This window comes from Rhizobium sp. TH135 (assembly GCF_002855515.1).
GTDB lineage: Bacteria > Pseudomonadota > Alphaproteobacteria > Rhizobiales > Rhizobiaceae > Allorhizobium.
Map to the genome: position 1 here is coordinate 56300 of NZ_PKRP01000009.1, position 56838 is coordinate 113137.

The 56838-nt window shown below is 59.1% G+C and carries 50 protein-coding genes and 3 pseudogenes (1 of these 53 running past the window's edge); 26 read left to right on the forward strand and 27 right to left on the reverse strand.

Annotated elements, in window-relative coordinates:
- Positions 1-61 precede the first annotated feature (61 nt).
- The 10 genes from cydD to C0V73_RS22250 all read left to right on the forward strand — a co-directional run bounded on the left by cydD (position 62) and on the right by C0V73_RS22250 (position 10593).
- Positions 62-1675, forward strand: coding sequence for a thiol reductant ABC exporter subunit CydD (cydD, locus tag C0V73_RS22205; protein ID WP_210200181.1), 1614 nt, complete (start codon positions 62-64; stop codon positions 1673-1675).
- Positions 1672-3342, forward strand: coding sequence for an ATP-binding cassette domain-containing protein (locus C0V73_RS22210; RefSeq protein ID WP_102022198.1), 1671 nt, complete (start codon positions 1672-1674; stop codon positions 3340-3342). Before cydD ends, C0V73_RS22210 begins: the two co-directional genes overlap by 4 nt.
- A gap of 95 nt (positions 3343-3437) precedes the next feature.
- Entirely contained in the window at positions 3438-5048 is a 1611-nt protein-coding gene (locus C0V73_RS22215; RefSeq protein ID WP_102022199.1) for a cytochrome ubiquinol oxidase subunit I, read from the forward strand.
- Between the two features lie 5 nt (positions 5049-5053).
- Positions 5054-6217, forward strand: coding sequence for a cytochrome d ubiquinol oxidase subunit II (gene cydB, locus C0V73_RS22220; RefSeq protein ID WP_102022200.1), 1164 nt, complete (start codon positions 5054-5056; stop codon positions 6215-6217).
- A gap of 84 nt (positions 6218-6301) precedes the next feature.
- Positions 6302-6832: a DUF2202 domain-containing protein gene (locus C0V73_RS22225; protein WP_102022289.1), complete on the forward strand. Its 531-nt coding sequence runs from the start codon at positions 6302-6304 to the stop codon at positions 6830-6832.
- 43 nt (positions 6833-6875) lie between these two features.
- On the forward strand, positions 6876-6992 hold the full coding sequence (gene cydX, locus C0V73_RS22230) for a cytochrome bd-I oxidase subunit CydX (RefSeq protein ID WP_102022201.1): 117 nt from the start codon (positions 6876-6878) through the stop codon (positions 6990-6992).
- A 105-nt stretch (positions 6993-7097) separates the two neighbouring features.
- Entirely contained in the window at positions 7098-8075 is a 978-nt protein-coding gene (locus C0V73_RS22235; protein ID WP_102022202.1) for an SLAC1 anion channel family protein, read from the forward strand.
- Positions 8076-8242: 167 nt separating this feature from the next.
- Positions 8243-9586 carry an FAD/NAD(P)-binding oxidoreductase gene (locus tag C0V73_RS22240; protein ID WP_102022203.1) on the forward strand — a complete coding sequence of 448 codons (1344 nt, stop codon included), beginning with the start codon at positions 8243-8245 and terminating at the stop codon, positions 9584-9586.
- Between the two features lie 10 nt (positions 9587-9596).
- Positions 9597-9956 carry a DUF5368 domain-containing protein gene (locus C0V73_RS22245; protein WP_102022204.1) on the forward strand — a complete coding sequence of 120 codons (360 nt, stop codon included), beginning with the start codon at positions 9597-9599 and terminating at the stop codon, positions 9954-9956.
- Positions 9957-9981: 25 nt separating this feature from the next.
- Entirely contained in the window at positions 9982-10593 is a 612-nt protein-coding gene (locus C0V73_RS22250; RefSeq protein ID WP_102022205.1) for a class I SAM-dependent methyltransferase, read from the forward strand.
- Positions 10594-10627: 34 nt separating this feature from the next.
- Here the strand turns inward: C0V73_RS22250 and C0V73_RS22255 are convergent, their stop codons facing one another.
- The 5 genes and pseudogenes from C0V73_RS22255 to C0V73_RS22275 form a co-directional block, all read right to left on the reverse strand.
- Positions 10628-11185 carry a CIA30 family protein gene (locus C0V73_RS22255; protein WP_102022206.1) on the reverse strand — a complete coding sequence of 186 codons (558 nt, stop codon included), beginning with the start codon at positions 11183-11185 and terminating at the stop codon, positions 10628-10630.
- Between the two features lie 44 nt (positions 11186-11229).
- Positions 11230-11853, reverse strand: coding sequence for a class I SAM-dependent methyltransferase (locus tag C0V73_RS22260; RefSeq protein ID WP_102022207.1), 624 nt, complete (start codon positions 11851-11853; stop codon positions 11230-11232).
- A 14-nt stretch (positions 11854-11867) separates the two neighbouring features.
- The gene (locus C0V73_RS22265) at positions 11868-12659 is read right to left on the reverse strand and encodes a sulfite exporter TauE/SafE family protein (RefSeq protein ID WP_102022208.1); all 792 of its coding nucleotides are present in this window, start codon (positions 12657-12659) and stop codon (positions 11868-11870) included.
- Positions 12656-13525: pseudogene (locus C0V73_RS22270) on the reverse strand (MBL fold metallo-hydrolase); the annotation flags it as partial. The pseudogene C0V73_RS22270 and the gene C0V73_RS22265, both read right to left, overlap by 4 nt.
- A 141-nt stretch (positions 13526-13666) precedes the next feature.
- Positions 13667-14386, reverse strand: coding sequence for a peroxiredoxin (locus tag C0V73_RS22275; RefSeq protein WP_102022209.1), 720 nt, complete (start codon positions 14384-14386; stop codon positions 13667-13669).
- 127 nt (positions 14387-14513) lie between these two features.
- Between C0V73_RS22275 and C0V73_RS22280 the strand changes: the two genes are divergently transcribed.
- Positions 14514-15425 carry a hydrogen peroxide-inducible genes activator gene (locus C0V73_RS22280; protein WP_102022210.1) on the forward strand — a complete coding sequence of 304 codons (912 nt, stop codon included), beginning with the start codon at positions 14514-14516 and terminating at the stop codon, positions 15423-15425.
- 8 nt (positions 15426-15433) lie between these two features.
- Here C0V73_RS22280 and dsbG read toward each other — a convergent pair whose 3' ends face one another.
- The 4 genes from dsbG to C0V73_RS22300 all read right to left on the reverse strand — a co-directional run bounded on the left by dsbG (position 15434) and on the right by C0V73_RS22300 (position 19146).
- Positions 15434-16228 carry a thiol:disulfide interchange protein DsbG gene (dsbG, locus tag C0V73_RS22285; protein WP_102022211.1) on the reverse strand — a complete coding sequence of 265 codons (795 nt, stop codon included), beginning with the start codon at positions 16226-16228 and terminating at the stop codon, positions 15434-15436.
- 45 nt (positions 16229-16273) lie between these two features.
- Positions 16274-17017, reverse strand: a complete 744-nt coding sequence (locus C0V73_RS22290; protein ID WP_102022212.1) for a L,D-transpeptidase — start codon at positions 17015-17017, stop codon at positions 16274-16276.
- 105 nt (positions 17018-17122) lie between these two features.
- The gene (locus C0V73_RS22295) at positions 17123-18490 is read right to left on the reverse strand and encodes an ATP-binding protein (protein WP_245408074.1); all 1368 of its coding nucleotides are present in this window, start codon (positions 18488-18490) and stop codon (positions 17123-17125) included.
- A complete protein-coding gene (locus C0V73_RS22300; RefSeq protein ID WP_102022214.1) occupies positions 18487-19146 on the reverse strand; it encodes a response regulator transcription factor in 660 nt (219 codons plus the stop codon). The genes C0V73_RS22295 and C0V73_RS22300 overlap by 4 nt, the downstream gene beginning before the upstream one ends.
- 113 nt (positions 19147-19259) lie before the next feature.
- Between C0V73_RS22300 and dsbD the strand changes: the two genes are divergently transcribed.
- The 5 genes from dsbD to C0V73_RS22325 are packed head-to-tail and all read left to right on the forward strand — an operon-like array spanning position 19260 to position 23687.
- Positions 19260-21086 carry a protein-disulfide reductase DsbD gene (gene dsbD / locus C0V73_RS22305; RefSeq protein ID WP_102022215.1) on the forward strand — a complete coding sequence of 609 codons (1827 nt, stop codon included), beginning with the start codon at positions 19260-19262 and terminating at the stop codon, positions 21084-21086.
- Positions 21086-21901: a TlpA disulfide reductase family protein gene (locus C0V73_RS22310; RefSeq protein ID WP_102022216.1), complete on the forward strand. Its 816-nt coding sequence runs from the start codon at positions 21086-21088 to the stop codon at positions 21899-21901. Before dsbD ends, C0V73_RS22310 begins: the two co-directional genes overlap by 1 nt.
- Before the next feature lie 6 nt (positions 21902-21907).
- A complete protein-coding gene (locus C0V73_RS22315) occupies positions 21908-22615 on the forward strand; it encodes a L,D-transpeptidase (RefSeq protein WP_102022217.1) in 708 nt (235 codons plus the stop codon).
- A complete protein-coding gene (locus tag C0V73_RS22320; protein WP_102022218.1) occupies positions 22615-23226 on the forward strand; it encodes a DsbA family protein in 612 nt (203 codons plus the stop codon). The genes C0V73_RS22315 and C0V73_RS22320 overlap by 1 nt, the downstream gene beginning before the upstream one ends.
- A gap of 5 nt (positions 23227-23231) precedes the next feature.
- The gene (locus C0V73_RS22325; RefSeq protein ID WP_102022219.1) at positions 23232-23687 is read left to right on the forward strand and encodes a thioredoxin family protein; all 456 of its coding nucleotides are present in this window, start codon (positions 23232-23234) and stop codon (positions 23685-23687) included.
- 29 nt (positions 23688-23716) lie between these two features.
- Here the strand turns inward: C0V73_RS22325 and C0V73_RS22330 are convergent, their stop codons facing one another.
- Together C0V73_RS22330 and C0V73_RS22335 are read right to left on the reverse strand one after the other, a co-directional pair.
- Entirely contained in the window at positions 23717-25054 is a 1338-nt protein-coding gene (locus C0V73_RS22330; RefSeq protein WP_102022220.1) for an ATP-binding protein, read from the reverse strand.
- Entirely contained in the window at positions 25051-25785 is a 735-nt protein-coding gene (locus tag C0V73_RS22335; protein ID WP_102022221.1) for a response regulator, read from the reverse strand. Before C0V73_RS22335 ends, C0V73_RS22330 begins: the two co-directional genes overlap by 4 nt.
- A gap of 219 nt (positions 25786-26004) precedes the next feature.
- Here C0V73_RS22335 and C0V73_RS22340 point away from each other — a divergent pair, with 219 nt between their 5' ends.
- The 4 genes from C0V73_RS22340 (at position 26005) to C0V73_RS22355 (ending at position 29768) form a co-directional block, all read left to right on the forward strand.
- Positions 26005-26448 carry an EF-hand domain-containing protein gene (locus C0V73_RS22340; protein WP_143708369.1) on the forward strand — a complete coding sequence of 148 codons (444 nt, stop codon included), beginning with the start codon at positions 26005-26007 and terminating at the stop codon, positions 26446-26448.
- Between the two features lie 324 nt (positions 26449-26772).
- The gene (locus C0V73_RS22345) at positions 26773-27888 is read left to right on the forward strand and encodes an HlyD family efflux transporter periplasmic adaptor subunit (protein ID WP_172450273.1); all 1116 of its coding nucleotides are present in this window, start codon (positions 26773-26775) and stop codon (positions 27886-27888) included.
- Complete coding sequence (locus C0V73_RS22350) at positions 27885-29057, forward strand: FtsX-like permease family protein (RefSeq protein ID WP_102022223.1); 1173 nt, start codon at positions 27885-27887, stop codon at positions 29055-29057. Before C0V73_RS22345 ends, C0V73_RS22350 begins: the two co-directional genes overlap by 4 nt.
- A gap of 9 nt (positions 29058-29066) precedes the next feature.
- The gene (locus tag C0V73_RS22355) at positions 29067-29768 is read left to right on the forward strand and encodes an ATP-binding cassette domain-containing protein (protein ID WP_102022224.1); all 702 of its coding nucleotides are present in this window, start codon (positions 29067-29069) and stop codon (positions 29766-29768) included.
- A gap of 186 nt (positions 29769-29954) precedes the next feature.
- Here C0V73_RS22355 and C0V73_RS22360 read toward each other — a convergent pair whose 3' ends face one another.
- Complete coding sequence (locus C0V73_RS22360) at positions 29955-30509, reverse strand: recombinase family protein (protein ID WP_102022225.1); 555 nt, start codon at positions 30507-30509, stop codon at positions 29955-29957.
- Positions 30510-30807: 298 nt separating this feature from the next.
- Between C0V73_RS22360 and C0V73_RS22365 the strand changes: the two genes are divergently transcribed.
- A complete protein-coding gene (locus C0V73_RS22365; RefSeq protein ID WP_102022226.1) occupies positions 30808-31050 on the forward strand; it encodes a hypothetical protein in 243 nt (80 codons plus the stop codon).
- A gap of 495 nt (positions 31051-31545) precedes the next feature.
- Here C0V73_RS22365 and C0V73_RS22375 read toward each other — a convergent pair whose 3' ends face one another.
- Positions 31546-31749 (reverse strand): cold-shock protein, encoded by a 204-nt coding sequence (locus C0V73_RS22375; protein WP_035227053.1) that lies wholly within the window; start codon positions 31747-31749, stop codon positions 31546-31548.
- Positions 31750-32132: 383 nt separating this feature from the next.
- On the opposite strand from C0V73_RS22375, the pseudogene C0V73_RS22380 reads away from it, so the two are divergent.
- A pseudogene (locus C0V73_RS22380) lies at positions 32133-32482 on the forward strand (HD domain-containing phosphohydrolase); the annotation flags it as partial.
- Positions 32483-32771: 289 nt separating this feature from the next.
- Here the strand turns inward: C0V73_RS22380 and C0V73_RS22385 are convergent.
- Positions 32772-33515: a sensor histidine kinase gene (locus tag C0V73_RS22385; protein WP_102022228.1), complete on the reverse strand. Its 744-nt coding sequence runs from the start codon at positions 33513-33515 to the stop codon at positions 32772-32774.
- A complete protein-coding gene (locus C0V73_RS22390) occupies positions 33512-34303 on the reverse strand; it encodes a cache domain-containing protein (RefSeq protein WP_172450274.1) in 792 nt (263 codons plus the stop codon). The genes C0V73_RS22385 and C0V73_RS22390 overlap by 4 nt, the downstream gene beginning before the upstream one ends.
- Positions 34304-34776: 473 nt before the next feature.
- On the opposite strand from C0V73_RS22390, the gene C0V73_RS22395 reads away from it, so the two are divergent.
- On the forward strand, positions 34777-36627 hold the full coding sequence (locus tag C0V73_RS22395) for a methyl-accepting chemotaxis protein (protein WP_102022230.1): 1851 nt from the start codon (positions 34777-34779) through the stop codon (positions 36625-36627).
- A 702-nt stretch (positions 36628-37329) separates the two neighbouring features.
- Here the strand turns inward: C0V73_RS22395 and C0V73_RS22400 are convergent.
- The 6 genes from C0V73_RS22400 to C0V73_RS22425 all read right to left on the reverse strand — a co-directional run bounded on the left by C0V73_RS22400 (position 37330) and on the right by C0V73_RS22425 (position 46277).
- Positions 37330-39930: an EAL domain-containing protein gene (locus tag C0V73_RS22400; RefSeq protein WP_102022231.1), complete on the reverse strand. Its 2601-nt coding sequence runs from the start codon at positions 39928-39930 to the stop codon at positions 37330-37332.
- A gap of 375 nt (positions 39931-40305) precedes the next feature.
- Positions 40306-42165: a methyl-accepting chemotaxis protein gene (locus C0V73_RS22405; protein ID WP_102022232.1), complete on the reverse strand. Its 1860-nt coding sequence runs from the start codon at positions 42163-42165 to the stop codon at positions 40306-40308.
- 305 nt (positions 42166-42470) lie between these two features.
- On the reverse strand, positions 42471-43616 hold the full coding sequence (locus tag C0V73_RS22410) for a site-specific integrase (RefSeq protein ID WP_102022233.1): 1146 nt from the start codon (positions 43614-43616) through the stop codon (positions 42471-42473).
- Positions 43606-44025 (reverse strand): type II toxin-antitoxin system VapC family toxin, encoded by a 420-nt coding sequence (locus C0V73_RS22415; RefSeq protein ID WP_102022234.1) that lies wholly within the window; start codon positions 44023-44025, stop codon positions 43606-43608. The genes C0V73_RS22410 and C0V73_RS22415 overlap by 11 nt, the downstream gene beginning before the upstream one ends.
- Positions 44025-44264, reverse strand: a complete 240-nt coding sequence (locus C0V73_RS22420; RefSeq protein ID WP_102022235.1) for a type II toxin-antitoxin system prevent-host-death family antitoxin — start codon at positions 44262-44264, stop codon at positions 44025-44027. The genes C0V73_RS22415 and C0V73_RS22420 overlap by 1 nt, the downstream gene beginning before the upstream one ends.
- A 339-nt stretch (positions 44265-44603) precedes the next feature.
- Positions 44604-46277 (reverse strand): transposase, encoded by a 1674-nt coding sequence (locus C0V73_RS22425; protein ID WP_102022236.1) that lies wholly within the window; start codon positions 46275-46277, stop codon positions 44604-44606.
- A 14-nt stretch (positions 46278-46291) separates the two neighbouring features.
- Between C0V73_RS22425 and C0V73_RS22430 the strand changes: the two genes are divergently transcribed.
- Together C0V73_RS22430 and C0V73_RS22435 are read left to right on the forward strand one after the other, a co-directional pair.
- Complete coding sequence (locus C0V73_RS22430) at positions 46292-47440, forward strand: RHE_PE00001 family protein (protein WP_102022237.1); 1149 nt, start codon at positions 46292-46294, stop codon at positions 47438-47440.
- Between the two features lie 169 nt (positions 47441-47609).
- Positions 47610-48751 (forward strand): annotated as a pseudogene (locus tag C0V73_RS22435) (IS3 family transposase).
- A 363-nt stretch (positions 48752-49114) separates the two neighbouring features.
- Here C0V73_RS22435 and C0V73_RS22440 read toward each other — a convergent pair.
- Genes C0V73_RS22440 through C0V73_RS22465 form a run of 6 tightly spaced genes read right to left on the reverse strand, consistent with a single transcriptional unit; the run spans position 49115 to position 55612 of the window.
- Complete coding sequence (locus C0V73_RS22440) at positions 49115-50017, reverse strand: carbohydrate kinase family protein (RefSeq protein WP_102022238.1); 903 nt, start codon at positions 50015-50017, stop codon at positions 49115-49117.
- Positions 50014-51051, reverse strand: coding sequence for a sn-glycerol-3-phosphate ABC transporter ATP-binding protein UgpC (ugpC, locus tag C0V73_RS22445; protein WP_102022239.1), 1038 nt, complete (start codon positions 51049-51051; stop codon positions 50014-50016). The genes C0V73_RS22440 and ugpC overlap by 4 nt, the downstream gene beginning before the upstream one ends.
- A complete protein-coding gene (argH, locus tag C0V73_RS22450; RefSeq protein ID WP_102022240.1) occupies positions 51051-52565 on the reverse strand; it encodes an argininosuccinate lyase in 1515 nt (504 codons plus the stop codon). The genes ugpC and argH overlap by 1 nt, the downstream gene beginning before the upstream one ends.
- A 4-nt stretch (positions 52566-52569) precedes the next feature.
- Positions 52570-53412, reverse strand: coding sequence for a carbohydrate ABC transporter permease (locus C0V73_RS22455; RefSeq protein WP_102022241.1), 843 nt, complete (start codon positions 53410-53412; stop codon positions 52570-52572).
- Positions 53409-54344, reverse strand: a complete 936-nt coding sequence (locus C0V73_RS22460) for a sugar ABC transporter permease (RefSeq protein WP_102022242.1) — start codon at positions 54342-54344, stop codon at positions 53409-53411. The genes C0V73_RS22455 and C0V73_RS22460 overlap by 4 nt, the downstream gene beginning before the upstream one ends.
- A 14-nt stretch (positions 54345-54358) precedes the next feature.
- The gene (locus tag C0V73_RS22465; RefSeq protein WP_172450275.1) at positions 54359-55612 is read right to left on the reverse strand and encodes an extracellular solute-binding protein; all 1254 of its coding nucleotides are present in this window, start codon (positions 55610-55612) and stop codon (positions 54359-54361) included.
- A 252-nt stretch (positions 55613-55864) separates the two neighbouring features.
- On the opposite strand from C0V73_RS22465, the gene C0V73_RS22470 reads away from it, so the two are divergent.
- Positions 55865-56838, forward strand: partial view of an ROK family protein gene (locus C0V73_RS22470; protein WP_102022243.1) — the 5' portion only. It continues 256 nt past the right edge of the window; the window shows 974 of its 1230 coding nt (coding positions 1-974); its start codon is at positions 55865-55867; its stop codon lies beyond the right edge, outside the window.

Here is a 56838-nt window from a genome sequence, read left to right on the forward strand (position 1 = left end):
CTGAGATTAAAGTTTGAGTGCTTTCATGGCCCCTCCTTCCCGACGAACTTCCGACATCTCTGTGTTTCTCAGCCCTGGCCATGACCGAGGACGTCGTGCTGCTAGTCTCTCGGTGCTGTCGGGGTTGATCTGGCCTCTGCAGGCAGCCGTGGTCGCCTGGGCTATCGGGGATCTATTGGCTGGCGACGCGTCATCGCCGCTTGTTGCCGCATTAGGCTTTGCCGGGCTTGGCTTTCTCCGTGCCGTGCTGGGATACTTGGCGGATTTGAATGCCCAAGCAGCCGCAGAAGCCGTTATCGCAAAAGTGCGGGTGGAGTTGGTCGCGACTGAGGCAAGCCGCGCCAATGACAGCACATTCGGCGGCGCAGGCAGCATTGCTGCGTTGGCGAGCGAGAAGCTCGAACTGCTGGGCCCTTACGTCTCCCGTTATGGCCCGGCCCGGGCAAGGGTGATGGTGTTGCCGCTGGTCATTCTGGTGCTGGCGTTCTGGCACTCTTGGGCAGTTGGTATTGTGCTTCTGATTTCCGGGCCATTGATCCCTTTGTTCATGGCTCTGGTTGGAATGGCTGCTAAACAGGCCAGTGCCCGCCAAATGGTCGAAATTGGGACGTTGAACGATTTCCTCGTGGAGCGGCTGTCTGCCTTGGTCGACATTCGCCTGCTAGGTGCCGGCCCTAAAGTGCTGGAGGGCTTTTCGAAGCAGGCGGGCGACCTGCGGCGGCGCACGGTCGCCGTGCTCGGGGTGGCTTTCCTCTCCTCAACTGTTCTCGAACTGTTTGCGGCCATCGGCGTTGCCATGGTGGCCGTCTATGTCGGCTTCTCGCTTCTGGGAGAGTTGCAGTTCGGTGCCTGGGGAGCGCCTCTGACGCCGCAAGCCGGGATATTCCTGCTTCTACTGGCGCCAGAATTCTATCAGCCGCTGCGTGATCTATCCGTGGCATGGCATGACAAGCAGGCGGCCATGGCAGTGACGGACGAATTTGCAGCCTATTTTTCCGAGCCGCATTCAAAGCTTCCAGGTGCGGGCGCCGCTGCAGTGCGACTGCCCGGACCTGCGCGTGTGGCCTTGCATGGCTGCTGCACGCCGGCAGGCAAACAGCTCCCCGACATCGCAATCGCCGAGGGAGAACGTGTCGCGCTCGTGGGACGCAGTGGCTCGGGCAAGACCAGCGCTCTGCGCCTGATGGCGGGTCTGGAATTACCAAGGGATGGATCTGTCATCGTCGCAGGTCAGCCATTGACGGCCGAAAACGCCGACAGTTGGCGCGCGCGGTTGGGCTGGATGCCGCAGGCGCCGCATTTTCTGGGCGGCAGCTTGCGCCAGAACCTCACACTCGGGCGCGGCGGCGACGTGAGCGCTGCTCTTGAAACCGCTGCAATAGCCGAAGTCGTCGAGGCCTTGCCACAGGGGCTCAGGACCCGGCTCGGAGAAACAGGCGCTGGCCTTTCCGGTGGTGAAGCTCGCCGGCTGACGCTTGCCCGGGCGATCCATGGGCGACCTGACCTGCTTCTGGTAGACGAGCCGACGGCGGATCTGGATGCGGAGACGGCTCGCATGGTCATTGAAGGACTTCTGGCGCAGGCGGCGCTGGGTGCGACCCTGGTCATCGCGACCCACGACAGGGCCTTGGCTGCTCGCATGGATCGAGTCATCGACCTGGGAGATGCGATGTGAAGGCGCTCTGGACTATCTTCCGGCTTATCCTGGTGGCCCAGCGGACGGCCATGCTGCGCGGTGCCGCCCTCAGCCTTGCCGTGATCGTCATGGGCGTTACCCTTCTGGGGCTTTCGGGCTGGTTTATTACGGCAGCCGCGGCCGCAGGTCTGGCGGGAGCAGGGGCGGTGTTCGACGTGTTTCGTCCCTCGGCCATGGTTCGCTTCCTCGCGCTTGGTCGGGCCGCTGCGCGCTACGGTGAGCGAATGCTGACCCATGATGCTACCTTGCGTGCTTTGGAAACACTTCGGCTCAGACTTCTCGCTGGCCTTCTGACCAGCAGCTACAATCGCATGATCCGGATGCGGGGCGCTCAGACGCTCAACAGGCTGACCGCTGATATCGACGCGCTTGATGGGGTCGCGCTGCGATTGGTTCTTCCGCTGCTTGCGGGTGTCTCGGCTCAGATCGTGGCGCTCGTCGCGCTGTGGTTTCTCGTCTCGCCTCTGGTCGCTCTGTGGGTTTTTGTCGGCTACATGCTCGGCGCGGGATTAGCCTTCGGATGGGGCGCAGGCGCGACGACGCGAATGTCACGCCGGGCCGAACTCGCCGCTCAGGCTTTCCGTTCGCGTTTGATCGACATGATCCGGGCCCGCAGTGATCTTGCGGTCTACGGCTTCTTGGATTCACAGAGGCGCGCTGTCGAGGATGCCGAGTTTCGACGCCTGCAGCATCGCTGGCGGCTGGATGCAGCCGAGCGCCGTGCGGGCGCCCTATTGGCTGCCGTGACGTCCGTCGTTGCGGGTGGTTCGCTTGGGATCGGCATGGTGCTGGTTCAGTCGGGGGAGATTGAGCCTGCCTTCGCAGCCCTCGGTTTCTTTGCCGCCCTTGCCCTTTCGGAGACCCTTGTACCTTTGCGCCGTGCCGCCGCAGATTTCGGTCGTATGGCCGACGCCGCCCGCCGGGTTGGCGGCGATCTGGCCCGGCCCGCTTTATCGGATGCTGACGAGGTGCCGGGATTTGACAGCCCACCTTTGCGCCTGGAGCGCCTTGTCCTCCATCGCCCCGGTGGAACGGAGCGTCTCATGCGGGAAACGTCGTTTTCTGTGGCGCGCGGTGAGACCGTGGCGATCACCGGGGTCAGCGGGACGGGAAAATCGACTTTGCTTCTGGCAATTGCCGGTCTCCATCCCGTAGCGGCCGGCGAGATCGTCTTGGGTGGGCGAGCAATTGCCGATTGGCCGGAGACCGTCCTTCGTCGCCACGTCACCCTATTGCCCCAGCGCAGCAGCCTTATGGCAGGGACTTTCGCCGAGGCGCTGGAGCTTGCAGGGCCGGTCGCGGAAGCTCGTTTGTGGGACGTCCTAGCAGCGACGCAGCTCGATCACATCGTGCAAGAGCGCGGCGGGCTCTCAGCCCGCATCGGCCCGCGGGGAGATGGCCTATCCGGTGGGGAAGCCCGCCGCCTCGTCCTAGCGCGGGCATTGTTGCGATCTCCGCGCGTCCTGCTGCTGGATGAGCCGACAGAAGGGCTCGACGACGCCACTGCCTATGCTGTTCTTCTGGGTATCCGGCGTATCCTACCGGATGCGGCCATTTTGATTGCTGCGCATCGGCGGATCGAGACCGAATTCGCGGGGCGGATCGTGGCTTTAGAAAAAAGTCATATCAAGAATACTGGTTATTGATCTGAATCAAAGCTCCCGGGCGCGAATTACGCGATACATATACGAACTCGAATATGTATCGCGGGCCATTCGCCCTCACCACTGGAGCCAAATCTATGGAATTCGGTATCGTCGAGCTGTCACGGCTGCAGTTTGCCATGACCGCCATGTATCACTTCCTCTTCGTGCCGCTGACCTTGGGCCTTTCGATCCTGGTCGCGATCATGGAGACGGTCTATGTCATGACCAATCGCCCCATCTGGCGACAGATGACCAAGTTCTGGGGCACCCTGTTCGGGATCAATTTTGTTCTCGGCGTCGCGACCGGCATCACGATGGAGTTTCAGTTCGGCATGAACTGGAGCTACTACAGCCATTATGTCGGCGATATCTTCGGTGCTCCGCTCGCCATCGAAGGGCTTATGGCTTTCTTCCTCGAAGCGACCTTCGTCGGGTTGTTCTTCTTCGGCTGGGACAAGTTGAGCAAGGTTGCGCATCTGACGGTGGCCTGGCTGGTCGCTATCGGTTCAAACTTCTCGGCCTTGTGGATCCTGATCGCCAATGGCTGGATGCAGAACCCGGTGGGTGCGGAGTTCAACCCGCAGACCATGCGCATGGAAATGACCGATTTCTTCGCGGTGCTGTTCAATGAGGTTGCACAGGCGAAGTTCGTCCATACCGTCTCTGCGGGCTATGTCACGGCTGCGGTCTTCGTGATCGGCGTGTCTGCCTGGTATCTCTTGAAGGAGCGTCACGTCGAACTGGCCCGTCGGTCAATCACCGTGGCTGCTGCCTTCGGTCTGGCTTCGGCATTTTCAGTTGTGCTGCTCGGAGACGAATCCGGTTATTCGGCCACCCACAGCCAGAAAATGAAGCTGGCTGCCATCGAGGCCATGTGGGAAACCCACGAGGCCCCGGCACCGTTTAATCTGGTCGGCTTCCCCGACCAAGATGCGCGCGAAACCCACTATGCGATCGAAATACCGTGGGCGATGGGCCTGATCGGTACGCGGTCGCTGACGACGGAAATCCCTGGCATCAATGATCTTGTGGCTCAGGCTGAAACCCGCATTCGCAGTGGCATCATCGCCTATGACGCACTGATGCATATCCGCGAGAAGCGCGATGCAGCCGATCCGGCCATCAAGGCGACGTTTGAAAGTCATTCCGCCGATCTGGGCTTCGCATTCCTCTTGAAGAAATATGTCGAGGATCCAAGGCAGGCGACGGAAGAGCAGATCGTTGCTGCCTCCAATGACACCGTGCCGACCGTTTGGCCGCTGTTTTGGGCCTTCCGGATCATGGTCGGGCTCGGCTTCGGCTTCATCGCCACCATGGCCTATTTCTTTTACCGCGCCTCGTTCAAGGGCATGAACTATCCGCGTCCGGCCCTCTGGCTCGCGGTCATCATGATCCCGGCCCCCTGGATCGCAGCCGAGATGGGGTGGTTCGTCGCCGAATTCGGTCGCCAGCCCTGGACGGTTGACGGAGTGCTGCCGACAGCCATGTCCGTCAGTGCCCTTTCGATCACCGAGGTCGCGCTGACCTTGGCCGGGTTTATCACCTTCTACACGATCCTCTTCGTCATCGAGATGGGGCTGATGCTCAAATACATCCGCAAGGGCCCGTTCCAGGATGTACCAGAAACCGATGCCTGGGTTGTGCGTCACAATGAACGGCTTGCTGGCCGGCACAATGCCGACGCCATAGCCATGCCAGCGGAGTAATCGCCATGATCCTGCATGAATTGCTGAGTTACGAAATTCTGCGTGTCCTCTGGTGGGGGCTGCTCGGGGTGTTGCTCATCGGGTTTGCCTTGACAGACGGGTTCGATATGGGCGTCGGAGCTTTACTGCCCTTCGTTGGACAGACCGATCTTGAGCGTCGCGTGGCAATCAATACGGTAGGCCCCGTGTGGGAGGGTAACCAGGTCTGGTTCATCCTCGGCGGCGGTGCGATCTTTGCTGCCTGGCCGCCGCTCTATGCCGTAAGCTTCTCGGGCTTCTACCTCGCCATGTTCGTGGTGTTGGCGGCCTTCATCGTTCGTCCGGTGGCATTCAAATACCGCTCGAAACGGGATGACCCGCGCTGGCGCACCGCCTGGGACTGGGCGCTCTTTGCTTCTGGCGCCGTACCTGCCCTCCTGTTCGGCGTCGCCGTTGGCAACGTGATCCAGGGCGTACCGTTTCATTTCACCGATGACCTGCATTCGATCTATGAAGGCGCTTGGTACTTGAAGTTCACCGGCCTTCTCGATCCGTTCTCGATCCTGGCCGGCGTGGTGTCGCTGTCAATGCTCATCATGCATGGGGGAGCCTGGCTGACGCTGAAGGCTGATGGTGTGGTGCAGAGCCGTGCCCGCACCATCGGCTCCGTCGCGGCACTCGTTGCGGTCGCGGCCTATGCTCTGGCGGGCCTTTGGATGGCGGTGGGCATTGAGGGCTATCGTATTGTCGGCGACTACTTGACGGGTGGCCCATCCAATCCGCTGCATTTCGAGGTTGAGAAGACGGCGACATGGCTGACGGCCTATGCAGATCGTCCGTGGATCGCGGTGGCGCCTGTCATGGGCATCTTGGGTGGTGTGCTGACCTTCCTCGGCCTGCGCGCAGGCCGGGAAGTCTCCACGCTGCTGTTCTCGAAGATGGCGATCCTCGGCGTGATTTCTTCCGTTGGCCTGACGATGTTCCCTTTCATCATGCCTTCCTCGTCCGACCCGCAATCGTCGCTGACGGTGTGGAATAGCTCTTCGTCCCATCTGACGCTGTTCATCATGCTGGTGGTGACCGTGATCTTCATGCCGCTGATCCTGATGTACACGGCCTGGGTCTACAAGGTTCTGTGGGGCAAGGTCACCGAAGCCGACGTCACCGACAACTCGCACTCGGTCTACTAACGGGCGGTCCCTTCGCCCCAGGAACAAAGGCTGCACCGGGCCATAATGTTCGGTCAGCCAGCCCAACCAGATAGGATTGAATCGATGAAACGACCTCTTTCGCTTTGCACTGTGGCCACTCTGGCCGGATTGGCCGCGGGCCCGGCGCTGGCCGCTCCACTGCCAGAGGCCGCCCAGACGGCGGTGTTGCGCGCCCTTGACGACGAATACCACGCCGAGGCCGTCTATGCCGCAACACTCGCCGCATTTGGCGATGTGCGGCCATTCTCGAATATTATCAAGGCCGAGCGCAAGCATCAGGCTGCCCTGCTGGATCTGATGAAAACCTATGACATGGTCGCGCCCGCCAACGGGTACCTCACGGGTGACAAACCGCTTGAGGCACTGCCCGCTACCTTGCAAGAGGTTTGCGCAGTTGGCGTTGCCGCCGAAATTGAGAATGCTCGCTTGTATGACGAAGACCTGCTTCCTGCGGTGATGCGTTATCCTGACATAACACGCGTGTTTACCGCTTTGCGGGATGCCTCGATTAACAACCACCTTCCGGCGTTTCAGCGCTGCGCCGCCGGAGGCGGGCAGGGCAAAGGCAAAGGGAATGGTCAGTCCAAAGGCTGATCCCGGATCGGCCGACAGGTCGCGAATTAGAAAGGACTGAAAAATGTGGTACTTCGCCTGGATCCTCGGTCTCCCACTGGCGGCCATCTTTGCGGTTATGAACGCGATGTGGCTGGAGATGAAGGAAGATGAAAAGAGACTGAACGACAACGGTTCGTGATCTGCCACTCGGACTGATTTCATCTGATCTGATGGCATTATGGCCAGGCGTGATTACTCGTTCGTCTGGTCGTTTCATCTCCACACTCAGTAACGGACAGAAGCAATGACGACTGCAGACACTCACCCAGTCGCAACAATTCGGCTTGCGCATTACCCTGTCACGTTCTTCGCCGTGGGGATGGGTATGATGGGGCTCACGCTGGCCATCCGGGCGGCCGAACACGCCTACGCATTTAGCAATCTGGCCTCCAGGGGAGCCTTAACACTATCGGTGGTCATGCTAGTTGCAGTAGCGATTGGCTACTCCGCCAAGGTCTTCAATCACTTTGCCGAAGTGAAGGCAGAGTGGAATCATCCCGTGCGGATAGCCTTCTTCCCAGCAATATCGATTTCGTTGCTGTTGTTGTCAGCCGGGCTGTTTGATCTAGTGCCAGGGGTTGCACACATTGTCTGGCTTTCGGCCACTGCCATACAAGGTATTCTGGCGCTGTCGGTGATCGGCGCCTGGATCGGTCATCGTCCCTTCCAACAAGGGCAGTTGACGCCGGCATGGTTCATCCCGGCCGTTGGCAATGTCATCGTGCCGCTGGCAGGTGCCAGGCTCGGTTACATGGAGGTGTCCTGGCTGTTCTTCTCTGGCGGACTCATCTTCTGGCTGGTGCTCCTGACATTGGTCATGAACCGCCTTATGTTTCACGATCCTTTGCCGGGCCGTATGGTGCCGACGCTGATGATCCTGGTTGCGCCGCCCGCCGTGGCCTTCACTGCATGGTTGCGGTTGACGGGAGAGGTTGGCAATTTCGGACACTTCCTCCTCTCTGTGGCCTATGTCTTTGCGCTGCTCGTTTTGACGCAGTGGCCGAAGTTTCGGACCATGCCTTTCGCGCTTTCCTGGTGGGCACTTTCCTTTCCTCTCGCGGCCTTGTCGATCGCAAGCTTTGGCTATGCCGAAGCTGCAAGCTCGGCGGCCCATCGCTACATAGGGACGGGTCTTCTGGTGCTCCTGATGGCCATCGTCGTCGGGCTGATCGTGCGTACGGCACTTGCAATGCGGGCCGGTGCGATCTGCGTGCCTGAGTGAAACATCGCTTCCGAGTTCGACGATACTAACAAGCTGCTCGGTAACCGCTGAGTGTCGCCGGGCTCGCAATTTGCAACACATATGGTTTTATGAATGCGTTTGATCTTTATCAAATGGCGGCTGGCAAACTTGTGGCAAAGATACGGCAATTCTCGGAGGAGAACACCATGAAACTAACAGATTTACAGACTTCCCGTCGCGCCTTGCTCGGCTTCGGTGTGGCGGGCTTGGCTGCTGCAACAGTTGGCCTTCCGGCGCGCGCTGCCCGGATTGCGACGAAAGCCCGCATTGTCATCATTGGGGCGGGGGCTGCAGGCACCGCTCTCGCCAACCATCTGGTGGCACGGCTCGATGGTGCCCAGATCACGATCGTCGATGCGCGCGCCGAGCATCTCTATCAGCCCGGTCTATCGCTGGTGGCTGCGGGTTTGAAGCCTGCTAGCTATACACTGTCAAAAACCACCGATTGGCTGCCGGACGGTATTGCCCTGATCGCTGAGCACGCGGGTCAGATCGACCCGGTCGCGAAAACCGTTGCAACCACGGGCGGGCAGATCCTGCCTTACGATTTTCTGGTCGTCGCACCCGGGCTCGTGCTGGACCATGATGCCATCGAGGGTTTCTCACTGGATCTCGTCGGCCAGAACGGTATCGGCGCATTGTATGCAGGACCTGAATATGCGGCTCGAACATGGCAGGCAGCGTCGGAGTTCACCGAGAAAGGCGGCATCGGTCTGTTCACGCGGCCAGCCACGGAGATGAAATGCGCGGGCGCACCGCTCAAACACACGTTTCTGATCGAGGATATTGCCAGCCGCGGCGGTGCGGCCGGAAAATATGAGATGCACTACGCCGCTCCGCAGCAGGCTCTATTCTCCGTGCCGATCGTGCATGAAAAAGTGCGCATGTTGTTTGAAGAGCGCGGAATCGCCTCACATTTCGGTCACAGGCTGAAATCCATCGAGCCAGGTACGAAACGCGCGACCTTCGTGGAAACGAAACTCGACCCCATCACCAAGGTTGAAATGCAGTCTGAAGTCGAGATGCCTTACGACTATCTGCATGTGATCCCGCCGCAGCGGGCGCCTGATGTCATTCGGCAGTCCGGTCTGTCCTGGGCGGACAAATGGACCGATCAGGGTTGGGTCGAGGTCGACATGCAAACCCTGCGTCATCTGCGCTATCCCGAGATCTTTGCCCTGGGCGATGTGGCCGGTGTGCCGAAGGGAAAAACGGCTGCCTCGGTCAAGTGGATGGTGCCTGTCGTCGAAGACCATCTGGTCGCGGCCATAGAGGGGCGCGAGGGCACTGCGGTCTATGACGGATATACCTCTTGCCCCCTGATCACCCGGGTGGGTCGCGCCATGCTGGTCGAGTTCGACTACCACAACAATCTGGTCCCCTCGTTTCCGGGCGTCATAGCACCGCTGGAGGAGCTATGGATCAGCTGGCTCATGAAAGAGGTGGCCCTCAAGGCGACCTATAATGCAATGCTGCGCGGCAAGGCCTGAGGAGGACGCCATGAAAGAACTGACATTCGAAACCCTCATCGCCGTGTTCGAAGAGATCTTCAGCCCCGGCCTGTTCTGGGCCATGGTCGTCGCCGCGATCGTCGTGACACTGGCTTATCTATATGTCCTGATCCGCGATCGATCGATGTCGATGCGCAAGTTCCTGCTGGCGCAACTCGCCATGCCCTTTGGTGCAGTTGCGGCCGTCGTCTTCGTGCAATCTGTGACAAATTCTCATCTGCGCGACATCGGTGGGCCTGTCGACATTATCGTGCTGTTGGGTGTGGCCGCCATGGGGGCTGTGGGAGCGGCGATCCTGGTCTATACTGCCCAGTCTCTGTTCTTCAGAACGAAGAGCCTGAGCCAGTGAAGCCGGGCTGGAGCCAGTATCTTTGATGAATGACGCAGAGCAGAGGCGCTGGAATAGTCGCTTCGATACCGACGACTATGTGTTTGGTGAGGCCCCCAACGCGTTTCTGCGGACCCATGCTCCCGCCCCTAACAGAGGGCGGGCGCTATGCGTTGCAGACGGCGAGGGCCGCAATGGCGTATGGTTGGCGGAACAAGGCTGGCAGGTCGTATCACTGGATTTCTCGGCTGTCGCCCAGCGCAAAGCCGAAGGGCTGGCGATCCGTCGCGGTGTATCAATCGAATTGGTGCATGCGGATGTTCACGCGTGGCAGTATCCGGTGGCCGCGTATGACCTGGTGGTGGATATCTTCAGCCAGTTCAGCTCGCCTGATCAACGGGCCCGGAAATGGGCCGCCATGAAAACGGCTCTAAGACCTGGAGGTCATCTCGTAGTTCAGGGATACACACCCGAACAATTGCGTCATCGAACCGGTGGGCCAAGTGATCCGGCGCAGCTTTATACGCGAGAAATGCTGCTGTCCGCCTTTGGACACTTTGAAATCCTTCACTTAGTCGCAGAAGAAGTCCTCCTTGACGAGGGATCAGGGCATAGCGGGCCGTCCGCTGTTATCGGACTCGTAGCCCGTAAAGGCTGACCGACTTAGGGTTCCCCCGCAATGGTGCGTTGGTTTAGTAGAAGCCGATTTCGCGGGCGCTGATATCCGCATCGTGGTTGCGACCGTAAGCGGCTATCGCGATCGATGTCAGGCTACTTGCGCGGGGAACGTTGCGCAAGATCGGTCCAGACGCTTTGAACTCAGTAAGGGGAAGTCGCACCTCGGTCCAAGTCCGCGTAACATCAAATCCGGCCTGATAGAATTGCCAGGGCAAGATCGTGCCTCCTGTGCGCAGGTGCACGAAGTACCTCTGATCGTTTCCACGGACCAGCAAGCGTATTCCGATCGTGTTTTCTGGTGCTGCATCCTGCGACTTCATGCGGATCTGAATGAAGCCGCCATTGTTGGCGGTGCTAACGTTACCGGTCATGCGCGCATGCGCATGTCCTTCTTCGTTTTCGAATTGCACCTGCCCCGATGATTTTCCGCCCATCACGGTGTCTGCGAAAAAGCGCCAGCGCGTTTCGGGTTGCAGCTTGAAATCGTCGATCAACATGTCGCTCGCCAGCGCCGGTGTGTAAGCCGACAGTATCAAGGTGATCACTGTCGCAAGTCCAATTTTGAAACGCATCTGGTTGTCCTATATCCTCTCGGGGGGTGACGCGAAGTCAAATCTCACGTCTCAGGCTTACGCGCGACGATGTAGGGGTTTTGCGAATACTTGCCGAAGATCCGCTCGTCCGTGATCTCAAAACCAGCATCTATGATCGAGTGCCGAAGCTCGGGGATGCTGTGTTGCCTGACCGCAGGAAATAGGCCTACGAACTGCAGCGCACGAAACAGAAGACGAAACTTGAACTTCAGGTCGGCGAAACACCAGGTTTTTGAGATAAGCAGACCGCCAGGTTTTAGATTGGCGAATATCTGCGCCAAGGTGGCTGGTTGATCTTCCACCAGATGCAGAACGTTGAAGGCGCAGATGACGTCGAACGGACCACCATCATAGGCATTCTCAGCGTCCGCAATCTTGAAGGTCAGGTTGGCGCCCGCAGGTTTGTCCTGAGCGATCTTGATCATCTCAGCCGAGAAATCTGTCGCTGTCCAGTGTGACACATGGGGCGCAAGCCGGATTGCCGTGCCGCCGGTACCACAGCCGAGCTCAAGGACGTGATCTCCGGGTTTGAGACGTGACGCGACATCGCCGATCATGGCGTCATAGGCCACCACGTCTTTGAGCGGGCGCGCTGCATAGCGCCCGGCGATTCGGTTCCAGAATTTCTGCTGCTTAGACAAAGACATTTCCAAACCTTTCATCAGAGCGGCAGGATCGCAGCGCTGCTTTTGTACAGGACATAAAATGCGACGACGATGATCAGCACAGCGAAGATCCGGTTGAGGAGGTTTCGCTTTGTCGACAGACGAGTTGCCAGCAGCATGCCGCCGACGCCGCCGATCACGCCGCCACCGATAAACTCGGCCGCGATCGCCCAGTCGATCAGGCCCGAGGCTGCGTAGTTGATCGCAGTGGCGAGGCCGAAGGTGCCAACGGCGAGAAGCGACGACCCGACCGCGTTGATCATCGGCATGCCGGTCGCGAGCATCAGGCCCGGCACGATCAGGAACCCTCCGCCAATTCCGAAGAAGCCGGATGCTGCTCCTGCCGCTATGGCAACAGCCGCCGTTTTCCAGCATGTCAGGCCATCTGTCTTGACGACGTCTGACGCTATGGTCCTCCGGGGCCGGAGCATCAGGGCTGCAACGACCAGCATCAGCAGGCCAAACAGGAAAAGCAGCTTGTGCCCGTCGAATGCTTTCCCGAGTGTTGAGCCGGCGAGTGCGCCTACCGTCCCGGTGGCGGCAAAAACAAAGGCGCAACGCCACCAGACATGCCCTTTGCGAGCATGACCGATGAGGTTGACATAGGCATTGATCGAAACGGCCAGAGCGCCGGTGCCGATTGCGATATGTGGCTGTGAGATGCCGACTACATAAAGCAACAGAGGTGTCGCCAGAATGGAGCCTCCGCCGCCGATCAGTCCAAGCGTGAAGCCTACCAGCCCGCCCGAACCGACAGCCGTCAGAGCCTGGGTGACGAGGTCGTTCATTCCCAAGGAGCTCCTGCAAGCGCGTCGAGCGGGATCTTCAGATAGCGCTTGCCGTTTCCTTCCGGTTCCGGGAGGCGTCCTCCACGGATGTTGACCTGAAGCGCATGCAGGATCAGCTTCGGCATGGGCAGTGTCTTGTCGCGAGCCTCGCGCAGCTCCACGAAGGACGCCTCGACCTTGCCGGCGATATGCGGATTGCTGCGCTTCTGGTCGGCGACCGTGCTTTCCCAGAGAGGTTTGCGCCCGTCGGGCTGATAATCGTGACCGGTGAACAGACGCGTGTCATCCGGCAGCGACAGGATTTCCTCGATCGAGGCCCAGAGCCGCTTTGCGCTGCCGCCGGGAAAATCCGCGCGCGCCGTGCCGCTGTCCGGCATAAACAGCGTATCATGCACAAAGGCGGCGTCGCCGATCACATAGGTGATCGAGGCGAGCGTGTGACCAGGTGAGAAGAGGACGCGGCCCTTGAGATCACCCACCGAGAAGGTGTCGCCTGCCTCAAACAGCCGGTCCCACTGCGAGCCATCGGTTTGCAGATCCGGCCAGTTGTAGATTTCCTTCCAGAGCTTTTGTACCTCAACGACACGCGCGCCGATCGCGGTCGGCGCGCCAGTCTTTTCCTTCAGATACCGAGCGGCGGAAAAGTGGTCTGCATGGGGATGGGTGTCGAGGATCCACTCGACGCTGAGGCGCTTCTCCCTGATGTAATCCAGGATCGCATCGGCATTGCGAGTCGCGGTTGCGCCCGACTTTTCGTCATAGTCGAGCACCGGGTCTATGATTGCACACTTCCGTGTCGCAGGATCACTGACGACATATTGGATGCTGAACGTTCGCTCGTCGAAGAAGCCTTTTACATCGGGCTTTGCAGTCATGTTGGGTACCCTCGTTAATCTCAGTCGTTGGGCGTTGCGGTTTGTTCTCGCGGTCTGACCGACGCGCCTAAGTGGGCGCGTAGGTCGATCGGCTGTCGGCACCGTCTAGGATGCAGGATCGCTGAGGGGGGCTCAGGCAAGTTCCTTCACGGTGAAGTACCAGTCTGTGGTCTCCAGACCTTCCGCGAGCCGCGTCTCCACTTCAGCCATCGTCTTTGGCGAGCCGACAATGACCTTGTCGCCCGGTTGCCAGGCCTCCGGTGTGGCGACGCCGTGGGTGAGGCTTGTCTGCAGGGCTCTGACCAGGCGAAGAACTTCGGGAACGCTGCGGCCGTTGGTCATCGGGTAGTAGATCATGGCCCGCAAGATGCCCTTGTCATCGATGATGAAGGTGGCGCGCACGGCCGAAGTGTCAGATGCGCCGGGATGGATCATGCCGTACGCGGTTGCCACCTTCATCGACAGGTCCTCGATGATCGGGAAGGTGATCTCGACCCCAAACTTCTCCTTGATGTTCTGCACCCACGCGAGATGCGAATAGATGCTGTCGATTGAGAGGCCGAGCAGTTCGCAATTGATCGCCTTGAATTCTGCCGAAGCGTTGGCGAAGCCGATGAACTCGGTCGTGCAAACCGGGGTGAAGTCCGCCGGATGGGAAAAGAGTACGAGCCACTTGCCCTTGTAGTCAGCAAGGCGGCGATCGCCATGAGTGGTCTTCGCGGAAAAGTCCGGCGCTGGCTCGTTGATCCGCGGCATAGTGGCGCCTACGGCGGGTGTCGGCATGACTGTGGCCGGCAATACGGAGGCTGTTTGTGGGGCGGTGCTGCTGACGGCGCTATCGGAGCAACTCATGAGACTGGTCCTTGTGTGGCTCGCTTTCGTGCGAGGCGTGTTTCTGTTTTGACCACCAATACATATGTCTATATATATGTATTCTGGAAACGAATAAAAGCGGACACACTCATCGGAAAAATCGATCATGAAACCCGCACCTAATCTCCGACATCTGGGCTATCTGCTCGCCCTTGCTGAGCACCTCAACTTCAGTCGGGCGGCCGATTCCTGCCTGGTGACGCAATCCACGCTGAGTGCAGGCATTCGTGAACTTGAGACGCTGATCGGCGGGCAGCTTGCCGAGCGAACGAAACGCCAGGTCATGTTGACCCCTCTCGGTCGTTTGGTTTGTGATAAGGCGCGGATGATGTTGCAGTTGAGCGACGAGCTCGTGGATCTCGGTCACGTTCGTCCAGATATGCTCGCAGGTAGGCTGGAAATCGGTGTGATCCCGACTGTTGGACCATTTTTGCTGCCGCGATTGATGCCCGCACTTCGTCGGCGCTATCCCGAACTCGAACTGGGCTGGCGCGAAGACAAGACCGCTCCTCTCATGGAGCGATTGAGAGCGGGGCAACTGGATGCGCTGCTCATGGCTTTTCCGCACGCGGTAAACGGCCTGGAAACCATGGTCTTGTTCGAGGACGTCTACCACTTCGTCTGCCATGCCGACCACCCGCTTGCCACGGCGGAGTCGGTCGACGTTGAAGACTTGCCGCAACTGGACTTGTTGTTGCTGGAAAAGGAACATTGCCTTCATGCACACGCCATTCCGCTGTTGACGGCAGCCGCTGGTGGCGCGCGCAGCAGCTTTTCGGCGACAAGCCTGCACACTCTTGTCGCCATGGTTGGCGAGGGGCAGGGCGCTACGCTTCTGCCGACCATAGCGATAGAGGCTGGATTGCATGAAGCGCATTCGAGCGTGGTGGTGCCCATTGCAGGGCAAACCCAAGCTCGCCAGATCGGACTTGTTTGGCGTGGGCAATCACCGCGCGCATCCGCAATCCAGGAACTAGGGCTTTATCTGCGAGGCCAACTGATACCCAAACAGTGCTGAGCGTCCGATCATTTCGGTCCAAGAAAAGCGCCCATCTGAGCTTCGCTCGGCATCCCGGCGAAGGTATCGATCTTACCTTCCTCGGTCTTGAAGACGATTGCCGGCGTGCCGCCGAAACCGAGCTCGGTCATTAAGGTGGCGTTGCGATCAAGCTTTGCGGCCGTGTCGCCATCGATCGTGTCTAGCGGGTGAATGCCGCCATCGGCATGTTTGCGCTCGTTCTCCGTCAGTGCTTCTTCCGGCGACTTCGCTTGAAGAATGGCGGCGGCCTTGGCGGGGGAATCCTGGCGGATCACGCCGACCATCACGTGACGCAACTGAACTTTGCCGCTTTCAATCCAGGGCCGAGCGGCCAGCCAGAAGCGATTGCAATAGGGGCAATTGGGGTCGGTGAAGGTATAGACGATGCGACGTGCATCGGGATCGCCATCCTGAACCCAGGTTGCGGCCTCGAGTTTGGTCCAAGCGGCTTCGCTCAAGCGCTGTTCGACCATCCTCTTGAGCTGATCTTCCGCCATATCCTGCCCATAGGCATCGACAAGCGTTCCGACGACCACGTGTTGATTATCGGGTGTCAGATAGATCGCCAGAGGCTGCGCTCCGGCTTTGGCGGCGAAGGCTCTGAGACCACCCGGAACCTGCATCTCGCCGAGAATGCGAATGCCCTGCTGCTCGATGGTCTTAAGGATCTCGGGATAGGCCTTGTCTTCAGCTTCAGCACCCGTCGCCATGACGACGCCCAGCAGAAGCGCCAGGGGGACTGCCGGAAATTGTATGGGACGTTGACGTGATCTCAACAGCATGATGCGATCCTTTGATTGTCTGATTTCTTTTTGTGGGTAGGGAGATCAGGCCCCTGCGGGGCCAAGAACGACGATATTGGCGCCTGTCGGAACCTGGCTGTAGAGGTCGATGACGTCCTGGTTCAGCATCCGGATGCAGCCGGATGACGCAGCCGTTCCGATCGTCCAGGGTTCGTTGGTCCCGTGGATGCGATAAAGCGTGTCCTTGCCATCCTTGACGAGATACAGGGCCCGCGCCCCAAGTGGATTTCTGTCACCGCCGTCCATGCCATGGGCCCATTTGCCATAACGAGCGGGGTCACGCTTGAGCATGTCGGGCGTGGGCGTCCAGCGGGGCCATTGGCGCTTGAAGCCGATGTGAGCGGTTCCGGAAAACTCAAAGCCGGCCTTGCCGACGCCCACGCCATAGCGGACAGCTTTTCCCTTCTCCTTGATCAAATAGAGAAAGCGATTTTGGGGATCCACGACGATGGTGCCGGGTGGATGCTCGGTCTTGTAGTCCACGATCTGCTTCAGAAACTGCTGGCCGATCCGTTGTGTATCGACAGCGGGGACTGGGAAGGGTTCGTTTCCACGCGCCTTGTAACGCTCAAGGCCGGATGAGCGTGGTTCAGGTGCTGGCGGTTGAAAGGCATGCGGAGCAATGGTGCGGGTCGTCGGCGCGGTGGCGGCGCAGGAAATGAGGCCGATTGAAACCAGACCCAGAGCGACCAATGTCTTCAGGCACCGGATGTGGGTGCAGCTACGGTAAACGGCAGATACGGGGCAAGGTGAGAAGGGTGCGGACATGTCGAGCGATAAGCTCCTCGTGAGGTTTACCTCGCCCCGCTTCTCTCTCTCACCTTAAGGCTGGCTTAAGGCTCACCTTTGTCCCGTGGCATGGAGAGCGATCGCTCACGCTTCTGAACCTGGCAGCTCCAGACAAACGCAGAAACCCGTCTGCCTATGGAATGAAATCCGACCACCAAGCTTTGTCAGGGCCATCTCAACAATCGAAAGGCCGAGGCCGCTTCCGAGCGCGTTTGCGCTGCTACCGCGCTGGAAGCGGGCCATGAGGCGCTGCTCGTCTTTCTCATCGATGCCGGTTCCGGAATCGCACACGGCGATCGTGGTGCCTGTTACGGTCTGCGTGCCGATGATCCGGACGGATGAATTGCGCGGCGCATGTTGCAGGGCGTTTTCGATTACATTGCGCAAGGCCAGCCGCAAAAGTGTCTTCCCTGGCACGCTGATCACCAGGTCCTCGGCTATGTCGCTCTCAACCGTGATTTCCCTCGACGAAACGAGTGCCGCCATTTCGCCGCGCAGCTCTTCGACCATAGCTTTGACTGCCACTGCTTCTGATGCCGAAGACTTGTCCAGTGAATCAACGGCTGCCAGGTCTATAAGCTGGCGAACGAGGCGCCCGGTCCGGTCGACGCTGAGCGAGATCTGGTTGAGGGCATTGGCACGGACCTCATCGCTATCGCTGCGAAGGGCGACCTGGGCCTGGGTCTTCAAACCGGATAGCGGCGTCTTCAGCTCGTGGGCCGCGTAGGCGATGAAGGTCTTTTCCCGCTCGCGTGCCTCCTCCACGCGTTGGAACAGGGCGTTAAGAGAGCCGAGTAGAGGCCTGATCTCTCGTGGTGCTCCGCTATCGTCGACGGGGTGGAGTTCGTCGGCTGAGCGCAGCGACAAGGCGTCGGCGACTTGCCGGAGAGGGGATAGACCGCGCCCGACACTCAGCCAGATCAGGCCGGCGAGCATGGGCAGGATCGCCAGGGCAGGAACGAGCTGGCCCGTGATGACGTCACCGACCAACTTTTCGCGGATCTCGATACTATCGCCGACTAGGACCCTCACACCAAGCTCGGGATTGACGACAGCGTAGACACGCCAGCGCTCGCCGTTGACGAGCTTTTCGGCGAATCCGCTTTCGTGATCGGCGAGCGACGTACTGGGCGCGCTCTCCGACCGGCTGACAAGGTCACCTTGAAGGGACCAGATCTGACAGGACAATTGTCGGCTATAGTCTCCGTCATGCAGGCCGAAGCCTTCGGGAATGCCTGCCGCCTGCGCCGCGTCGACGGCTGCTGCGACGTCGATGTGGTGGTCGGTGATCAGCGAGCTTACCATGCGCGCCGCTTCCGTCAGGCGCGCGTCGAGAACCCGCTCGACTTCACGCTGCGTGCTGAGATAGGTCCAAAGCACGGCAAGCAGCCATACGGCACCCGTTGCCGCAAGCAGGATGAGAAAAAGCCGGAGCCGGATCGATCGCATCATGCTTTCCCCATGCGGTAGCCGACGCCGCGCACGGTTTCGATCGAGGCGGCACCCAATTTGTGGCGCAGCTTGTGCACGTGTACCTCGATCGTGTTGCTCTCAATCTCTTCCTGCCAGCCATAAAGCCTTGTTTCCAAGCTCTGCTTGGAGTGGACCATGGTCGGATTTTCCATCAATGCTAGCAGGACGGCAAATTCCCGCCGCGACAGGCCAGTGATTTCTCCATTTTTCTGAACCTCCATGCTCGCCGGGTCGAGGGTTAATTCTTCCCAGGTGAGCTTGGGTGTGGCGCGTCCCTCGGCACGCCGGGTGATGGCGCGCAGCCGCGCCGCCACTTCGTCGAGGTCGAAGGGTTTGCCGAGATAGTCGTCGGCGCCGGCGTCGAGACCATCAATGCGATCGGTCACGGCATCCTTGGCCGTCAACAGAAGTACGGGGGTGCGGTTACTGGCGGCGCGCATCGTACGAAGCAGATCCAGCCCAGATCCATCCGGCAACATGCGGTCGAGCACGATGGCATCAAAGGCATCGTTTTCGATCGCTGCCCGAGCATCGGAAAGCGTGCTGACTGTGTCTGCCGAAAAGCCGGCGAGGCCAAGCCCCACCTTCAACCCGTCGAGCAGGATCGCGTCGTCTTCGATGACAAGAATACGCATCACACCTCCGTGAGAAAAATGTCGTTTCACGCCATGGCCTGCCCAGCTTAAGCCTGCCTTAAGCTGCCCCGCAGACACCGCCGCACATTCGATGCGTCACAAGGAATGATGGAATGCAACTCTTGAGGTACCTGGCGATTTTCTTCTCCGTTTTGCTCTTCGCCGGCATCGCCATTGCCCAGACCGCGCCGCTTCAGATGGACGAGGCATTTCGGCCTTCGCTGTCACGGTTCTCCGCCACCGAAGTTGCCGTGACGTGGGAGATCGAGCCAGGCTACTATCTCTACCGGGATTATCTCTCCGCCAAAAGTGACGATGGCAGTCCGCTGAAACTGGAGACGCCTGATGGAAAGATCAAGGACGATCCGGGCTTTGGATCGACCGAGGTCTATTATGACACCGCCCGGGCGACGCTTATCAGTGACGCGTCGACGATCGAGTTGACCTATCAAGGCTGCCAGGATGGCGGGCTCTGCTATCCGCCTGTCACGAAAACGATCGACATGGCCAGCCTGAAGTTCAGCGACTCGGAGCACGGAAGTCCGATATCTTTCCAGACATCGAATGCACCGCAAAGCGGATGGTCGTCCTTCAGCGCTCAAAATCCGGATTTCGCGCTCGCTCACGATGAAGCAACGACCGGTGTCGATGGACTCCTGGCGCGAGGCGGCCTGCCTCTGCTTTTGATTGGTTTTGTTGGGTTCGGCGTGCTTCTGGCGTTTACCCCGTGCGTCTTTCCCATGTATCCGATCGTTGCCGCCATGCTGTCGCGAGAGGGCGGGGCCCTTTCGCCGAAACGTGGTTTCATCCTTTCGAGCGTCTATGTCGGAGCGTTGGCGCTGGCGTTCGGGCTGTTCGGCATGGTCGCGGCCTGGTCGGGGCAAAATCTGCAATTTGCCTTGCAATCGACAACGGCGACGATCGTCATCGCCAGCCTGTTCCTGATCCTAGCCCTGTCCAACTTCGGGCTCTTCGAGATCCAGATGCCGGCTGGCTTCAGCAATCGCCTGTCGTCCGGGGGACGCAGTGGCGGATCGCTTGGTGGGGCTGCGATGCTGGGCTTTACCTCCGCATTTCTTATCGGTCCCTGTGTCACCGCGCCACTTGCGGGGGCGCTGCTCTACATTGCCCGCACCGGAGATGTCCTCATCGGGGCGGCCGCGTTGTTCGCGCTTGGGCTAGGCAAAGGCCTCCCCTTGATCCTGATGGCAACGCTCGGCGGCAAGGCACTGCCGCGTGCCGGGGCGTGGATGGCAAGCATCCGCTCCGCCTTCGGCTTCGGTTTCATCGGAACGGCGATCTGGATGGTCAGCCCTCTTCTGCCTGAAACGCTGGTGCTGTTTGCCTGGGCGTGCCTTGCCGTTTCAGTCGGAGTATTCCTCTGGCAAATCCGGGTCGCAAGTGCCTCTGCTGGCGCGGCTGTCATCTCGCGATCTGTGGCCACTGTTTCGGTCGTCTGGGGAGCCCTCCTGCTCGTCGGTGTCGGGCTCGGTGCCCGCGATCCGCTTGCCCCTCTGGAGCCGCTGACGATTAAGACCGGGGTCGGGCAGACGGTGGCCGAAATCGCGAAATCGGACTTTGAAGCCGTCGCCTCGCCACAAATGCTGACTTCGGTGCTGGCCGAGGCTTCTGTTGAGAACAGGCCCAGCCTCGTTTATGTGACCGCGGATTGGTGCGTCACCTGCCGCGCCATAGAGCGAACTGTTCTGACGGACCAGAGTGTCTCGGCGGCCCTCCACGGTGCGCGCCTGCTGACCATCGATATGACCTCGACCTCTCCAGAGACCGATGAACTCCTGAGGTCCCTCAATGCCATTGGTCCGCCGACGATGATCTTCTTCGATCACGAAAAGCAGGAGGTGGCGGGTACGCGTCTGGTGGGCGACGTAACGATCGACAAGCTTGCTGCCTCCGCCCGGGCAGCCAAGGGTACGCCCTGATGGACGTCGTGACACTGGGGCCGCTTGCCTTCGCATCCGGCAGGCTGGCGGCGATCATCGGGTTCTTCGTGTTCCTCGGGCTCGGCTCATTTCTGGCGGGTCGCTATGACAAACGGCTCGCGCCCTGGACGACCGCTGCGGTGCTGTCGGGCCTCATCGCAGCAAGGGCACTGCATGTCCTCATGCATCTCGACAGCTTTCTCGCCGAGCCATGGCGCGCCCTTTATGTATGGCAGGGCGGCTTTTCGATGATTGGCGGCGCGATCGGTGTTGCGATCACGCTCGTCTTTCTGATGCGTGAATCCCGGCAGACGCTGCCGCTTGCCGCCGTGCCGCTCGCCGCAGGATGCTTTGTCTGGTTCTCGCTGACCATGCTCTGGCAAGCAGCGGAAGGGCCGGCTGCGCCCCGTTTCACGCTGGCAAATCTTGATGGGTCTCAGTTTGTCGCTTTGTCAGAGCGCGGTGGGCGCCCTGCCGTCGTGAACCTCTGGGCAACCTGGTGCCCGCCTTGCCGCCGCGAAATGCCACTTCTGGCAGAAGTGGCTGCGGCTCGGGCAGACGTCGATTTCATCTTCGCCAATCAAGGTGAAGGGCCAGCAGTGATCAAGGCGTATCTCGAGGACGAAAACCTCCGGCTTGAGGCCATCCTGCTTGATCCTGCCCGTTCCCTTTTGCGCCACTACGCAGCGCCTGGAATGCCGGTGACCCTCTTTCTTGGCGCTGACGGCCAAGTTGTCACGACCCATTTCGGAGAGATTTCGCGCGAGGCTTTGAATGCCGCCATCGCCCGACTGATCCCCGCAGACAAGGAATAACAGAGAATGAGACTTGCAGAATTGTGGCCGGTTATCGGCATCCTGAAGAAACTAGGCCTAGGGGCGGGGCTCGCTCTCCTGCTTGCCGCCTGCTCGCAGACGACGGGTACGCCGTCTCAGCCATCTCCGCCGCCTATCGATCCGGCGTTGCAGGCCATGTATGGAGAAGTGCAGGACGGCGAGGAGATCATTCCTGCTGTCGATGTCTCGAAGATGGATCCGCGCAATGTTCGCCAGGTCGTCAATTATCGCACGTCCTATGCGCCCGGCGCGATCGTCGTCGACCCTTATGCCCGCTTCCTCTATCTCGTCATGGAGGGCGACAAGGCGATGCGCTACGGTGTTGGCGTCGCCAAGGCCGGTTTGGAATTTGAGGGCGAGGGCGATATCAAGCGCAAAGCCCGCTGGCCGGGCTGGGTGCCGACGCCCAACATGATCGCCCGCGAGCCGGATCGTTATGGCCCACTCGCCCAGGGCTTGCCGGGCGGCATAGACAATCCGCTCGGCGCGCGCGCGCTCTACCTCTACCAAGGCGGAAAAGACACGCTCTACCGGATCCATGGCACCAACGAGGCCTGGTCGATCGGTCAGTCCGTCTCGTCGGGTTGCATTCGCCTTCTCAACCAGGACATCATCGACCTGCACGCCCGTGTTCCGGAAGGGTCAAAGATGGTTGTCCTCACTGCCGAAGAATCCGGAAAGGGAGAATTCTGATGATGAAGCGTCGCACCATCCTGACATCAGGGCTCGCGCTTGGCACGTTCGCCGTCTTCGGCAGTCGGCTCGCCTTCGGACAACAGCTTACGAAGGACGAGGTCTTCAACGACAAGGATGCGCCGTTTCTCGGCAATCCTAAGGGCGACGTCACCGTGGTCGAGTTCTTCGACTATCAGTGTCCCTACTGCAAGAAGGCCCACCCGACGGTGAAGAAGGTCATCGAGAGGGACGGCAATGTGAAGCTGGTCATGAAGGACTGGCCGATCTTCGGCGATGCCTCGATCTTTGCGGCCCAGGCGGTGCTGGGTGCGGCGCAGATCGGCAAATACGAAATTGCCATGGGTGCCCTGATGAAGACAAAGGGGAAGCTGACACATGATGACATCGAGAGCACGCTGACCGCTGCGGGCTTGTCCATGGACGAAATCGCTGTTGCCGTGAACAAACACACGGCCAAGATCTCGGGCCTGTTGGACCGAAATTACGCTCAGGCCACGGCCTTCAACTTCGCGGGTACCCCGGCCTATGTCATAGGATCGAGCCTCTATCCCGGTGTGTTGGACGAAAAGGGGCTCGTTGATGCGGTCGCGCGCGCGCGGCAGGGCTAAGGGGGATGCGGTCTATCGAAAGAGTGAAGCGGCGGAGTTTTCTCGTCGGCACACTTGCTGTCGTGCTCGCACCTCCCGTTAAGGTGCAGGCGGCGTCGACAGTGATCGGCCCGATACGATCCGTCCAGGATTATGCCGAAGCAATTGCCTTTGCCCGCATGCGCAACAGGCATGCACTGGTCGATGTCGCGGCAGATTGGTGTGCCTTCTGCAAGACCATTGATGGACAGATCCTCGTGCATCCGAGGGTCCGGGCGCAGATGAATGACTTTGCGTTGCTCAAGATCGACGTGACCGCCTGGACGGCCGACAATGCCGCATTGCTTCAGTTTCTGAATGTGCAGGGTCCGCCAACCGTCTTCATTGCAGAGACGGGGCAGGGAATAGAAGTTCCGGGTACACGCACAGTCGGTGAGTTCGACGTCGACAATCTGGTCGGTCGACTGGAGAGTGCGCGCTAGGTTGGCCCTCCATTCCAGGGAAACAGCGACTAAGGAGCGTCTGATCCGCCACTGAAAGGGAGGATCACAGTTGCCCGCAGGCCACCTTTTGCTCGGTTGAGTAGTTCCACATCCCCACCCTGGGCTCGCAGAATGTCGCGCGCAATCGTCAGGCCGAGACCGTGACCGCCCGTGTCGCGGGAACGGGACGCCTCGAGGCGTTCGAAGGGGCTGAACACGCGTTGCAGGTCCTCCAGAGGAATTCCGGGGCCGTCGTCATCGATATGAATGCGGGCGGCGGATCCGTCCAGTTCACCACTGACGTGAACCTTGCCGCCGTATCTCTGGCCATTTTCGATCAGATTGCGAACGGCGCGGCGTACCGGTAGCTCCCGCAGTGGCGTTGTGACGACCGGCATGCTGCCGAGCGTCACCGGGCTCGCGGTCGTGTTGAGCTCTTTGGCGAGGCGGGCAACGAGTGCGAAGGGGTCGGACGGACGCTTGTCACCTGCTTCGCTGAGGCCCCGTGCATAGGCGAGGGTCGTTTCGGTCATCTCCTGCATTTCGTCGAGAATGCGAGCTATCCGCTCGCGCAGTTGATCCTCATCGATGAATTCTGCTTGCAGCCGAAGTGCTGTGATCGGGCTTCGCAGATCGTGGCCAAGTGCTGCCAGAATGCGGGTCCGCTCGCGGACTGCATTCACAAGGCGTGCATGCAGACTGTGGAGTGCCTTCGCCAGGACTCTCACTTCGCTTGGACCAGTTTCGATACGCTCCGGTGGGGCCCGGTCCAGATCCAGGGCGTCTGCCGTGTCAGCAAGTTGTCGCAAGGGAAGGGTAATGCGTGCCACCAGGAAACGCATGACGATCCAGACCGCGAGAGCTGAGAGGATCGCGCCGAGCAACAGCCGCGGCGGCAGGAATGCGCCGGGCCGCTCCAGATTGGCCTCGATGTTGAGCCATTGACCGTCGGAGGTCGGAAGAGACAGACGCAGGGTTGCTGGTGTGAGGCCAATCCTGCGCGCGAGCGCCGTCACCGTTCCATCGTCGCGGTGGTCGAATGAGGAGCTGCGACGCGCTCCCAGCTCCATGCGCGCATCTCTATCTGATGTCACAGCGGCGACAATTGGCGCGTCGCTCAGCCGGAACAACACGCGGTCCGATCCGGCGGCCGAAAGAACATCCATCCTCGCCGGTTCAGGGATCGTCGGCAGGAGATCAACCAGGCGTTCACCCTGCCTTACAATATCCGCCCTCTGCTCCTCCACATGGGAGAGGCCCCGCTCGGCACCGAACAAGGCGAGGAACAGGATCTGGGTAAAGATCAGCGCGGCGAGGGTGGTCAGTCCGATCTGCGCACTCAGATCCTTGGGCCATCCAATGCTCATGGCAATATTGCCACATCACAGGCGAGGCTGTAGCCTCCCGCCCGTATCGTCGTGATGATGGTCGGGTGTCCCGGATCGGGCTCGATCTTGCGACGCAGCCGGCTGATCTGATTGTCGACCGCCCGATCAAAGACGTCCGGGGCCCGTCCTTCCGTCAGATCCATCAACTGATCCCGGGAGAGAACAAATCGGGGGCGTTCGAGGAAGACGATGAGGAGGCGGAACTCCGTCGAGCTCAGCGATATCTGTTTTCCGTCCTCGTCACGTGTCAGCTGCCGCGTATCCGTGTTCAGTGTCCATCCGGAAAAGGCAAGGCGTCGGCCGGAGAGGCTGCCGGCCAGGCTGGTCGTTCTGCCGGTCCGCCGCAAGATGGCCTTGACCCTTGCCAGCAATTCTCTCGGGCTGAATGGTTTCGGCAAATAGTCGTCAGCGCCTACCTCTAGACCGACAATGCGATCTGTCTCTTCGGCCAGGGCACTGAGCATCAGGATCGGCGGTCCACCTGCGCTGCTCAGCCGCCGTGCGATCGAAAGGCCGTCTTCCCCCGGCATCATGACGTCGAGGATCACGAGATCGAAGCGTCCGCCATGTAGGCACTTGTCCATTTCGGTCGCGTCGCGCGCAGCCGTGGTCCGAAATCCATTCTTCTCAAGGTAACGGACCAGTCCGTCGCGGATGTCGCGATGGTCGTCGACGATCAGGATATGGGGACTGGGCTCGCTTGAGGTCATGGCACGTTTCTAGCGCATGATGGGGACTGCGTTCCACTCCTCCTTTGTCACGCCGGGTGTCAGTCCGCCGATCTGCGACAAACCGTTACAAAAGGGACCGCAGACGGCATCATCGTGCGACATGCATCCGTCATCACATGTCCATCGCAGTCGAGGCGGGGTGAAACAGACTTCGCCGCTCAAGACGCGCAAATGAGATCCGATGAAGAGGAACGCAAAATGCATAGTCTCAAGAAAACTCTGATCGCTGCCATGGCTCTGGCTGCTTCCGCCGCACCCCCTATGGCTCAGCAACAGGGCAATCCCGGTGCCCACTTCCTGGAGAACTGGGACCTCGACGCAAATGGCGAAGCCACCCTTTCCGAGCTGCAGACCAAGCGCGGTGACGTTTTCCTCACCTTCGATTCCAACGAGGACGGGTTTATCGACGCCGATGAATACGTGTATTTCGACGAGGCGCGCGCCAACGACATGAAGGCCAATGCCGGCGGTCATGGTGGCAGAGCCGACCGGGCGTCCCAGGGAATGACACTCCAGAACAACGACACAGACCAGGACGGCAAGGTGTCACGGGACGAATTCCTCGGCGGTGCCGTCGCCTGGATGAGCATGCTGGACCGAGACACAGACGGCGTTGTGACAACGGCTGATTTCGGTCGCTAAACGTTGGGCTTGAGTGGCTTTGTCGCATCTTTCCTGGCCAGACATCCGCTTGGATGTCTGGCCAGGCTCACAAATGCACGATATCAAACAATGGAAATATACGCCTCGTCATATGTGTAGCGTTGCAGTCTGAAAGCTGAGGTATCCTTGCAGGTTGGCAAGACCGTGGCGAAGGTATTGAAGTCAACATCCCATTCAAAGATCGACAGGAACGAGTGACCTGCAATGTCAGCCACGGATGAAAAAAGCCTCCCGATCAATCTGAATCTGTCCGAGCCAAAAACGCCTCGGCAGCGCCGCTGGTTTCGCAAGCGGTACCTGCTGGTGTTGCTGGTCCCAGTCTTCATGTTCTCGGGCGCTGTGCTGGGGATGTATTTTCAGCCGACGGGTTTGCAGAAGTTTTACGCGCTGACGGGACTTCAACCCGGCGGCGGCTCTGACGCACCCATTGCCTTGCCGCCTGACATCGAACTCCCCCCGAAGATGGTGGAAACCCTGTTGCCTTCCGATGTGGTGGGTTTGGCGAGGATGATGCCGCGTGGCGACGTTTCAGTTGTGGCGGCGCCCTATGGGGCTGGGGATGCGCGCATCGCGGACATCCTGGTTTCCGTCGGCGATCGGGTGGAAAAAGGTTCCTTGCTGGCGCGGCTCGACAATCATGCGGCTCTCGCTGGTGCCGTACTCACCGCAGAGGCAAATCTCGCCGTGCGCGAGGCCAACCTCATCCAGACCCGGTTGGCGGTCGAGGCTAGCCGCAACGAAGCAAAAGCCGCACTCGATCAAGCACTGTCCACGGCAGCAGAAGCTGCATCGACGTTGGCGCGAACGGAGGCGCTCGCCTCGAACGCGGTCAGCACGCAGGCTGCACTCGATTCGGCCCGTGCAGCAGCGGAAGGCGCCAATCTCTCCGTTGTGCGCGCAGAGGCAACGCTAACGCGCTATGCCGCAGTCACGCTGGACGAACAGCCTGATGTGATCGTCGCCAGCCGCAATGTCGATGCCGCCCGATCCGAACTGGCCCGTGCTCGGCTCGACCTTGCACGCGCCGAAGTCGTGGCGCCCATCACCGGCACGGTCCTCGACATCCATGTTACGCCCGGACAGCGACCTCCCACCGATGGCATCATGGATATGGGGGACACGGATCAGATGATGGCCGAGGTTGAGATCTGGCAGGACCGTATCAGTGCCGTCATGGTTGGCCAGCCGGTGGAGCTGGTAACCCCGGCTCTCGGCGTCACGCTGCAAGGCCGGGTGGACAGGATCGGACTGACCGTGGGACGGCAAGGCCTGATTTCTGACGATGCGGCGGAAAACAAGGATGCGCGCGTCATCCAGGTCTTGGTGGTACTGGACGAAGCCTCCTCGGATGTCGCTGCACGCTTCACCAATCTCGAGGTCATCGCCCGCATTGACACCACGGTACGGGTCAATCCATGAGCTACCTGCTGCAACGCCTGTTCGGGCGGCTGCCCATCGGCTGGCTGCAATTGACCCACAACCGCACTCGCTTCGCCGCAGCACTCGCCGGGGTGGCCTTTGCCAATGTGCTGGTTTTCGTCCAGCTCGGGATTATGAATTCGATGGGGGCTGCAACATTGCGACCCTATGATTTCTTCCAGGCAGACATCATGATCTCGGCTGGCGATGCGAGTACCTTGACCGACGGTGGCAATGTGGCTCGACAATGGTTGCTGCAGGCGCTGGGAGATCCGGATGTAGCCGCTGGAATGGGTCTCTTCATCGCCAACGTTCCCTGGGACCGCGGCGAAAAGGACATCAGTCTGACGACCTTCGGTGTTGATCCGACCAAGACCGAGTTTCTGTCGAAGGATATTGCAAGCGATCTCAATCTCCTGCAGGTGCGGGACGCAGCGATACTCGATCGGATGGCCCGGGGACTGGCCAAGGACGAAGCTGCTTCAATCCGTCCGCAAACGCCTCTGTCCTTTGAAACGCAAGGCCGCACCATCACCGCCTATGCCACGTTCTCCGGCGGAGGAGGTTTCGGTGGCGATGGCTATATGCTGGTTTCGGACCAGACATTCTTGTCGCTATTCCCGACGCGCAGTTCCTCTGCACCCGATCATATTCTTCTGAGCCTGCGCCCCGGCGCTGAGACAGACACTGTAATCGCGCGCCTGAAAACCCTGATCTCCGATCCGTCCCTTCGCATCCGCAGCTATCAGGATGCAGCGCAGGAGGATCTGCGCTATCAGCAGACCAAGCGGCCGACAGGCATCATCTTCGGGTTCGGCGTGCTGATCGGCGTTCTCGTCGGCATCGTCATCGTCTATCAGGTGTTGTCCACCGACGTGGCCGACCACCTGCGCGAATACGCAACCTTCAAGGCCATGGGCTACGGCCCACGTTTCTTCCTCGGCATCGTCTTCGAAGAGGCGCTGGTGCTGGGGATCATGGGCTTTATTCCGGGACTTGTTGTCGGGACGACCATCCTGACGCTCATGGGTAAGGTAACGACCCTGCCTCTGGGGATGACACCTTCGATGGCAGCGACCGTCTTTTTCGGCACCATAGTCTTTTCTGCCCTTTCCGGCGCCATTGCGACCCGTCGACTTGGTGCTGCCGACCCTGCCGATCTTTTCTAGGAGGCTGCGATGGACAGTGAGGCGATAGTTGAGGTGCGTGGATTGAACCATTGGTTCGGCAGTGGCGACGTTCGCAAACAGGCATTGTTTGATGTGAACCTGACGCTGAAGCGCGGCAGCTTCACCGTGCTTATGGGTCCTTCCGGGTCTGGCAAGACAACCGTCCTTACGCTTGTCGGCTGTCTGAGAGCCGTGCAGGACGGATCAGCGCGGCTTCTGGAAAGTGAGTTGAACGGTGCATCGCAGCCACAGCTTGTCAGCCTGCGCCGCCGTCTGGGTTTCATATTCCAGGCGCACAATCTGCATGAAAGCCTGACAGCGCTGCAGAACGTGATGATGGGCGTGCAGGTACATGGCGAAGTGGCCGATAGCGTGGCGCAAAGCGCGGCTGAGCATGCGCTTGGCTTGGTAGGCTTGAGCGACCGTACAACGTATCTGCCCGGGAACCTGTCAGGCGGTCAGAAGCAACGCGTGGCCGTCGCCCGAGCGCTGGTCTCCAGCCCGGCGCTCGTGCTAGCTGATGAGCCCACAGCTGCCCTGGACAAGGACAGCGCGGCAGATGTCGTCGATCTTCTGAAGCGAATGGGTGAGGCACGAGGTACCACCACATTGCTCGTTACCCACGACAATCGCATCCTCGACCGCGCTGACCGCATTCTCACGCTGGAGGACGGTCGCATCGTCAAGACACAGGAACGAGCACAAAATTAGGATCCAAGAAACACGAGAGCCTAGGAAATCATATTTGCGATGAATGGATTTGCGTAGTGGACTGAACAACGATGTAATGTGAACTAGGAGTTCCATAATATATACTATGTGATATGTTATAACATAACGATTAAAGGATGCGGTGCAGCCGGTACGCCTGCTGCTGGCGCGATGTCGCCGTCTCGGCTAAGAGGATGCGACTTCTCTTAGTGCACGATACACGCTAGCCCGACCTATGCTCAGCCTCCTTGCAATATCTGTCGGCCCGATGCCTTCGGATCTAAGACGGCAGATCTCAGCAACATCGACGTGGGGCTTCCTCCCTTTATAGACCCCTCTGCTCTTGGCGGCGGCGATTCCTTCCATCTGTCGCTCTCTGCGAAGGTTCGTCTCGAACTCAGCGAATACGCCGAGCATATCTAGGAAAGCTTTGCCGGCCGCGGAGCTAGTGTCGATCGGCTGTTCTGTCGCCTTAAGTGTCACCCCTTTTTGCTTCAGCAGCCGTACGATGTCCTGAAGATCCCCAACTGATCTTGCCAGTCGATCCACCCGCGTTACGACCAGGCTGTCGCCATCGCGCATGAATTCCAGAAGCGTGTTAAGCTCCTTCCGATCCTGCTTAGTCGATCCGGATTTCTTTTCCGCGCGGATGACCGTGCACCCGGCCGCTTTCAGAGCGGCCTCTTGAATTGTCAAATCCTGTTCAATCGTGCTGACCCGAGCATACCCGTAAATCGCCATGAAACGTCTCATTAGGTTCTAGACCTTCATTGGGTATCGTCTCATAACTGCAAAAGCAACCCAAATGATACACCGTTTAGTGTCTCACGGAGATTGTCTCAGAAGGTATACCCTAATGGAGACCGGCCTTTGACACCGATCCACGCATCAGCGGATGGTCCCAAGTAAACGACGAGGGAGGCCGCCCGGTCCGCTCGATCGGAAAGAGGCGGGATAGACGCCCGGCCCCGTAGAGAATGTGTTGCTAAGCTTATGAACGTAGTATCATATCGATCTTTGATAAGGCGTGTTTGGGGGAATGAACTGGCTGATGGGCGGAACCTATTTCGATGATGAACAGGAGATCGGTCCGCAAGGGTTGGCATTGTTACGCAAGGTGCTTGCGGACCTGTTTCGCGACCATGCCGGCGATTTCAAAAAGGATGAGGAGCTTGGCCTGGCAAAGGAGCTGGTGGCCCTCTTCAAGTCTGGTTTTCGGAGCGAGGAAGAGCTGAAAGCGATGGCTAGGCGCAGTAGCTTTCTTCAACACCAGAATTCCTAGGAAAGACAACGCCTTTGCGCCCCTGATTAGCTTGCGACGCGAGGCCATCAGCATGATGTAAAACAAGGGACTTGAATGGGTCGACTGAGCAACTAATTCTCGCGCATGATCTACGACGTTGCCAAGAAACTGAATTCAGTCCTGACACCTGAAGATCTGGCACTGCTAGAGAAAGCTTTTGCGCGCGTGTGCGAGCTGCGCGGTATTTCTCAGACATCGCCGCCGGCACAAGAGAGCGCCAAGGTCCTGATTAATTTATATCAGAGTGGAATTCGAAACAGGTTCCAGCTGGTGGCGATGCTGACGGGACAGAGGTATCCGTAGGGAAACTTCTTATCCATTTTTTGGTTGTTTGCGCCTGTGGAGTGATGGGACCGCAACCGAACTAAGTGATCAGACTGTCAGTTACTCAATTGTTTGCTTTGCAAATAAAATAGTCATGCGCGACGACTGATGTACCATTCGATCGCCGCGCAGAATTCTCTTTATGATTGTTCAGATTACCGAGACGTTTTCGGCCTTGGATTTGCCTGTCTTGCGGTCCTGGCCTACTTCGTAGCGAACCTTTTGGCCATCCTTCAACGCTTCGCCGAAGCCGACCGCGGAGATGTGCACGAAGACGTCCTGACCGCCGTCATCTGGTGTGATGAAGCCGAAGCCCTTGTCTTGAGCGAAGAATTTTACAGTACCGGTTGCCATGTGTGCCTCTTTGGTGGTTTAGAGGCCGACCCTAACCGTCTGGCACCTGAGCAACAAGCCGCCTGACGTCATGCAATTGGGGAGAGGCTGGCGAATACGATGAACGGACGAGCTGAGACTTTAGGCGAAGATCGCTGATCATAAACCGCTGCTTTAGGTTTTTGCCAGATATTGAGCATGAACTCTATTCACGGTTTGGGCTTGTCACTGCGTCGTCCATGACGCAACCAAATCGACACGACAAATACGCTATTAAGACTTTCGGCTCTGCGAGCAACCCAATGGTTTTTGCTCATGGACTGGGGTGCAATCAGACGATGTGGGAGGATGTTGCGCCTGCATTTCAGGGCACCCATCAGATCGTAATGTTCGACCTCATGGGTTTACAATTGGCAGCAGAAATCGCTGGCAACCATCATGAAAGATGGGATGGAAAGGGGTATCCGCATCAGCTTCTGCGCAAGAGATTCCCATATCTGCTCGCATCGTAGCGCTCGCTGACAATTTCGACGCGTTGACCACGGTACGGCCCTACAAGGAAGCGTGGCCGGTTGAACGAGCAGTCGCTCACATCATCGCTGGAGCTGGCAGCCAATTCGATCCCGCTTGCGTGCAAGCCTTCCAACTTGCATTGCCGGAGATCACGAATATCATGCTGGACGACGCTGACGATGCTGGTGCCAAGGCCCTATTGCATTCTCACGACGCAAACTCGATGCTCACTGCTGCATAGGTGAGGGTTTCAACCTAATAGGCGGGATAAAGCCACGATGCGCGATCGACGTCTCTGTCTCGCCTGTTTCAGAAAGAATCAGGCAAGGTCATCGTCGTGAAGGCCTGTACCACAGGGGACAGCAAGAGTTGGAGGCCCCAGGGAAGAGCGCATGGACATCGCGCTTGCAGTGCTGCTGCACCGGCGAATCTGATTTCAGAGATAGGTTGACGAGCGCGTTAAAAAGCCGGCTCGGCCGTCCCACGCCGAAGGAGCGAAGACTCTATACCCGCTTACTCGGACAGTTGCTTCAACCCAGAGTGACGGTTGCCGAAAACTGCGTGCCAGCTTGCGACTGGAATTCGTATATTCCATCCAGCTGGCGAACCGATCCGTCTATCAGACGCGTACCCGTTCCAGACGAAACGGCGCTGACGTCGAAGCCCACGCCATCGTCCGTGATGGTCAAAAGGCATTTTCCCGGCTCGTCTGATGCCGCTAGAGCAACTAGCAGGCGACCCTCTTCTCCGTCAGGGTAAGCGTACTTGATCGCGTTGGTCACAACTTCATTTACCAGCAAGGCTAGACCTGTCGCCTTCTCTGCCGAGACTGGCGTAGATTGCAGATTGAAATCGACACGAAGCTTTGCATCATGCGCCGCAACCGCGCTGCAGACGACTGCCCGGGTAAGCTCTGCTGCATCGATCTGTGCATACGCATCGTGCTTGTAGATCTGCTCGTGAACCGCGATCATCGATTTGATCCGGCTGTTGAGAGCCTCGAATCCTTCTGAACCACGCATCTGGAGCCGGACCAGTGACATCACCGACTGCAGGTTGTTCTTCACCCGGTGATGGATTTCCCGCAACAACATCTCGTTAGTTTCGAGCGCTTTGGCGAGTTGGGCCGATTGCTGCTCCTGGGCTCTCAGGAGGTGTAGTATCCACCAAGCAGCAACGGCAGCACTGCCGATGATCATGATAGCGACTACACTCAACATCAGCAGCGTCTGCCGGATCGGTTGGATAAGGAAGTCGTAGTCTGCGGCGGTCACGGCGACGAAGGGGGGTCTTCTACCCGCCGATATGCCACCAGGCGCTTTACACCGTCCATCGGAGAGGCATCTGCGAAATAGGTCCCTGACGGCGCTTCCTTCAGATATTTCGTGAAGAGGATGTAGCCGGACATGTCCAAAGTCGTCTCAGGCAACGGGTAGCGTGCGACCAGCATGCCGTCATCACGGACAAAACTAATGGCGTAATCGCCACCCAGATCCACCGTTTCCCAGATTGGCCACGTGATCTCTGCAGGAACCGACACCATTATGGCACCCATGAACCTGCCTTCTCGCACGATGCGCCGACTGAAAACAAAAATCTGGTCGCCGTTGAGACGGCTGATGAGGAGGGATGAAACATACTCTATCTGTCCATCTCTGACGGCTGTGAAGTAGTCACGATCCGTGATGTCGACGGGCTTGATCTCGGGGTCAGTCGAATAAAGGGTTCGGCCTTCATCATCGACCACATAGGCCTGAACGCCAGTCGGCAAGCCTTGGGTGGCCACGTCCATGTCACGGATATTCCCGTCGAATCTCAGATCCGTGAGGCGAAGCGCGTCATCGATCCGGCGAACGGTCTGCGTTCCCATCTGATGGATCCAAGACGCATGGCTTGCGACGATCTTTACAGAAGCTATGGCGCGCTCTTCGGCACGGTTGATCGTCGCGAAATAGGATTGCGCGGCCCATGTGCCGAGTATGGACAAAAGCGCGACAAGAGCCGCAGCAGTGGCAATCGCAGCGATCTTCGAAACTGATCGGGTTGAAGCGCCCGTTGTCACCCGCCCATCTCCCTCGCGTTGATGTCCGGTCACTGAACTTTGATGATTGCTAAAGAGAGGGCACCAAAAGATCAACGGTATTCGGACTGGCTCGGCGGAAACGCAAGAAGTCGTCAGCCTCTTCGGCTTCATTGCGATTGTCATCATCAGTCTGCGGAGACGCGCAACTCACCAATACAGAAGCATCCTAAAACGAATTGCTCAAGCGCGTAGGTGGCACACACCCTCCCGTTGGACTAGACAGGTATGGTGAGTGCAGAGCAGTCTAATGGGTGCAGAGCTCTTCTTTAAACCCGCACTCATTTTTGCAGAGACCCGGACGTATGTTGAAGAGATAAGCAGGAGCACATCAGCGGAAGTATTCGCCCATAGGATTATCGCTGATTTTGGTGGTCGTTGCTGTTCAAGATAACGGGAAATTAGGGTTTCCTCATTTCTAATCCTGCCGGTTAAATCTTGCTTGGGGAACTCCTGTGCCAAAACTCACCATCGCCCGCCTGCTTCTCAGTTTCGCTGCCATTGTGGTAATTGGATTGGCAACTTCCATCGGGCTGCAAAGTTACACCCTTTCGCAGTTGAAGGTAGGCGGCCCCGTTTACAACGGCATCATCGACGGTAAGGATCTCGTGGCCGATATTCTACCGCCTCCGCTTTATGTAGTTGAAGCCTATATGCTCGCAAGCGAGGCTGTTCTCCATCCCGAGAAAGCGGATGCAGTCGTGGCCAAGATCGAACGGCTCGCTGCAGATTATCAGGCCCGGCGTGAATACTGGCAGCAGTCGCAATTGCCCGATGCGCTCAAGACCAAGCTGATGAGCGATGTACTGGTGAAGGGTGATGCCTTCTGGGCGAGTTATCAGAAAAGCTTCGGCGCTGGATCAACACTCAGTGAGGTCGACAAATCAAACGCCATAGCAGATCTGGGCGCCAAGTTCTGGAGCCATGATGCGGCTGTTCGTGAGCTGGTCCAAATGGCCAATACCCATCTTGTCACTGAAGAGACCATGGCCCGGGCGACCTCTGCAAAGCTGGAGCGGTGGGCGGTCATTGGAAGCGGTGTCTCCGTGTTCCTCTTCATCAGCGGGATCTGGTACTTCCGGCGGCGCGCCATCACACCCCTCGGCACGATCTCTGGCTACATGAGCCATCTGGCGCACGGTGATCTAACGAAGGACGTGCCGTTCAGCGACCGAACGGACGAGATCGGTGAGATGGCAACTTCGGTCGAGGTTTTCCGCCAGGCCGCTCTTGAGCGAAAGCGGCTCCGTCTCGAAGCGGAAGAGAGCACTGCGCTGACCGTTGAGGCGCAGACGCGTCATGCTGCGGCTATGGCCGAACAAGCCGATGCGCTTGCGCATGTGGTGAAGACATTGGGAGCTGGTCTGGCGAGGCTTGCCGAGTGTAATATTCGCTACACAATTGATCAGCCGTTTATGGCTGACTTCGAGCCGTTGCGACATGATTTCAATGAAGCTCTTGCAGCATTTCAAGCAACTCTTGTACAGGTTCTTGAGACAACACAGGCCATCCACGAGAACGGTCTGGAGATGCGCTCTGCATCCGACAATCTCGCCAAGCGTACCGAACAGCAGGCCGCCGCTCTCGAAGAGACTGCAGCGGCGTTGGAGCAAGTGTCTACAACGGTTGCCCAAGCCTCCCAGCGCAGTCAGGAAACGCGCAAACTGGTTGCCGACGCCAAAGTCTGTACGCAGGAGTCGGGCCGTGTTGTCCTCAATGCCATCGATGCCATGAAGTCTATCGAGCAATCCGCTATGGAGATCGGGCAGATTATTGGTGTCATCGATGAGATCGCGTTCCAGACCAATCTGCTCGCCCTCAATGCCGGAGTCGAGGCAGCCAGGGCAGGGGAGGCGGGTAAGGGGTTTGCCGTCGTTGCCCAAGAGGTGCGCGAACTGGCGCAGCGGTCGGCGGTCGCCGCGAAGGAAATCAAGGCGCTGGTGTCAAACTCGGGTCAGCAGGTCAACACAGGCGTCAAACTGGTTGATGAAACAGGTCATGCCCTTTCGCGGATCAATGAATTCGTCATGTCCATCGATCGCAACGTCGATGCTATCTCGACTGGCGCCATCGAACAGTCTGCAGGCTTGAAGCAGATCAGCATTGCAGTGAACGAACTCGATCAGATGACCCAGCAGAACGCAGCCATGGTCGAGGAGACGACTGCGCTAAGCCACAGCCTCTCTGCTGCCTCGACGCATCTGACGTCTCTTGTCGGTCGGTTCGTTTTGAACCGCCGCTCCAGGGTCCGCGACGGTGTTCAGGGCGAACAGCCGAGCATGGCCAACACCCCACGGGCAGCGTGAGCGAGCGGTTGAAACCGTTGTGCAGTTAAACAGTCAAAGGTAACCCTGTTATGGGCATACGAGGCTCGTATGCGGGGGGCAGTCCTCTTATGCGCTCGCGTTCAATATGAGGCAGGTGGCAACACATTCCTCTGATCGCAGCGTACGAACAATCAAAAAAACGGGCGGCTCTCCTCAGCCGGGGGTAAGACCGAGGGGGGAGGTCCGCAGCCGCCCGTACGCGATGATGAACGTTGCGCTAGCGGGCCACAACTGCGAAAAGTGAGGGATGATGCGCAACGCGAGCTTCTGGATAAGTTGTGAGATTGCAGGAGCCGCTTTTCGAGCGGCTCCTGCAAACACGCCCGGCTTATGAGCTGCCGTTTCTGATCCTGTCATCGGACAGAAGCTTCAGTCGTCAGAGCGGAGAACTTTAAGCTTGGTACAAGCAGCTGAAGTAGGACGCTCTCGTTTGCGAGAGCAGCGCCTGCTGCACTCATCTCTTCCACCATGGCCGCGTTCTGCTTGGTGGCCTGGTCCTCCGACTTTTTGCCCCAGAGTGCTTCCGATGATGCCGAGTCCCAAGCTTCGAAGACTTCTGCGGTTCAGGTCGCCCGACGCATCTCATCTGGCAAAGCAGAGTTCTCCCATGCATGGGGAGCGATATCATCAGCATGAGCGCGCACGGCCGAGGCCGCCTGTCACCCGGCTGCAAATACAAACTCACGAAAACTGTTCAAGGTATCGCGCCACGTCTTCGATTTGATGCTGCGGACGGTGGAAGAGGTATCCCTGTCCGACGTCGCAGCCGTAAGCAGTCAGCGCACGATGTTGTTCGTTGGTCTCCACTCCCTCGGCCACGGTTCTTATGCCCAGGGACTTGGCAAGAAGAACAAGAGTTCGAACTATCGCATCGCCGCCGCTTGATGTTGCAACATCTGCCACGAAGCTCTTGTCGATCTTGATCTTGTCAACCTTGAAACGTGTTAAATGGGTGAGTGATGCATAACCAGTTCCAAAATCGTCGAGTGCGATGGAAATGCCTTCGTCTCTCAGCGCGTCGAGATTGGTCTTGATCATCTCGTGCCCCCGTTCCATCATCACTCCCTCGGTGATCTCTAGCTCCAGAAAGTGCGGAGACACATGCGCTTCGGTTAGCGCTGAGTTCACAATTGTCGGCAACTGCGGGTTCCGCAACAATCGTGCACCCATATTCACGGCTACGGAGCCGGTGGTTAGGCCACGGTCCTTGAGCACCCTGATTGCCAGCAGACTCTTTCGCATGATCTGCAGATCAAGCTCTGAACCCATCTCGAACTCGTCGGCGATTGCAACAAATTCGGATGCCGATATCGGCACGCCGTTCAAATCCCAACGCGCAAGGGCTTCAAATCCGACATGCTGAGCCGTTTTCATATCGACTTGTGCCTGTAGCGCCACCTCCAGCTCATCGCTACGAAGGGCCTGGCGCAGTCGCTCAGCGATATAGCTGCGACGTGAGACAGCTTGCCTGTGAACTTGATCGAATACGGTAACGCGATTGCGGCCTGCTTTTTTAGATTCGTACATGGCGATGTCGGCGTTCTTCAGAAGCTCAAACACTTCTGTGCCGTCTGCAGGATAGCTCACCACCCCTATGGACATCTGCGGTTCGATTATCTTGCCCGAAACTTGTACTGGGCAAGTCACAGTTTTCATGAGCCGCTGGACAACCTGGAGGGCAAGGTCACGATCTGCGAGGCCCGGGAGTAGCAAAGCAAACTCGTCTCCTCCCAATCGGGCAACTTTATCAAGGGGGCGCACACCCTCCTGGAGACGACGAGAAAGCTCCTGCAGAAATTGATCTCCGCTATCGTGTCCCAGGGTATCATTGAGGTCCTTGAAATGATCAAGGTCCACAATTGCGATAGCGCCCAATCCATCTTCAGGTCGGCGCCCGTTAACAGCGTTCTGGAGCTGGCGCATGAAAGACCTGCGATTGAGCAGCCCCGTGAGTGGGTCTCTGTCCGCGAGAAGGCGGACCTTCTCCTCAGCTTTCTTCACAGCCGTGATGTCAGTGCGCACGCCGACTATTATGCCGGAAGGAGATTTTCTCTCACGGACCTGAAGCCAACGCCCATCATCCAGGTGCTGTATCATCGTGTCACGGTTAGGATTACGATGGCGCTTCAGTCGTGTACTAAGCCACACCTCGTGGCTGGCGTGCGTGTTTCCGGCATCCCTATATTGCCCTGCCTTTAAACCATAGCGCAGGATATCTTCGAAGCGCTCGCCGATTTTGATTGCGGGTGCTGAGGCGGAATAGTAATCGCGATACGCGGCGTTGCAGAGCAGCAATCGGTCGTTCTGATCGTAAGCAGCGATGGCGTCCGGGATAGTCTCAATGATGGTCGCCATCATCTCTCGCGCTGTGGCGGCTTCTCGTCGTGCGGTTTCTTCATCGGTAACATCGATAAAACTGACGAGGACTTGCTTCTCTCCAGCTTCTACTGTGAAGACCTGTGCGTCAGCGCGAAGCCAGCGCGTCTCGTGTCCCTGTGTTTTGATGCCGACAACCTGGCCTCGGACAGTAGTTGGCCCAGAGAGAGCCCGCATCGCTGGCGTTTCATTGGCAGGTAAAGGCACCTCATGCTCATCGATCAATGCCCAGCCCGGGTCGACCGCGCTGCGCCCCAGGACCTGCTCCACCGTCAGACCCAAGATATGAGCGGCCTTAGTGTTGCAGTCGAGGGTCCCTCCATGCTCATCATGTATGACCAGTCCCGCAGTGGCCTTCTCAAAAATCGCTGATTTCCGACGATTCTCTCCACTCAGTTGGCTTTGAACCTTTGTCAGTTGCAAGAGCGCGGCTACTACCTGAGCCAGGCTCGCAAGTTTTTCCCGGTCGCTGTCGGAGAATGATCGGGTAACCCGGTCTATGATGCAAAGTGTGCCGACGTTAATGCCAGGCGTCAGCGAGATCGGCGCGCCGGCGTAGAACCGAATAAAAGGATCACCTTTCACCAGAGGATTTGCGCAAAAGCGGTCGTCGGTGGTGGCATCGGATACTACGAAAACTTCATCTTGCTGTATGGCATGAGCACAAAACGATACCTCCCTGGATGTCTGATTGAGGGAGAGGCCGCAATTTGACTTGAACCACTGGTGGTCGTCTTCAACGAGGGAAATAAGCGCCACGGGTACGGCAAAAAGCTCCTGCGCTGTGCGACAGAGAGTATCAAGTGAGGCATCAGCGCCCGTCTTGGGCAGCGATAGTTCTCTTAGTGCCGAAAGACGCTCGCCTTCGTTCGCTGCGATCGGGTAAGGTCGCATTGCTGTTTCCATTTGGCGCTCGGTATCTGTTTAAGATCTTTACGATTGATAAGATGGTAGCCAAGCAAGGTCCCTAGGCCACCTTGCCGAAACGAGAGCGGGTCTTGCGAACCCAATTGCGACACGCAGAAAACGCTGACTTACAACTGCGATCCAGTGACGATTTGCCGACTAAACGACCGGCTTCCAGCTTTAGCAGTCGCTGATTAAAACATCGCGAATGCATGAGGATTGCGCTGTCGGGAGTTTCGACCGAATCTAATCGAGAATGCGGCGGCACCTGCTCCGCATCTTGAGCAATTCCTTTCAGTCCGAAGGAAAGTTTTCGGGAATCAGGGCCGCTTGATGGGCCGACATGCTCTAGATGTCGGCCCCATCGTTGCTTGTCTAAGCGGCACGCAGACCTAAGACGCCTGAATTCCTGTGTTCGACGATCTGGTCCCCTTCTCGGATGGTGGCCCTTCTATTCAATTTGAAGCGGTTCACCAGATGGGCCAGCAAATTGGATCCCTCGGCCAGCGTGTGGCTAACGGCTGTCGTTTCTTCAACCATCGCAGCATTCTGTTGCGTCATCTGGTCGATACTGCTGACTGCAGCGCTGATCTGGCTCAGTCCCAGCGCCTGTTCGGCAGCTGCAGTCGCAATGGCATCAACGTTGCTGTTGATTTCAGAAACGAACTCCTCAATTGAACCCAGAGCCGTACCAGTTTCATTCACGAGTCGGACACCGGACGCGACTTCTTCCGCTGATTTACCGATCAGCTCCTTGATCTCTCGGGCCGCGACGGCCGAACGCTGAGCCAGCTCGCGCACTTCCTGGGCTACAACCGCGAAACCTTTACCGGCATCACCAGCTCGAGCGGCCTCTACGCCGGCATTGAGCGCAAGAAGGTTCGTCTGGAAAGCAATCTGATCGATTACGCCAATGATCTGGGTGATTTCGTCTGAAGCGGCCTGAATGCGGCCCATCGCTTCGACGGCGTCGCGGACGATTGCTCCAGAGGCCGATGCACAAGCCTTCGCGTCGACAACCAGCTTGCTTGTATCCTGCATGCGCGATGATGACAGTTTAACGGTTGAGGACACTTGTTCCAGGGCCGCAGAAGTTTGTTCGAGTGCCGCAGCCTGCTGCTCTGTCCGTTTTGCCAGATTGTCAGATGCCTCGCGCATTTCTTGCCCGTTGTTCTGGAGCGCGTGAGTCTGCTGAAGTACCTGCTCGAGTGTGGCCTGGAAGGTGGCGATCGAGTTGTTGAAGTCGTGGCGGAGAGGCTCGAAGTCAGCCGGGAACTTCTCGTCAATCGTAATGCGAATATTGCAGTCGGCGAGCCGCTTCAATCCTGCACCGAGCTCTCGCACGACCACGCTAAGATTTTGCGCATGCTGTTCCTGGGAGCGCTGCGACTCTGCTCGTTCGTTATCGATTGTCTGGCGTTGTTGTTCGGCAGCAGCAAGGCGATCCTGAACTTTGTCATTGACGGAGTCACGGAGTGAAACAAGCGTTCTTGCCATGTCTCCGACCTCGTCTCCACGGTTTACGTCCGGCACGTCAGCTGCGAAATCCTCGGCAGCAATCCTGTTCATCGCCATTTGCAGGCGCCGGATGGGGCGGGTAACCGAACGAATGATCGACAGCGCGCCGATGATCATGAACAGGCAGCCTGCAGCTGCAACTGCTGCGGTCTTCTCAGCACTCGCCCAAATCTTGGCTTCCAGATCGTCAACGTAGACACCGTTGCCGATCACCCACCCCCAAGGTTCAAACAGAGCGACGTGCGAGAGTTTGCGAACAGGTTCATCTATGCCCGGTTTCGGCCAACGATACTCGACAAAACCGCTCTTTTCAGCTTTTGCGACATTGACGAATTCAACCCAAAGGGCTTTGCCGTCGGGGTCTTTCATGTCCGTGACATCTTTCCCATTAAGCTCAGGCTTTATGGGATGCATCAAAACAACTTGCTGAAGGTCATTTACCCACAGGTAACCGCTCTCTCCGTAGCGAACCGCAGCGAGTTCAGCTAAGGCTGCTTCGCGTGCTTCGTCTTCCGAAAGCGATCCATTTTTCGCGTCGTTAAGCCGTTTCTGGACGATTGAGAGGGCGACTTCATCGACTGTTCGCAGAAGATCTTTGCGCTCTTCGAGCAATTGGTCAGCGGTTGTCGACAGCGTGACTGCCATAGCCAGACTGACCACGAGCAGTGATAATCCAACCAGCAGATAGAGCCTGGTGGAGATGCGGAAACGTGACATGGCGACTCCGAGTGATGCGGGAATCGGGTTCTTACAGCCACAGTCTTGGCTCATCGCAGAGCCATATGGCCGCGACCAACGTGCATCGATGCTGTAGGAGCCCCCCCCTAAATTGACATGTCACATTTAACGCACGTCCGTTAAACATGAATTAATCTGATTGAGAATGCTGTTCTTATAGGCAATCGGCCAAAAGATTAAGTAGAAGGGTGCCTTCCAGGGAAATTCTGGGATCAACATCAGCAGAAGTCACGATTTGTATGATCGCGATTGGCAGCGCGAACTAGCTATTGTCCCTGTGTGCTTCATCCAAGGAGCCGCGCGGCGCGTCCGCTGCGTCGCTGAGCATCATTGTAATAGGCCGACGCCTGTTGAACGGATCTATGCCGAGATTGCTCCATGGCTTCGGGGAGGGGAATGCCGCGATTGGCCGCTTCGGTTAGATAACCGGAGCGCAACCCATGTGCAGAAAACTCCGTCGGATCGAGCCCGGCCAGTTCCGCCCGCTGCTTAACGATATCATTGATGGCCTTCGGGTCCAGCGGCCGGCGAGACACATTGCCCCACCGATCAATCGCCCTGAAAACACTGCCCTTGTCGATTTTTGCAGCCGCAAGCCACGAGTTTAGCGCCTCCACCGGTCGACCGCTGAGGTAGACGACTTCATCACTGTCGGCGCCGCTGGTTTTGGTGCGCCCGAGTTGAATAGAAAGAGATAGTAGGGGAGGAGCCCCGTCAATCTGGATCGGCTCTTCCGGTTGCAGCTGTTCGATCCTGAGGCCGGCGATTTCGCTGCGGCGACGGCCGCCCGAGGCAAAGGCGACCATCAGGATCGCACTGTCTCTGACATCACGCAGGCTTCCCGTCGTGCAGGTTGCGAGCAGTCTGGAGAGAATATCCCCTGTGACGGCCTTGGCGCTTTTCCGTTTTCTTGGCCGCAGCGTCGCACGCACGGCCAAGCGGATTGCGGACTTGAGCGCAGGAGAACCGAAAAAACCGTCCAGCCCGCGCCATTTCGTCAGGGTCGACCAGGTGGCAAGGCGCCGGCGCACGGTGTCAGGCGCATGCGGGCCGGGCGACCGAAGTAATCCTTGAATGCGGAGCTTCTGCTCGACGTCAGCTGGCATGCCGTGATCCGGATCCGTCAGACGCTTCTCAGCGTTCCACAGGTGGTGCGCAACGAATTTGAGAAGGAGCGCTTCGGGTGCTGGCCAGGGAAGCGAGCGTCCTGTCGCCGCAAGCGACCAAGCCTGCAGGTAAGCAAGATCGGAGCTCAGCGCGCGTAGCGTGTTGGCACCCATGCCCTCGTTTACGAGATGGCGTAGGGTCTCGACGTCCTGATCGGTCAGCAATTCCGCCAGCTCATCCCGTCGGTCCATGGGTAGAACGGCGGCAATCGTGTCGAGTGTCGCTACTCGCGCCGCGAGCTCAGTAGGGCGATCAATGCTCATGCTCAGGCAATCCAAACACCGCCACACCTTCTGCGCGGGCAGCTTCCGCCAGTCGACGGTCGAGTGTGGCAAGAGGGAGCTGTTCGAGAAGTGCTAGAGCGAGGTAGGCGGCATTGTACGCACTGAGACGGTATTTCCGGGACAAACGCACCACCTCCGTGTCGTCGCCGGCGCCACTCAGGTGCAGTGGTAGGCCGCGGAACCGCGCCAGCGCCGAATGAACAAAATCAGCCGAGATCCGCTCTCGCTTTTCGGCGCTCAGGAGTATGCTGCGAATCTCATGGCGAAGCAGATCCGGCGCGACCGCGTCTTCCTCTCTCATGCGGGCCATTGCTAGTTCGGCGGTTGTGTTTTCTTCGTCCGGCAGCAGCCACGCGCCAGCGATCGAGGCATCAACGACAAAAGCCACTAGCGTCGGGCTTCCTGCTTCCATTCCTGGATTTCTTGATGGGTGACGGGCTTGGCCTGAGCGCGCAGCGCCCGCACGGCTTCGATCGCGGCCGTTCGCTGACGCCGTTCGTCCATGGCCACCAGGCGCGCTACCGGGTCATTGCCACGGGCGATGATGAAGTCCTCGCCGGCCTCGACGCGTGCCAGCAGTTCTGACAGATGCGTTTTGGCCTCGGCGACCTTGACGGTAACAGTCATGACAGTTCCTTCGTTATTCGTCCTCGCAATTTCTATGTAAAATAGACACCATGCCAGGGTTGGTCAATGGGCTGACTAACTCACCCCCGATAAGGGTTACTTATCGTAGGTCAGGAACCCCAGCCTCATTTATGCGATGTACGGAACCGTAATGCGCATATAGCTTTCTCTTACCGAATCATTTACCATAAATTCAATGTCTTACGATCTCACGAAATTGCCCATGCAGAGCCTGCTGAGGGTAAGCGGGGCTAATCCGGTGGCAACGCCGAGAAAATCTGCAGTTTCGGGGGCTTGTGCGGGCTGGCAGGATCGGCTGCTGAGAGGGCAGGGTGGTCGTCAGAGACGGGCCGCAACCAGGGAAGCGAGCGGGGCAATAGGATGATCTTTGTCGCTGATCCCCAGCCGATCGCCGAGGTAGTGCCAGAACGACAAGCCAAGCTTCTGGCAGGTCTTCGAGAGGCCCAGCATGCTGTCGCGCGCTTGGCGTCCGTTGCGGCTCACCGTGCCCCCGGAAATCTTCCGCTTGATGACAAAGCCGCGCAGATCTCGCTCCGACGCATTGGTGTGAAGCGGGATCTCTGGCCGCTCCAGAACCCTGAGCAGCTCCGGCTTGCGACGCCTCAGCCGAAACAGCAATTTGTCGAGATCGCCATAGCCGGTGCGGATCGAGAAAATCCGATCGAAGCGAGTCTGCAGGCCCTTGGCCATAACCGGGTCAGGCCTTCGTCGATACGCCTTCAGAGCCTTGTAAAAGTGCCAGATGAGCTCGCGCAGGGTTTCGACGTGCTTCACCTGGCCGGGCGTGGCCGGCATCAGTTTCTGCAGCAGCCGTTCTGCATGCACCCAACACAGCGCGTGGGTGCCGACCCGAAACTGCCCGGCATCGTCGGAGACGATCACCGCGTTTCCGACCAGGCCATGATGGCGGATGGCGCCCCATATGCCGGCCTCTGCGAATGGCCGAAGCGTCTCCGTGTCGAAGATGTCGATGCCATGTTCAGCGAGGTGCTGGAGGAAGGGCACCCGGTTGGCAAACCGCAGCGGTTCATGGGTGTTCAACCGGGCAGTAAGGGCAGGGTCGACCTGCCGGTCGTCCAGCAGCGCGAAAGCGGCGTCGTTGAGAACATAGTCCTGATAGTTGCCGCGCAAGAGGGCGAGGAAGTTCAGCCGCGACTTCGAGGACGCCGTGCGGAAGGCGGTGAAATGCTCGCCGCCAATATGCGTCGTATGGAAATTGCGGTTGGCGTGACGGGCACCGGTGTCGTCGACCGTGACATAGGGCGCCGAGACGAGGCCGGCATGCAGCACGGCCGCATCCTCGGCGTGGAAACCATCCAGCCTCTCTGTCAGGAACCGCACCACCTGGCGCTTCGATATTTCGACGCCAACGTCGTTGAGCAACGTCGTCATTCGCTGCGTCGTGACCTGCCCATGCGCATAAAGCATCAGACAAAACCGCCGCAGATTGGGTCCAAAGCCACCTCTTATCCCCGCAGGCAGCTGTGCTGTGATGGTCTCCCCCTCTGGCGTCACCCAGCACTCCCGCCGGTAACGAACCACCTCGACCTTGAGCACCAGATCCCGGACAAAGCAGTCCTTGTAGCCCTTAAAGCGCGATCCGTCCGGCACACTGGCCGGCAGCACCTCTTCACGGGTCACCCGCTTCGTGTCGTTCTTCGGCCCTCGCGGCCGGAGCGCCGGATTCTTGGCCGAGAGCGGCTTGTCACCCGTTGCCTTTTCCATCCCCGACGGTCTGAAGGGTGGGCGGGGCGGCAGGTTTTTAAGCCGCGCAATCTCGTCACGCAGAAGCTGATTGTCGATCTTCAGCCGGGTGTTCTCGAGCCTGAGCTGATCGTTCTCATCGCGAAGCCTTTGGTGTTCAGCTTCGAGCGTCTCAATTCGGGCGTCTGCCCGATCAGCACGCTCCACCAGGCCGGTCACGAGCTCGCGCAGCGCCTTCAGCGAGAGCGTGTCGGCATGCTCGGCCATGGGCAGGCGGCGCTTCGTCATCACGGGAGTGAATCATGAATTACCGCAAACAGGAATCCCTGGTGCCACCGGATTTGCTCCAGGTACTGCTGAGGCCGATCTCCGAGGCCGCCGTCGCGCTTGCCCGCCTCGACGAGCGCATTGCGCGCTCTCCCGTCGGCGAGGGCTTTCTGGAGCGCTCGCATTTCCTGGACGCGCATGCCTCGCTCTGGGTCGATGGGGAACTTGTCCATCTCGAAGATCTCGTCCTGCATGACGCTCTCCGGGACATCCGTGCTCCCACCCATGAACTCACCATCGCCCGCGACATCCTGAAAACCCGCCGTCGCATCGCCGCCCATCCACCGGCTTGGGCGCTCTCGGTTCAAGGCCTCGCCTCCCTCCGCGGGCGGGCGTGGCCCGCGGCATCATTGGGTGGAGACGGGGAGGGGGTGCCGGATAGGGGTGTCGAGGTGAGAGAAACTGGGGATGGAGTAGGTGAGGTGGAGGATCCGGACAATGATGGGCTGAGCGATGCGTTTGCCGCAATCGATGCGGTGCTTGCCCGCTCGGAGGCGACTATCGAAGAGGCGAAGAAGCCGGGGCGCGCCAAAAGCGCTCCGGAAAAGGACCCCTTCGTCTACGATCTCGACTGGGATGAGGGCGAGCGGCTGGCGGAGTGGCAAGCTGTGCTGGCTCGGGCCCAGGATTTGCCACCGGTCTGCCAAGCGATCGTGGCGCTCGACGCCTGGAATGAGATTGCCGTTCTCCAGCATGCGCCCTGGCTCGGTCGGCTGCTGGCCGCCTCGATCCTTCGTGAGGGTGGCGTCACCACCGGCGGACATCTCGCGGCGATCAATCTGGGGCTCAAAGCCATCCCCGTCGATCGGCGCCGGCATCGTGATCGTGAGACGCGGTTGCTGGCCATAGCGAAGGCTTTGACAATTGCTGCGGAGGCGGGGCTCAAGGAGCATGATCGACTGGTCTTGGCGCGGGAGATGATGCAGCGAAAGCTGGAGGGACGTCGGACGTCGTCCAGGCTTCCGGAACTCGTCGCGCTCGTCATGGCGCGGCCGCTGCTCTCGGCGGGCATGGTGGCAAAGACACTTGAGGTGACGCCGCAAGGCGCGCGGCGGATTGTGCAGGAGCTGGGGTTGAGGGAGATGACGGGGAGGGGGAGGTTTCGGGCCTGGGGAGTTATCTAAGACCCGATCACTGTTGCGCTCGCGCCCAAAGACGCTGGAAGAACTATGAGTCGTCATTGAAGAGTGGCCTGCTGCCGGTTTCTTGGACACCGAGTTAAGGTGCTTCCAATGAAACTGGAGTGCATGAACGCAACGAAGGAAGTTCAGCCGCGAGTACAAGCTTGAGGCGGTGAGATTGGTTCGAGAGCGTGGGGTCGGCGTTGCGTAAGCATCCCGCGATCTGGATGTTCATGAGAATGTCCTGCGCAAGTGGATCAGGGAATATGGTTCGGACCCAGCACAGGCTTTTCCTGGTCAGGGACATATGAAGCCTGAGCAGCTTGAGATCGAGAGGCTTCAGAAAGAAGTGGCCAAGCTGAAGGCGGAGCGTGGCATCTTAAAAAAGGCCGCCGCCTACTTTGCGAAGGACGTGATATGAAGTTCGCGTTCATTGCAAAGCACCGTTCGATCTGGCCCCTATCGTCGTTGCTCCGCATCGACTGCCGGGCAAAGGGTGGCATGGCTCTGCGAAGCGCTGGGTGTATCGCGTTCCGGCTTTCATGCCTGGTTAAACCGATCTCCGAGCCAGCATGCCCAGTATGACGAGGCTCTGCTCGACAAAATCAGGGACAGCTTCAGGGATAGCGACCGCACCTACGGCGCGCGGCGTGTCTGGGACGACCTCCTTGCCGAAGGTCTCTCCTGTGGTCTGCATCGTGTCGAGCGTCTCATGCGCGCCAATGCATTGAGAGCAAGCCCGAGACGGCGAGGCTTGCCGAGAGACGAAGGCGCGCGCCCTGTCATCATGCCGAATGTGCTAGACCGACAATTCGCGGCAGCAAGACCGAACCAGAAGTGGGTGGCCGATTTTACATATCTGTGGACGGCTGAGGGATGGCTCTATGTGGCTGCCGTCATCGACCTGTTCTCGCGCTGTGTCGTTGGCTGGTCGATGAATGCCAACAGGACGGCCCAGCTCGTCACAGATGCTCTGATCATGGCCATCTGGCGCAGAGGCAAGCCGGATGCGCTTCTCCACCATTCCGACCAGGCAGCCAATACACGAGCGAGCAGTTCCAGCGTCTCATGGCCGATCACGGCATCACGTGCTCGATGAGCCGATCCGGCAATGTCTGCGACAATGCCGCGATGGAAAGCTCCTTCTCATCACTCAAAACGGAAAGGACAGCTCGCAAGGTCTACAGGACCAGGGGCGATGCAAAGGCGGACGTGTTCGATTACATCGAGCGCTTCTACAATCCAAAGCGTCGCCATTCGACACTGGGCTACCTCAGCCCGATGGAATTTGAAAACAAGGTGGGATTAGCTTAACTCGGTGTCCGAAAAACCGGCAGCAGGCCACAATGAAGAAGCTTGTCTCGTGTCGCGGTCCAAATGGTCCCCTGCCTGGAAAAAGCTCAACCGACAGAGCCGAATCGGTAAATGTGCCGAGCGTCACCCAATCGCCGATTCGGTTGGAAACAACGCCGAGCATATGCCACAGATCCCAGAACAAGGCCGTAGCCTCCAGCGACAGGCTTTCCTGCAGCGGTGCGGCCAAGATCTATTCAGTGAGAAGTCAAGAGGTTCTTTTTCGGCGGCGCGGATGCTTATGGAAAAGTGTGGAACGAAAAGTATTCTGGCGGCAGGCCTATGTGGCGATGCCCGCGGCGCCGAAACAGGATTGCTTGTGGCTTAAGCGTTGGAGAGCCGGAAACCCGTTGCGCCGCCTGCTGTTCCAACGGCGACGCTTCCGGCACGGATGCCGATTGCAAGGCAGGTTTCCAGAGGGCTGGAGCGCAGCCACCCGTCCACGAAGCCGGCATTGAAGGCGTCGCCGGCGCCAGTGGTGTCGACGACCGGCACGGGCTCGGCCGGCGCGTGAACGATACAGCCGCCGGATGTCGCCCAGGCCCCGTTGGCGCCGTCCTTCAGCGCGACGCAGGGAAAGGCATGCATCAGGGAGCGGATGGCTGTTTCCGCATCGGCGCTGCCGGTGATCGCCTGCGCTTCCTCCTGGTTCGGCAAAAACAGGTCCACACCGGCGCAGGCCTTCAGCAGGCCGGGATCGTAGATCAAGTTCGCATCCCAGCTGGGATCGAGCGAGACCGTGAGACCGTTTGCCTTGGCCCTAGCCACGAGGTCAGGTATCTCGTGCAGTGTTGCATATTCGGCGATATGCAGGTGTCCTGCCTCAGCCCAATCGAAGGCGTCGGCAAGCGTTGCGGGCAGGGCGGGGCCTGCGCGTCGGGTCAGGAAGGCCCGGTCGTGGGCGACGACCGTTGCGACAGTGACCTGCGGACCCGCATCGGGCGCATGCTCGATGAAGCGAAGATCGACGCCGCTTTCGCGCATCTGATGGCCGACATGGAGGGACAGCGGATCCGTTCCCAGGCGTGCAACGAGGGCGACGTGGCGTCCGGCATGGTGGAAATGCGCGGCCGAAATGAACGCGCCGCCGCCAGCGGCAATGTCCATGCTGTTGGCGAAGAGTTCACGTCCAAGCACCGGCATTTCGTCCAGTCCGGTGAAAATGAGATCGCAGTAGATCCGCCCGATGGTCAGGACGGCGGCTCTTTCTCCGGCATATGTCCTCATGACCGACCCAGGAACCTCTCTGTCGCGGTATCGAACAGGTAGAGGCTGCCGTTGGCGGCGGTGCAGGTCAATGTGCTGTTTACTGCCGGCACGAACTTGTCGCGGGCCGTGGCAATTACCGGCGTGCCCGCGACATCCAGGTGGACCAGCGTCTCGGGACCTAGCGGCTCCACGGCAATGACGGTACCAACGACCTTCATGCCGTTTCCCACCTGGCCCGATTTCGCCACCAGATCATGCGGCCGGATGCCCACGAGGATGTCTCCGGTCTCCGCCAGTTCAACGGCATTGCCCTGCCGGCGACCGGCAATCAGGTTCATCGACGGACTGCCGATGAAGCGGGCGGTGAAGACATCCACGGGGCTCTCGTAGAGCTCAGAGGGTGTGCCGACCTGCAGGATCTTGCCATCACGCATCACCACGATCCGATCGGCCATGGTCATCGCCTCGATCTGGTCATGGGTGACGTAGACTGTCGTGGTCTTCAGGCGCTGGTGCAGCCGCTTGATCTCGATGCGCATCTGCGCGCGCAGCTGGGCGTCGAGGTTGGACAGCGGCTCATCGAACAGGAAAGCGGAGGGATCGCGCACCATGGCGCGCCCGATGGCGACGCGCTGGCGCTGGCCGCCGGAGAGGGCCGCCGGCCGGCGGTCGAGGAAAGTTTCCAGACCAAGGATGCGGGCTGCTTCCTCGATCCGCTTGTCCTTCTCCGCCCTGACGAGCTTTGATGTGTAGAGGCCGAACCCAATGTTTTGCCGCACCGTCAGATGGGGGTAGATCGCGTAGTTTTGGAACACCATTGCGATGTTGCGCTGCTTCGGTTCGCGCTCGTTGACGACCTCGCTGCCAATCCTGAGAGTGCCGCCCGAGATATCCTCGAGACCCGCAATCATCCGCAGCGTCGTCGACTTGCCGCATCCGGACGGGCCGACGAAGACGACGAATTCGCCGTCGGCAATCGACAGGTCGATGCCGCGCACCGCCTCGACCTTGCCATAGCGCTTAACCAGTTTCTCAAGTTTGATCGTCGCCATCAACGAGCTCCCGTCAGCGCGGTGAATTTCTGCTCAAGTTCGGTCGCAGCCGCTGCCTGTCTTGCTGCCGCCTGTTCAGCCTCCGCCTCAAAGGCGGCCAGTCGCTCGCGGTACACGGCAAGGGCTGCCTGCATCGGCGCCAGTGCCGGCCCGCCGAAACGGTCGCGCACGGCGACGAAATGTTCAGGCGAGACGATGTCCCGGAACTTTTGCTCATCGACAGACGGCGCCCGCCCGACCGAATGCTGGAAGGCATCTTGGAATGGCTCGTAGCCGTCATTGGGGAGATCGCCCTTGGCGGCAACCACGCTTTTGGCCGTGGTCGCTGCGATCTCGTGGGCCTCGCGGAAAGACAGGCCTTCGATGCGCACCAGCGAATCCGCCAGTTCCGTAATGGTGATGCAGGAGCGGCGGATGTTCTGGTCGACCCGTTCGGGATCGATGCTGATCTGGCCGATCAGGGCGGCCAGCAGGTCCAGAACCCGTGAGGCGGAAACGAAGGCCTCATAGCCCATACCCTGGGTTTCGCCCTCGCTGTCGTTCATGTCGGTAAACGGCGTGTTGTGCATCACGTCGATGACAGTACGGGCGCGCCCGAATGTCTGGCTGGCGAGATGCCGCAAATGCTCGATCGGCACGGGGTTGCGCTTTTGCGGCATGATCGAGGAGATCTGGACCAGCGCATTGGGCACATAGATCTGCCCCACCTCGAAGCTCGTCCAGAACTGGAAGTCCTGGATCAGTCTACCGAGATGCAGGAACATCAGCTCGATGGCGGAGTAGGTCGATGTCGTATAGTCCACCGCCGCGATGCAGGAATAGGAATTGCGCTGCGCCGCCGAAAAGCCCAGCAGTTCGGCCACGCGGGCCCGGTCTATCGGGAAGCCCGAAGTGGTGATCGCCGCCGCCCCCATCGAGGACAGATCGACGATCCGGCGCGCTTCGGCAAAGCGTTCGATGTCCCGGATCAGGACTTCAATCGCGGCAGAAAGATAGTGGCCGAAGGTCGAGGGCTGGGCCGGCTGCCCGTGGGTGTAGGCAACGATGAGGGTAGCCTGCTGGCGATCGGCAGCGTCGATCATGACGGCCAGAAGCGCCCGTGCCTTGACCATCAGCGCATCGATGCGCTCCTTCAGGCCCAGCTTGAACAGGGTGTGGTCGATGTCGTTGCGGGAGCGGGCCGTGTGCAGGCGGCCGGCGATGTCGACGCCGATGCGCGCCTTCAATTCCCTCTCAATCAGGAAGAAGAAGTCTTCTACCTCGCCGGTATAGACGAGGGTCGACGGATCGATCTCGGCATCGATTGCCTCCAGCGCGCCGGCAATCCGTCCAGCGGTGTCGCGGTCCAGAATGCCTGTTTCGACGAGCATGACCAGATGCGCGCGGTCGATGCGGCGGAACGCCTCGACATGGTGCCCCTTGGCACCGTCGAACAGCGGGCGCAGCACGGTTTCCTTGTAGACCGGATCGGGAAAGTGGCTGGTATCGGAAAGTCGCGGGTTCATGTCCGCCATGGTCTTATCCTTTCAGGCCGGCAAGCATGACACCGCGAACGATGTAGCGTTGCAGGACGAGGAACACGAGAAGCGTCGGCAGGGTGGCGATGGCGGCCCCCGTCATGATCATTTCCCACTGGATCGATTGCTCCACCGCGAAGCTCGAAAGCCCGACCGGCAGGGTGTAGAGTTCCTTGCTGGTGGTGACGATGAGGGGCCAGAAGAAGGCCGTCCAGTTGCCGAGGAAGGTGAAGATGGCCAGCGCCGACAGGGCCGGGGTGACCAGCGGCATCGCCACTTTCCACCAGATCTGGAATTCGTTGAGCCCGTCGACCCGTGCCGCCTCGATGAAATCGTTGGGTACCGTTTCGAAGAACTGCTTCATCAGGAACGTGCCGAAGGCGGTCATCATGCCCGGAAACATGATGCCCCAATAGCTGTCCAGCCAGCCGAGCTGGCTCGACATCAGGTACCACGGGATGACAAGCATTTCCGTCGGAATCATCAGCGTCGAGAGGATGGCGATGAAGATGAACTGCCGTCCGCGAAACTGGAATTTGGCAAGCGTGTAGCCGACAAGGCTGTCGAAGAAGCAGTTCGACACCGTCACGGCCAGCGCGACGAGCGTCGAATTGAGAAACCAGCGCATGAAGCGCCCGTCCGCAAGGACCGCGATGTAGTTGGCAAGCGTCGGAGCGGCGGGGATCAGCCTGAGGTCGTAGACCTGGTCCGCGGTCTTCAGCGAAGTGGAGAACATGAAAGCGAGCGGCGAGATCATGATCACGCCGCCAATGAACAGCAGCGTCCAGGCGACGATGCGGCCGGGGCGAATGCCGGCGCGGTGAAGAACGGGCGCTTCGCTCATTTCTTTTCCCTCAGGATGAAGAGTTGCAGCAGCGACACGATCATCAGGATGACGAACAGCACCACCGTCTGCGCGGCTGCATAGCCCATGGCATAGGAATTGAACGCCGTCTGGTAGATCATCAGCACCAGCGGCTTGGTCGATCCGAGCGGTCCGCCGGGATCATTGGTTGTCATGTTGTAGACCTGGTCGAAGATGCGCAGGAACCCGATCGACGAGAACACAACCAGGAAAACCGTGGTCGGCTTGAGCAGCGGCAGCGTGATCTTGCGAAGGATTGCCCACTCGCCCAGACCATCGATGCGGGCCGCTTCGTAGAAGGTCGTCGGGATCGCGCGCAGGCCGGCCATGAAGATGATGATCTGGAAGCCGAGGCCCGCCCAGATCGCGGTCACCATGATCGACAACAGCGCCTGGTCCGTCGAGCGGATGAAGGGTTGCTGGGGAATGCCGATCATGCCGAAGATGTCGTTGATCACGCCGATCGGAGGCGGCTGATAGAACCACCGCCAGACCCAGGCCATGGCGGCGGCTGTGGTGAGGAAGGGCAGGAAATACAGCGCCCGGATGAAGTTGTGCATGAAGCGGACGCGGTCTAGGAAATAGGCGATGACAAAGGCCAGCAGCAGGCTGATTGGCGTGCCGATGATCAGGTAGGTGAAGGTGTTCTTGAACACCTTCCAGAATTGCGGGTCCTTGAACAGCTTGATGTAGTTGGCAAACCCCACGAGCTTGGCCGGCCGCAGCAGGTCCCAGTTGGTGAAGGACAGATAGAAGGCCTGTAAGGTCGGATAGAAACGGATCACCGCGTAGAAAAGGATGGGCAGGGCCAGAAAGCCCCAGACCCAGAGCAGCCGTTTCGTCTGCATGGAGAGGCGGTCACCGCCGCCGGGGCGACCAGCGGTCGCCCCTTGCTGTTCAATCACCGCCATGATCGGCTCCGATGTCAGGGCTTGGCCGCGTCGATGATTTCCTGCTCAGCCGCTGCCGCCTGTTTCAGGGATTCGGCGACCGGCTGGTTTTCCAGGAGAACCCGGTTGACCATGTCGATGGCGTTCTGGCGCTGTGCGGCTTCATCCACGAACTTGGTGGTATGGGAGTATTCCAGCCCCTTCAGGAACGGTCCGAAGATCGGATCCTTGAGGTTGGCGTCGGTAAGCGCTGCGGTGCGGCGTGCAGGCAGTTCACCCACCGTCTTGAGCCAGATATCCATGGCTTCAGGGGAGGTGATATAGGCCAGGAACTTCTTCGAGGCTTCCAGCTCTTCACCTGTGGTCTTGGCATTGATGCCATTTGCAAAGTAGCTGGCATAGTTGGAGCGGACGCCGTCTGCATTGGCGGGCAGTTCGGTGACGCCCCATTCGAAGTCCTTGATGGTGAGGAAAGAGCCGAGGCGGAAGGTGCCGTCGATCGTCATGCCGGCCTTGCCGCCGCGGAAAGCTGCCTGGCCCTCGTCCATGAAGCCGGCCTGGCCGATCTTCTTTTCAAGCTGCAGGCTGGTGTAGAAGGTCAGCGCCTTCAGGCCTGCCTCGCTGTCATAGGCAACCTTGGTGTCGCCATCGGTATAAGGCTCGCCGCCGAATTGGCGGATCAGGACTTCACGCCACCACTGGTGGTCCTGCCCGCCCATGTCGAGCGTCGAGCCGGCCACGGTGAGGTTGCCCGAGGCATCGCGCTGGGCAATCTTTTCAGCAGCAGCTACGTATTCGTCAAGCGTCTTGGGCGGGTTGTTCGGGTCGAGGCCTGCTTCGGTGAACAGCTTCTTGTTGTAGAAGAGCGCGAGCGAACGGACCGCTGTCGGCAGGCCGTAATAGTCCTCGCCACGCTTCATCGCCGTTACGATCGGGAAAAATTCACTCTCGATCTTGTCATGCGGGAAGGCATCGGTCGGAAGCGGCTGCAGGATGCCGCCGGCGGCAAACTTGTCGAGCCAGCCGTAGAACAGCTGCATCACGTCAGGGCCATTGCCCGACATGTTGGCTGCGATCACGCGGGTCTGGTAATCGGCATAGGGAAAGGTCACCTGTTTCACGGTGATGTCGGGATTGGCCTTCTGAAACTCGGCGATCAGCTGGTCCATCGCCTTGACGCGCGTATCGAAGACATACTGCCAGTATTCGATTTCCACCGCCTGAGCGGCATTGAATGCCAATGTGCTGAATCCGGCGACGAGACCGGCGAACAAAGTTGCCTTGCGCATGTGAGCCTCCAGTTTCCCCGCCGGCTTTTCCGGTCTTGGGGGTTGTTCCCTGCGTCCATCACCGTTGGCGTGACAGCACGCTCCAACATCCGGGGATTGTGCATTCCCGGCGGACCGACGGCCTTTCCTGACCGTCATTCGATGACTACGGTCTCCCGAGATTGGTCGGATGTCAATAAGATAATTTACTTGAATTATTGTATTGCGAGCGCCGGCTTTTGGACGCTATGAATTTCGAGTGAGGAAAGCGACATGACCCTACACCCGATCGGGAATCACCCTGTTGCCATCGGCAAGAACCCGGAGCGCAGCCGCGACCATAATCGCCGGGTGGTGCTGGATATCGTGCGCCAGCACGAAACCCTGGGGCGTGCTCACATCGCGAAGCTGACGCAACTGACGCAGCAGGCGGTCGCAAACATCGTCGATGAACTGGTGGGCGAAGGCCTGCTGATGGAAATGGGGCGGCTTCGGACAGGCCGGGGTCAGCCGCCGATCCAGTTTGCTGTGAACCCCGAGGGTGGCGTGACGATCGGCGTCGAAATCGCTGCCGACCACATCGTCACCGTGGCGCTGGATCTGTCTGGCCGGCTGAAGGCGCAGCGCATCCTCTCGCTGCGGGACCGGGAGCCGGACAATATCCTGTCGACATTCGCGTCCGAGTTTAACGCGATGCGGGAGATTGCAGGCTCCAGGCATTTTGGCACCGGTGTGGTCATGCCGGGGCCTTTCGAGATCGAGGGTATGAGTTCGGTTGGCCCGACCACTCTGCCGGGCTGGGCCGGGCGCGATGCCGCCCAGGCCCTGAGCGAAGCCTGCGGACATCAGGTCATCGTCGAGAACGACGCAACGGCTGCAGCCGTGGGTGAGCGGCTGTTCGGGGCGGGCCTCGCCATTTCTAATTTCTGCATGGTCTATTTCGGCGTGGGTCTCGGGCTTGGCATCATCCAGGATGGCGCGCCCTATCGGGGAGCCTTCGGAAATGCCGGCGAGATCGGCCATGTCACCGTCATGCCCAGGGGCAAGCAATGCCCCTCTTGCGGACAGCGCGGTTGCCTGGAAGGCTATGTGTCCACATATGCGCTGAAGGAAAAGCTAGGCTCCGCCGGGATTGTTGCCCCGTCCTTCGACGACCTCGAGCGGCTTCATGCCGAGCGCCATCCGGTCATCGTCGACTGGGTGGAAGAGGCCGCCATGTACCTGGGGCCCATGGTGGCGATGCTGGA

What these genes read in the sequence shown, in the direction of transcription:
- C0V73_RS22400 (WP_102022231.1), bottom strand. Translation starts at nt 39,930, where the DNA reads ATGGAAACAGCAATGCGACCTTACCCGATCGCAGCGAACGAAGGCGAG.
- C0V73_RS22355 (WP_102022224.1), top strand. Translation starts at nt 29,067, where the DNA reads ATGGACAGTGAGGCGATAGTTGAGGTGCGTGGATTGAACCATTGGTTC.
- C0V73_RS22340 (WP_143708369.1), top strand. Translation starts at nt 26,005, where the DNA reads ATGCATAGTCTCAAGAAAACTCTGATCGCTGCCATGGCTCTGGCTGCT.
- C0V73_RS22375 (WP_035227053.1), bottom strand. Translation starts at nt 31,749, where the DNA reads ATGGCAACCGGTACTGTAAAATTCTTCGCTCAAGACAAGGGCTTCGGC.
- C0V73_RS22460 (WP_102022242.1), bottom strand. Translation starts at nt 54,344, where the DNA reads ATGGCGGTGATTGAACAGCAAGGGGCGACCGCTGGTCGCCCCGGCGGC.
- C0V73_RS22465 (WP_172450275.1), bottom strand. Translation starts at nt 55,612, where the DNA reads ATGCGCAAGGCAACTTTGTTCGCCGGTCTCGTCGCCGGATTCAGCACA.
- C0V73_RS22240 (WP_102022203.1), top strand. Translation starts at nt 8,243, where the DNA reads ATGAAACTAACAGATTTACAGACTTCCCGTCGCGCCTTGCTCGGCTTC.
- C0V73_RS22215 (WP_102022199.1), top strand. Translation starts at nt 3,438, where the DNA reads ATGGAATTCGGTATCGTCGAGCTGTCACGGCTGCAGTTTGCCATGACC.
- C0V73_RS22330 (WP_102022220.1), bottom strand. Translation starts at nt 25,054, where the DNA reads ATGAGCATTGGATGGCCCAAGGATCTGAGTGCGCAGATCGGACTGACC.
- ugpC (WP_102022239.1), bottom strand. Translation starts at nt 51,051, where the DNA reads ATGGCGACGATCAAACTTGAGAAACTGGTTAAGCGCTATGGCAAGGTC.
- C0V73_RS22295 (WP_245408074.1), bottom strand. Translation starts at nt 18,490, where the DNA reads ATGATGCGATCGATCCGGCTCCGGCTTTTTCTCATCCTGCTTGCGGCA.
- C0V73_RS22315 (WP_102022217.1), top strand. Translation starts at nt 21,908, where the DNA reads ATGAGACTTGCAGAATTGTGGCCGGTTATCGGCATCCTGAAGAAACTA.
- C0V73_RS22325 (WP_102022219.1), top strand. Translation starts at nt 23,232, where the DNA reads ATGCGGTCTATCGAAAGAGTGAAGCGGCGGAGTTTTCTCGTCGGCACA.
- C0V73_RS22250 (WP_102022205.1), top strand. Translation starts at nt 9,982, where the DNA reads ATGAATGACGCAGAGCAGAGGCGCTGGAATAGTCGCTTCGATACCGAC.
- C0V73_RS22410 (WP_102022233.1), bottom strand. Translation starts at nt 43,616, where the DNA reads ATGAGCATTGATCGCCCTACTGAGCTCGCGGCGCGAGTAGCGACACTC.
- C0V73_RS22320 (WP_102022218.1), top strand. Translation starts at nt 22,615, where the DNA reads ATGATGAAGCGTCGCACCATCCTGACATCAGGGCTCGCGCTTGGCACG.
- dsbD (WP_102022215.1), top strand. Translation starts at nt 19,260, where the DNA reads ATGCAACTCTTGAGGTACCTGGCGATTTTCTTCTCCGTTTTGCTCTTC.
- cydB (WP_102022200.1), top strand. Translation starts at nt 5,054, where the DNA reads ATGATCCTGCATGAATTGCTGAGTTACGAAATTCTGCGTGTCCTCTGG.
- C0V73_RS22225 (WP_102022289.1), top strand. Translation starts at nt 6,302, where the DNA reads ATGAAACGACCTCTTTCGCTTTGCACTGTGGCCACTCTGGCCGGATTG.
- cydX (WP_102022201.1), top strand. Translation starts at nt 6,876, where the DNA reads ATGTGGTACTTCGCCTGGATCCTCGGTCTCCCACTGGCGGCCATCTTT.
- C0V73_RS22455 (WP_102022241.1), bottom strand. Translation starts at nt 53,412, where the DNA reads ATGAGCGAAGCGCCCGTTCTTCACCGCGCCGGCATTCGCCCCGGCCGC.
- C0V73_RS22235 (WP_102022202.1), top strand. Translation starts at nt 7,098, where the DNA reads ATGACGACTGCAGACACTCACCCAGTCGCAACAATTCGGCTTGCGCAT.
- C0V73_RS22335 (WP_102022221.1), bottom strand. Translation starts at nt 25,785, where the DNA reads ATGACCTCAAGCGAGCCCAGTCCCCATATCCTGATCGTCGACGACCAT.
- C0V73_RS22425 (WP_102022236.1), bottom strand. Translation starts at nt 46,277, where the DNA reads ATGACGAAGCGCCGCCTGCCCATGGCCGAGCATGCCGACACGCTCTCG.
- C0V73_RS22290 (WP_102022212.1), bottom strand. Translation starts at nt 17,017, where the DNA reads ATGTCCGCACCCTTCTCACCTTGCCCCGTATCTGCCGTTTACCGTAGC.
- C0V73_RS22360 (WP_102022225.1), bottom strand. Translation starts at nt 30,509, where the DNA reads ATGGCGATTTACGGGTATGCTCGGGTCAGCACGATTGAACAGGATTTG.
- argH (WP_102022240.1), bottom strand. Translation starts at nt 52,565, where the DNA reads ATGGCGGACATGAACCCGCGACTTTCCGATACCAGCCACTTTCCCGAT.
- C0V73_RS22265 (WP_102022208.1), bottom strand. Translation starts at nt 12,659, where the DNA reads ATGAACGACCTCGTCACCCAGGCTCTGACGGCTGTCGGTTCGGGCGGG.
- C0V73_RS22420 (WP_102022235.1), bottom strand. Translation starts at nt 44,264, where the DNA reads ATGACTGTTACCGTCAAGGTCGCCGAGGCCAAAACGCATCTGTCAGAA.
- C0V73_RS22280 (WP_102022210.1), top strand. Translation starts at nt 14,514, where the DNA reads ATGAAACCCGCACCTAATCTCCGACATCTGGGCTATCTGCTCGCCCTT.
- C0V73_RS22255 (WP_102022206.1), bottom strand. Translation starts at nt 11,185, where the DNA reads ATGCGTTTCAAAATTGGACTTGCGACAGTGATCACCTTGATACTGTCG.
- C0V73_RS22365 (WP_102022226.1), top strand. Translation starts at nt 30,808, where the DNA reads ATGAACTGGCTGATGGGCGGAACCTATTTCGATGATGAACAGGAGATC.
- C0V73_RS22405 (WP_102022232.1), bottom strand. Translation starts at nt 42,165, where the DNA reads ATGTCACGTTTCCGCATCTCCACCAGGCTCTATCTGCTGGTTGGATTA.
- dsbG (WP_102022211.1), bottom strand. Translation starts at nt 16,228, where the DNA reads ATGCTGTTGAGATCACGTCAACGTCCCATACAATTTCCGGCAGTCCCC.
- C0V73_RS22260 (WP_102022207.1), bottom strand. Translation starts at nt 11,853, where the DNA reads ATGTCTTTGTCTAAGCAGCAGAAATTCTGGAACCGAATCGCCGGGCGC.
- C0V73_RS22300 (WP_102022214.1), bottom strand. Translation starts at nt 19,146, where the DNA reads ATGCGTATTCTTGTCATCGAAGACGACGCGATCCTGCTCGACGGGTTG.
- C0V73_RS22440 (WP_102022238.1), bottom strand. Translation starts at nt 50,017, where the DNA reads ATGAGGACATATGCCGGAGAAAGAGCCGCCGTCCTGACCATCGGGCGG.
- C0V73_RS22275 (WP_102022209.1), bottom strand. Translation starts at nt 14,386, where the DNA reads ATGAGTTGCTCCGATAGCGCCGTCAGCAGCACCGCCCCACAAACAGCC.
- C0V73_RS22430 (WP_102022237.1), top strand. Translation starts at nt 46,292, where the DNA reads ATGAATTACCGCAAACAGGAATCCCTGGTGCCACCGGATTTGCTCCAG.
- C0V73_RS22350 (WP_102022223.1), top strand. Translation starts at nt 27,885, where the DNA reads ATGAGCTACCTGCTGCAACGCCTGTTCGGGCGGCTGCCCATCGGCTGG.
- C0V73_RS22245 (WP_102022204.1), top strand. Translation starts at nt 9,597, where the DNA reads ATGAAAGAACTGACATTCGAAACCCTCATCGCCGTGTTCGAAGAGATC.
- C0V73_RS22310 (WP_102022216.1), top strand. Translation starts at nt 21,086, where the DNA reads ATGGACGTCGTGACACTGGGGCCGCTTGCCTTCGCATCCGGCAGGCTG.